A 57,671-nucleotide genomic window follows, 5' to 3' on the forward strand; every position below is an offset into this window, starting at 1 on the left:
GTTTACTGCATCTTCTTGCGTACATCTGGTCACCCAAACTTGTTGATCCAATTCAAAAGTAAAATTTGGATGACTATCGTGAGGACGAGTGGAGTGAATTTTACGATAGTCAAAACTTCTATCAAAGCGATGCCAAGGATCTTTACCTTGTGTATTTAAAATTCGATTAATTTCGCCCGTATTCGGATCACAAAAAACAATATTATCCAGACCAGTTGAGGTAATGACCAACTCGTTATTAATATAAGCTACAGAATGTAAATTGTGAAAACATGGGTGAGAAATAATTTTAACCAGACTAAAATCTTCTAATCGATACAAATGGACTTCAGTGTCAGTAGGCAACCAAAGATGTTTATCTACAATACAGCCGCAAGTAAATTGCAAATTTGGATGCTCTGCTGGATAGTTATCTCCTGCTACATCTTTTTGAACCACTATTCGAAATGATTTAGTTAATATATCCAGCTCAATCAATCTAGCACTTTTATAATACTTACCTTCCCCTAATTCAAATCCATTGGGCCGCAAACAACCACCAGAGAGCAACAATTTGTTAGTCATTTTTAGCAGCACTCTTCACTATTTTGACACCCATTCTTTGCTCACCCCGATTGGATACCGAGTTGCGAAGCCGAACTTCTCTTCTTGCTACCGGCAGTAAAAGGCAGTACCGTTTTTTTAGCTATGTGTATATTAATGGCGCATACTAATCCTGCCATCGCGTACAACAAATCAAAATATGCCAAACTTACATTATTTCCAGTAATTCCATATCCAATCATAGCCAGTGTCAGGTTATTAGTTAGCGAAATTAACCACTTTTCATTATTTGCAATTGCCCATTTTCGATTTTTAAAATTAACCATTAAGGTTTGCCAAAGGATCATCATAAAAATAAATAGGCCTACAAATCCATGATCTCCTAATACCTGCATGTAAATATTGTGGGCAGCTTTGGGGCGCAACTCTGATGGTATGGACGGTGTATCAATGGGTCCAAAGCTATTTGTCATCGGCGCATAATATCCCCAAAGACTTCTATCTTTAACTGCATGAAACCCCCCGCCAGTGAGTGGATAATCTAGTGCTATCATCGTTGAAATTTTCCACGCCCACAAACGACCAATAAAAGAGCCATCTTCACTGGCTGCAGAGCTAACGGTATTCTGTCTTTCTTTCCATTCCCCTGGTGCAAAAGCAAAAAAAAGTGGAATTATAATGGCCGCTAAAATGCCGTAAACAACCTTGCGTTTTGAGGTCCACCAAAAAGCTGCACCTAAAATTAATAGCCCGATAAATCCACCGCGCGAATAAGTGCCGATGATTGCGAGAACATTTAGAACAAGCAACACATTTAACCCGCGTTTGATTGAAAAGTTTTTAGTTACACTAATCAGATAAAGGATCAAGGGGATACACATATTAATTGCAACTGCCAAATCATTGCGGTCTCTGATGATTCCGGCCTTTCCCGTAATACGGTGGCTTCCACCTGACAAAATGAATTTAACGGCTTCCATTGCTGCAAAAGATGAAATAGATAAGACAATCGCCCATACGATTGTATTGACATGTAACCTTTTAGTTATTGTGAGTGTAACAAAGAAAAATAAAAGCAATACTTTTGTAAATTGATTCCAATATTCCCATACAAATGCTGAATAAGATGTCTGATTCGCGATACTGGTGACAAGTGTCCAAAAACCGAAGAATAGTACCCAAAAACTTAATCCGCTAAACTTCCACTGTTTATATTTTTGTACAAAAAGATAAGAAAGAGCAGTAATTATTACAATTGCCAAGTTCAACCTAAAGCTCTGAGAAAACCCAAAAGCCCACTTTGCTGGTGCGGTTAGTGCGATCCAAACCCAAGCAGCTGTACCCAGGTAAGGCCGTTTAAAGCTGTAATAAATAGCAACGAATAAAAAACCGACGAGTAGCAGATCACGCATTAATCTTCATCCTGCATGCTTGACCACCAAAACATATAGCAGATCGCGCCAATATCAGCTAACAAATACAAACTATCTATCATGTTGTGCTTACCTTACTTATCACGTAGCGATACTTCCCTGATTTTTCGGGGGCGATTTCGGCTACAGATTCTACCGTAACAGATACTTCGGCTCCAAGTCTTGCTTGGAAACCAGTCATAATGGTGTCGCGCATTTGTTGATTAACTTCACCACTTTTAGACACGACTTGCACGTGAGTATGCTGTTTCGTTTCTTGGATAATTTTGAACGCTTCAACACTTTCCATGTCGCGTAAAATATATATCAGTGATAAACCATGTAATATAGTTCCATCCAATGCAACCACGAAATCGGTACTACGCCCTTCGATTGCCTCTAGCATTGGCAATCCACGACCACAGGCGCAGGTTTTATCAGACATCACTGCAATATCGCCAGTGCGATATCGAATAAATGGAAACTCCGAAGTGCCCATATGAGTTACGACGATCTCGCCAGACTGCCCCGGTGGCAATGGATTGCCTTGTGGATCGATAATTTCCACCACAATATCTTCATAGGATAAATGCATACCCCCTTGTGGACACTGATGTGCAATAAAGCCCGCGTCCCGACCACCGTAACCATTGGCGACAGGACAGCCAAAAGTCGCTTCAATATTGTCTCGTTGGTAGGGATAAAGACGTTCGGAGGTGACAAATGCCACTTTGATGCCCAAGTTATCCATTTGTATGCCGTGCTGTTTGGCAGTTTTGGCTAACAAATCAAACACAGAAGGATAACCAAATAGCATTTTTGGTTTCGTTTTTTGAATAGTGGACAAAAAAGACAACAGCTTTTGTTCGGTCATATCAAACGCAGGAATCAGTTCTGAGCGAAATAAACCGTCTCGAATCAAACGCACTTTATCTTGCGCCCCCAATTCTATTGGGGATCCCCAAGCAACTATCTCCTTATCGCCAATATCCACATCCCACCAACGTGTTGCCCGCCATTTTTCAGCGACATCGTGCGATACGCGCTCGTTACCCAACAAAAATATTAAAGGCTGCCCGCTAGAGCCGCCGGTATTAAACCTTGATAGAGACCCTGCGATATCGGATTTCAGTTTTTCAAAATTTGTAGAAATCGTGGTTTTATCTAAAAAAGGCAGCTTTGCTAAATCCTCAGAACAGGTAATATCCACAGGACTGAGATTGGCAGAGTCGAACATCTCACGGTAATAAGGAACGTGCTCATAAACCGTCTGAATAAATTTTTGTAGCCGTTTTGATTGATTTTGCTTTAGAACTGCTTTGCTAAACCACTGAGATTGTTCTAACGATTTTCGAATCTCTACTGTGTCATGTTTTTTGAGCTTTTCATGCAAGGGAAACAGCATACTTGAGACAATTTTCGTGTAAATACTAGACATTAACTACTGCTCCTTGAGGCCAAGCAAATCACGATAAATATCCATTAACTTTGCCATTCTCGTGTCCCAGTGATTCTCAGCAGCATAGGCAACTATTGCTTGCCTATCCCAGCTTTTGTTTAAACCATTTTTAAGTGATGCAAGTAATGCTTTGTGATCGTCAAACGGAAATATCTCACCAATAATAGGGCTATTAATCACTTCACTATTTCCCCCTACATCACTGGCGATGACTGGCGTTCCACAAGCCATACTTTCGAGAATCACGTTAGCCCAGCCTTCGTTGGCTGTAGAGAGAACGAAAACATCTGCGCTCGATAGCGGCGCACTAAGTTTTTTAGGAGGCAATGAACCTAAAAATCTAACATGCTCAGTCACACCAAGGGATTCTGCTTGTTCACGCAGTTGCGATTCAATATTCCCTTCTGCACTCGCCCCACCTACAATCAAATAGACTAGCTTAGGAAAGCTTTGCAACAATTCTGGAATACATGCTATGACCCTATGAAAACCTTTTCGTTTGACTAAGCCGCCCACGGTAATTAACACTTTGGCGTCCTCATCAATTCCCAATGTTTGCCTTGCATTTATAGGCGGGATAACTGAAAACTTTTGTGTATCGACACCATTTCCTACGACCGTAAATTTATGGCTATCTGCCCCAAGCGATACTGCTAATTTTTTTAACGACTCTGCTACGCAAATCATGTGATCAGCATCTCGCCAAGCCTGCAACATTTGTTTACGCTTAGCTGGATATTGACTATGAGATAACTCAGTTCCCCTTAGTGTAATAGTGACTTTTTTATCCATTTTACGCGCTACTTTAGTAGCGGCAAATCCATCTGGATAGGTAAAATGGCTATCGATTATATCGATATTTTCTCGCTGATTAATTTTGCGCAGCACCTTGTGGGCAGCACGAGCCATCATGATACCGTCTAATTTTCTAAAAAATTTGGGGAAAGATAAAAACCTAGGAAAGTGAACCGTGATCCCTTGTTGAATCTCTTCTTTTCCAGGCATTGGCCGATAGTTTGGTTTAAAAAACCTAATGAATCCTTGCCCAGGAAACCATGGTACAGGACTTACAACTTCAATATCCGCGAACTCTGCGACTCGAAACATACGTTCTCGTACAAATAAGCCCGACTGCTTACGCACAGAATTGGGAAACAATGAGCTGAGGACTGCAATTTTGAGGCGTTTCACAACTATATGCTCAGCAACGATTCGTAAATTGGCTGGTAATTTGCCACTGAGTTTTTCCAATTTCGAATTTGCGTTACAAAGTCTCGGCCATTTTCAATCATAGCCGGCCAAGACTCTCTGTTCGACAGCACACGCACAGCGGTATTGGCTAGTTCATCAATGTTACCACTTTCGAACAACCACCCCGTCTTACCATCTTCGATCAATTCTTTATGACCGCCGACGTCTGATGCCAACACTAACTTTCCTTGCGCCATAGCCTCCAACGGCTTTAATGGTGTCACCAGTTCAGTCAAACGCATTGGTTTTCTAGGATAAATAAGTAAATCTACCAAACTATAATACATGTCAACTTCAGCATGAGGCACCCTGCCCGGCATAATAACGTACTCTTCTAAGCCAAGTTGCTGAACCTGATCTTTTAAGTTTTTCTCCTGTGGACCGCCACCCACCAATAAAAAAACTACGTTGGGAATAGATTTTAATATTTGCGGTAATGCAGCCACGATAAGCTCTAACCCTTCGTAACCATAAAAAGAGCCTAAAAATCCGAGAACAATTTTTCCGTTCAAATTATATTGACTTTCGAGTGCTGAATTACGTTCGGTAATGATATTGAACTGTTCGATATTTACCGCATTTGGTATCACAGTTATTTTGTTGTCTGCAATTCCACGATTAAGTAGATCTTGTCTAAGGCCCTGACAAATCGTGGTCACTGCATCAGCCTGATTCACTACGTGGGTTTCCATCTTGCGAGTTAATCGATAACGCAAGTCGTCCTCTTTGCATGTCCCATGATCGACGGCAGCATCTTCCCAAAACGCTCTTATTTCATAAACCAGTGGCAAGCCAGTTTTTTTAGCTGCTTTGATGGCCGCCAAGCCATTTAGCGCCGGCGAATGAGCATGTAAAATATCGGGCTTTTCGATTTCTATCGCCGCTAAAATGCGATCTCTTAATGGGTTTACCAATGATAACTGATTAAGCACAGGAATTTTGCTAGCCAAGCCAGTTGGCGGCTCGGTACGATAAAACCGTAAGCCATCTACGTCTTCTATTTTAGCTTCGCACACACCTTGTTTAGCACTTGTGACATGGCATGTCTCCCAACCTCTTGCACGCTGCTGATTTAAAATAGAGCGGGTACGAAAAGTATAACCACTATGCAAGGGAATAGAGTGATCCAAAATATGCATTATTTTCACGAATTACGATGCCTTTTGTTGACGTAAAAATGACTCAAACATCATTAGTGTCCACAATGATGCGCTATTGTCGCGTCTGCCTGAAACGTGGTCATTTATGAGTCGCTGCAAATGTGATTTATTAAAATACCCCGATTCAGTCATTTGTTTGGATAAAACCCCTTCATATAAGCGTTCTTTAAGGGGTCCTCTAAACCAGTTAGCTAAGGGAACGGCAAACCCCATTTTCTTACGATATAACACATCGTGGGGTAAGTGAGGTTCCAAAGCTTTCTTAAAGGACAGTTTGCCAACGCCGTTGGCTAGGTTTTTATCGGAAGGAACTTTGAATGCCCACTCAACGAACTTGTGATCAATGATAGGGACACGTACTTCTAGAGAATGAGCCATTGATGCTCTATCTACTTTTGTTAAAATATCACCCACTAAGTAGGTTTTCATATCAATGTACTGAGCTATTTTAGTTTCATCTAGGTGTTTAACTTTGTCGCCGTACTTTTTAAATATCTCCAGAGAGCTATAACCATTTAAGCTCCGTTTATATTCATCGGAAAACAATTTAGCCCTATCGTCACTGCGAAAGATGCTCATGGTGTTGTGATAACCTTCAACCGTGTCCATTGCCATTGATTGAAAGGTAGTCTTAGCGCGAAAAATTCGCGGTGCCCAATCAATCTTAGGATACAGTTTCCCTAAAGGGCCAAAAACAGGTTTACGTAGGCCTAACGGTAACTTACTGCGAATACTCTCTTCCAATTTGTGCAATCTATATCGGCTATAACCGGCAAATAGCTCATCCCCGCCATCACCGGACAAAGCTACCGTGACGTGTTTTCTAGCAAGTTCACAAACTCGAAAAGTTGGGATAGCAGAGCTATCAGCATAGGGTTCATCGTATAAATTTGCCAGTTGATCAACTAGGTCGAAATCATCTTGGCTAACAACTTCTACACGGTGATTCGTTTGATATCGGTCAGCAACTGTTTGTGCATATTCGGTTTCATTGAACGCTTTGACATCAAAACCAATGGCACAGGTATTCACAGGGTCCGATTGCAGTTGAGACATCATCGCCACGACCGCACTAGAATCAACACCGCCAGATAAAAATGAACCAAGCGGCACATCCGCAACCATACGAATATCAACCGCTTCTTTTAAGCGTTCAATCAATTGTTCTTCAATTTCTTTTTGATCAAGCGGTTGTGCAAAATTAACTGGTACGTCCCAATACTCTTTAGCTTCAGGTAAGCCTTTATCAGCTTTATGCAACATTAGAGTGTGGCCAGGCGGCAGCTTAAACGCATTGTGATAAATAGTATGCGGCTCAGGTACGTAACCTAAACTAAAATAATCTTCAATTGTGGTGTTTCTAAGCTCTCGGTTAAATGCTGGGTGGGCTGTAATGACCTTAAGTTCCGAACCAAATATGAACTCACCACTGGGTAATAAGCTGTAAAAAAACGGTTTTATACCCAGGCGATCACGAGCAATAAACAAGCACTCTTTTTGTCTATCCCAAATCGCAAATGCAAACATGCCTCTTAACTTGTGGACGCATTCTTCCCCCCACTCTAACCAAGCATTCAGTATGGTTTCTGTATCACCATGGGTATTAAATGTATAACCTTTGGCAGAAAGCTCTTTATGCAGTTCTTTAAAGTTATATATTTCTCCGTTAAACACAACGCAAGCACGTTTATCCGCACTTAACATCGGTTGAGGACTACCTTCTAAATCAATAATAGATAAGCGTCTGTGCGCTAGCGCAACACCTGGGTCAAAAAAGTAATCTCCGGCATCAGGCCCGCGATGAATTTGTCTATCATTCATCTTTGCAATTAAATCTGCATCAATTTTAGTCTGGTCAGACAGATGAAAAATACCAGCTATTCCGCACATTTGTTAATCCTTAACCACTAAGGGCTTGATAAAGCTCATTATATTTTTTAACCATTGTATCTATACTAAAGTTTTTCACGCAATGGTTTCTTACGATTTGACTATTCTTTTGCTTAAGATCAGGCGAATTAACATATTGCCCCAACGAAGCAGTTAGTGCATCTATATTATTTACTTCTACCAAATGGGTTGGTTTTAATTCCGGTGCAATTAACTCAGGGTTGCCACCCACTTCTGTTGCAATTACCGGCAAGCCAGTTGCCATCGCTTCTAGAATGGTATTTGAAATACCTTCTGCCAGTGATGGTAAGACGAACACATCCATTAAATTCATTAGCTGCGCAACGTCTGATCTATTTCCAGCGAACCAAATTTGCGACGCTAATCCAGCTTGATGTGCGCGTTTATTCATTTTCTCCATTAACACGCCATCTCCCACCACAATGAGTCTCAATTTCGTTTTTTGTGCTGGATATCTCTCCGTTAACGCGATAAATGCTTCGAGCAGAAAAGGTTGATTTTTAACTTCTGCTAATCTTCCGACTGTACCGAATACCAACATATCTGCAACCGCAAAATGTTCTGGTAGCAACTGGTATGGCGGGTTTTGCGGCATAAATTTATTGACGTCAACACCATTGCAGATATGTTTTATATCGGTGCTTCTCACACCAATGGTATTTTTTAAATAATCAAATGCCTCGGTGGATAAAGCAACATACTTACGAATAAACATTTTCATAAATCGTCTTAGCATTTGATATTTTTTGTTTTGCCCGTGCATATCGTTGACATCCCAGCCATGTTCGCCGTGGATTCGATAAGGCACTCTGCACCACCAGCCAACTAGCTGTGTCTCTATGGTTGCGGTATTTCGAGTATGTAAAATATCGGGTTTGCTTTTTTTGATTAACTTACGCAGCTTAAAAAAGATACTGACGTCATTACCATCTTTCTTGGCCAAGTCGAAAAATTGCACATTGTCAGTGTGAATACGTTGACAGAATATCTCGGAATAGCCTTTTAAAGTTACAATTGTATGCTGATACTTTTGCGGATCTAATCGATTAATCAGGTTCACGACCCCATTTTCCAATCCACCCGTATCGAATCGGTAAATGATATGCATGATATGAATCTTTTTGAAATCCATGTCGATTTAGATCCTTAGTTTTGTTGGTTTTCGCTCAATAATATTGGTAAATCACGGTTGAAAATGTCCTGTGACATTTTTTCTAATTTCATTTGCGATTCTTCTGTTTTGTCCAATGGAACAGACAACATGAGCAAATAACCACTTTGCGGTTGTCCTAACAGAGCTTGTATCGCTTGAGCCAACTTAATCTCTAAAGATTTGTGTGTCACGCGCCAAGGAGTGACATAGGTATAACTTAGTAGACGTTTATTTCCATAATTATCAATAATTTGCAACGTCCGATATGTTTGATTCTTGTCTTCAGAAACAATCGACCACCTTTCAATGTTATATAATTTATTACGTCCATTAATAAGCTCTTGGCTTTGGATATTGGCATTGTAATAGGCGATGTAAAACTCTACTCCTTGATGAACGCCTCGGGAAATAGAGGTTGGATTATGAAATACCGGTAACCAAGTTGCGTTATCAGACACTTCTTCAAATCCAAAGGACTGTGCAAAATCAGGATTTACCGAACTGACAGGGTTTTCAAAAACAGATTTATAACTCAGGCCTAGCGCAATAATTATCACTAAAGCACTTAGAGGTTTAACAAGAGCTGAGAGATTAGCAGGTGGTCCCGTAGGGTTATCTAATGCTTCTTTTTTCGGCAATGGATCTGCCCATCGTCCACCCACGGTGAACATAATTAAAATGACCACGCCAAAAAATAACCATCCATAGATTAGGTGATCGACGCCCGTTGCATATTTCATATCGGATAAATGCGCAATCATGACTATGCCATAGGCTCTAATACCGTTGGCTAACAGCGGCAATACAATAGAAAACAAAATAAAAATGACACGCTTTTGGAGGCTGTTATAGTTCAAATAAGCAAACAAGGTCCCCAGCGTAAATGAGGCGATAAGATACCTAATCCCAGAACACGCGACCGCCACTTCGAACAAACCACCAGGGATGGCAATGTACAAGCCTTCTCGAAATACGGGAATACCTGTTAATTGAATAGCGAATACAGTGATATCTGCTGTTAACTCCTGCAACTGCGGAATTAAAAACTCCCCTGCCGGTACACTGAATAGCCAGAAAAAAGAAGTGAAAAGTAATATGCGCGCTATTTGGTTCCCCATAACGCACCAAATCATCATAGGTAACATTACAAAACAGGCTAACTGTTCAATAACAAGCACCTGTGCCATGCTGCCAAATAACCAAACAAATAAAGTGCCAACTACAAAAACCAAAGATAGGTAAGAAGGTTGTAAAGTTGCATTATTTAACTTTGTCCATTTTAACTTAATCAAATAAATACATATGGGCAGTATGATAAAGCAATGGGTGAAAGTTTCAGAGCGCAACCAAATAGCAACCGTGGACTCAATAGTCGAATAAAAAACACCGGCCCAAACAAGAAATATCGCCACCAAGTATTTAAAGATACTGCTTTTCCAAAATGTCATAATTCAACCTTAAATAGTTCAGGTAACTTGCCCATAGTGGCAGTCCACTGTAAATTTTCCATAATCCAATGACGGTTCTCAGGTGCATTGTCAGGTGCTTTCAGATATTGGCAAACATAGTCACAAAAATTTTCTGCATCGTCTGTCACTTGAATATGGCTCGTTTTTGCAGCAATACCTTCAATAGCCATACTAGTTGCCACAACCGGCTTTTCCATAGCCAACGCTTCAAGCACTTTATTTTGAATGCCCCGAGCAATCTGCAAAGGTGCAACTGACACCTTTGCATCGCGTATATAGGGCCTAACATCTTTTACTCTGCCAGTGACAACTATGCCATCGATGTTGTTTAACGCTCTCACTTCTGCACTGGGATTCCCCCCCACCACATAAAAATTGACGGTTGGAAATCGTTTTCTAATTTTCGGCCAAACATTTTTCACAAACCATATTACCGCATCTACATTCGCCCAATAATCCATCGCGCCAGTAAATACCACATCAATATTTTCTGCGACATTTTCTAACTTGTTTTGTGACGAAAAGAAATCCACATCCACACCGTTTAGCAAACCTCGGACTTTTGCATGTTGACTTACAGGTAGTTGCTGTTTAAACAACTCGGATTCGGGTTCAGAGACAAATAAAGCATGTTGAGAGCGCCGTGTCACTTGATTTTCATAAGCTTGCAGCTTTTTATGCTCTCGACTATACACCCATTTAGCGATACCTGATTTACTCTCTGCATATTGTCGCCACTTGTCAGAATCGACATCGACAAAATCCACCACTTGGTGGATTGCCCCTTGATGGGTTGCAGTAAACATGGCCATTACAGATGAATACACAAAAACCTGCTTAATATGCATGTTTTGCACGGTTTCGTTTACCCAACTTTGCATCTTACGGCTTGCGTAATATTGCTCCGAGATGGATTTACCCGTTAAAAATGCAGTTAATCCTTTAATTTTTGACCATTTTTTATTTTGATTAATTAAGAATACTTGTTTGCAATAAGCATCTAATTTGGATGCAAATTGCCAGTCGTATGGGTCGTCAACAAAGCTGCCAAGGTAGATATCAAAATGTTCACTCAATACTTTTAGCATATTAAATGAACGAATTTTGTCACCTTTGTTCGGGGGGAATGGAATCCGGTGACACAAAAACAGCAGTGGCGGCTTCTTCATAACGCGCTATCCCAAGTATTTGGATAGAAATGGTCCAATACGTCGACTCAACCAAACAGGCAGCTTTTGCCACATTTTGATAAAGAATTGATATTTTGGATTATTCGGGCTCAAATTCGGCAACGCCTCAGCTTTTACTAAATGAAATTGATAATGCAATGCGACTGGTTCCATACCCCATGTTCGCTTGTATTTGAATGCTCCTGATTCATCTTTGCTTCGACCAAAATCAAAAAAGTTACAATTCTTCGATTCCAGTGCGTGGCACATCAATTGATAATACATAAAGTCATTACTTTTTAATGCTCTGGCATCAAACAAACCACCACCATAGAATGGCAAGACTTGTTTCTTATAGTAAAAACTCAAAACTGAGGAAACGGCTTTTTGGTCTTTTTCTACCGTTAGCACATCACATTTTTCACCGAATTCTTGTTGCAGTGCAGCAAAGTATTTTTGCGGAAAGACTGGCGTCCCAAGGTTACGTACACTCTCTGAATATACGTCATAGGCAGTTTTAGTATCGTGATCAACGCGAAAGCTCAGGTCATTTTTTAGTGAATGACGAACCACAGCTCGTTGTTTTTTCTTTATCCCGGCCAAAATATTTTCGGGTGAATCAGCCAGCTCCCAGCCAAAAGACGAATGAGCACATTTTTCAGTTAAGTCCGGGTTTGTTCGTGCAAACGGGTAGCGCATTTCTAGATAATCAACGCCCAGTTTGTGAGCCAACTCAATAGCATGTTTTTCTAAAAACAACGTCGCGCTTTCAGAGTTCGCAGCAACACCACCATAAACGCAAAATGGCGTAGAGATAAGAGCATGACCAAATAACCTACTTTTTTGTTCAACTAGCGGTAACACGCCAACGATGTTGTTGTTTGATGTAGCGTAAATATAATGACAAGAGTGACCATAAACGGTTTCAATAACACGCTTCCAACCAGTTAAGTGGAAAAAAGTGCCAGTATCAATACTATCTACAAAATCATCCCATTGTTGCGATTCTTGTTTACTGTCACCTAACTTACGCAGTTGGTAGTTGTCCGTCACCTAAGCTACTCCATACACATCTTTCATCGTAGACCAATTGAAATCGGCCAATAAACGTACTAACTTTCCTTCGGTTTTATCCAAATTAATATAATGTCTAAATCGGGACTTTAACGGAGCGTTAGTTAATCTTGGTTGATCACCATCAATTTCCCAAGGGTGGAAATAAAAAGAATAAGGCTGCTTCTCTTGCTTTAGATAACGATTAACTAACATTTGCGTCATTTTGTATGGATAGAGCCGGAAATACCCGCCGCCGCCGATAGGGATCTGCTTTCCCATTATCTTTAAAGTCGGAATCGGTATTTCAATAATATTTTCCGGACGCTGATAAGCAAATCGCGGCCAATCGGGTGTGCCATATAAATCGTGTTTTACCGGGTAAGTACTTGAGCTATATTTAAAGCCCAACTCTGCAAGCACTTCAAATGCCCACTCATTGTCATAACCGATGGAAAAACTCGGCGCGCGATATCCAGTCAAAGGTTCACCAATTAAATCTTCTAAATGGTTTTTCGACCGCGTAATATCAGCTGTTAGCTCTTCTCGCGTTTGTTGATAAGCCCTTCTGTGAGCATAACCATGGCTAGCTATCTCGTGACCTTGAGCATGAATATCTTTGATTAACTGAGGGTAAAGTTCAGCCACCCAACCGAGAACAAAAAAAGTCGATTTGACGTCAGCTTTTGCAAATACATCAAGCAACCTACGGGTATTAGCATCAACTCTGGGTTTGTATTGATCCCAATCCTCTGGTTTGATGATGGAATCAAAAGCTGATACGTGAAAAAAATCTTCCACATCTACCGTCATTGCGTTAAGAGCCGTGTTTTTTACCACTTCATCGTCCCTTTCCAAACAGCACTACTTCCACTGTTCGAATAAAAATAAGCATATCTAACAATAAACTTTGATGTTTTACGTAATATAAATCAAATTTCAACTTTTCCATTGAATCTTCGACACTTGCACCGTAAGGATAATTGAGTTGAGCCCAACCCGCCAGCCCTGGTTTAACGTTATGGCGCTGATTGTAATATGGAATTTCTCTAATTAGTTGCTCAACAAACTCGGGGCGTTCAGGGCGAGGACCAATAAATGCCATTTCACCTCTGAGCACGTTCATCAATTGCGGAAGTTCGTCGATACGATATTTCCGGATAAAATGACCAATTCGCGTTACCCTGTTATCATTTTGTGATGCCCACTTCGCACCATCTTTTTCGGCATCTGGGCGCATACTTCGAAATTTTATTATCTTAAATAGTTTACCATTTAAGCCAACTCGTTCTTGTTTATAAAAAACTGAAGTTCCTGTTCGTCTACCATCATCTAAATAGATAATAACTGCCGTCAACAACATAAATGGCCATGTAAAAAACATAACGAAAAGAGCAACACATGCATTAATGCCGTATTCTAAAATGTCTCGTAAATAGTTTTGAGAATTGAAACCATTGGAATAAACAACCCAACTTGGGTACATTAAATTTACGACTATTTGGCCAGTTTCCCGTTCCATAAAATCAAGTAAATCGGTTATTTCCACGCCACGCAGTCGACAATCAAATAATACTTCAATCGGCAACGTGCCTCTGCGTTGGTCACAAGCAATAATAATTTCATCAATTTCGTTGTCGATGACGTAATTTCGGAAATTATCATCGATTTTCACATGCACCAATCGTTCATTACGAATGCCATCCTCACGATTATCCCCTGGAATGGGTATAAAACCGAGCAACTCAAAGCCTAAACGATCTACGTCTCGACGCATTCTTTTTTCGATTATTGATGCTCTTTCCCCAGCTCCAATAACGACGATACGTGTACGTCCAAGACCTAAAAGACCAAGACGATTCGTAAAATAACGGAAAGTAACCAATGACAGAATGACTACGCCTGCCGCTACGGGCAAGAAGTAGGCATGCATTCGCAGTTCTTCCATAAAAGTACTGGTGATAACTTCAACCACAAAATAGGTCAGCGCTAAACTAACGAAAATGCGTCTGATGATACCGCGAAAGGTTTCACGCAATTTGGCTTCGTATAATCCAACTGATAAAGAAGAGACTAAAACCAAAAACGTCATTAAAGAAATATTTGCTGCTAACTTTAAAAAGCTGGGTGAATCAACTTCTAAAAAACTTACAACTAAAAAGTTTGCTAAGTACGCAGAATAGGAAACAATCACTGCTTCTGCGAGAACTAGAGCATTGGACCTTTTATTTTGTTTATTGTTGGTCGCCGCCATTAGCGCTTACCTATGGATTTTTTTGACAAATTTATCATATGCTAAACGAATTATTTGAGATAGACTAACTTTTCTGGTCAGCCATTATAGAGATAATAACGCTCGGGTAAATGGCTGATTTGCTACATTTGTTTCTGTTTGGATAGGAAAGACATAATATGAAAGCAAGTAGAATAGCTCAGTTACTGATTGCAGTGGCTGCATTTACAGCACTAAATGCATGCACCAGTTCAGGTAATTCGTTGCCTCAAGCAACAACTAGAGCTTCATTAACCACCAATATCGATGATTATGTATATTTGATTGGCCCAGGAGATAACCTTTCAATATTTGTTTGGCGTAATCCAGACGTTTCAGGATCGTTTCTTGTTCGACCAGATGGGATGATCACAACGTCATTGGTTGAAGACATACCGGTTTCAGGCAAAACACCTACCGCACTGGCTCGTGATTTAGAGCAAGAGCTAGGAAAATATATTCGCGATCCTATTGTCACTGTGAGTGTTAGTGGCTTCAATGGCCCTTTCAGTGAGCAGGTTCGTGTAATAGGTGAAGCCTCTTCGCCAAGAGCCATCAGCTACGCTGAAGATATGACACTACTCGATCTAATGATCCAAGTTGGCGGGCTAACTGAATTTGCAGACGGTGATGGAGCAAAACTAATTCGAGTAGTAGATGGTGTACAAAAGGAATACTCAGTGAAATTGGATTCACTAGTGAAAGAAGGGAATATTGTAGACAATGTAGATATCCTTCCCGGCGACATTCTAATTATTCCAGAAGCTTGGTTCTAGGCTTTTTGTAATTGGCAATAATTGATAATTTAAAGGTTAAAAAGACTTATCTATGTTAGGAATTCAGGAAGCGATAGACCAAGTCCTTACTTATGTTAAGGGCGTTTGGATAAAGAAACGCTACATTATTATTTCAACTTGGTTGATTTGTCCTATTGGTTGGGCATATGTAGCTAGTTTACCAGATCAATATGCCTCCTCAGCGAGATTGTTTGTTGATACCAGTAGCCTTTTGCGCCCTCTTTTAAGAGGTTTAGCGGTTTACAATAATCCGAGTGAACAGGTTAATTTAGTTGCGAGAACATTACTCAGCCGACCCAATTTAGAAAAAATTGCACGAGAGGCTGATCTGGATATCACCGTCACAACTCAAGCTCAGATGGATGATTTGATCAATAATATGAGAAAAGATATCAAGCTCAACACCACATCTGAGCAAAATATCTATAATATTCGATACAATTCCCCATCACCTGAGTTAGCACAAAAAATAGTCCAGATTACCTTAAATGAATTCGTAGAAAACTCGTTAGGTAATAATCGTCAAAGCAGTGATTCAGCGGAAGAATTCATAAATCGACAAATCGAAGAATATGAACAACGATTAGAGGAAGCAGAGCAGAGGCTTGCTGAGTTCAAAGTAAATCGAATTGATCGCGCTCCAGGAACAACACGTGACTACAATTCCCAATTGCAACGACAAATTAGTGAATTGCAGTCCACAGAACTTAGAATATTAGAATTAACCTCACAACTCAATGCTGCTAAGGCACAGATGCAAGGCGAAGCGCCTGTTTTTGGCTTAGCCGCACCTGATTCAAGAGTTGCTCCTTCGATTAGTACGAAATACGATGCAAGAATAGAATCTCTTGAAAACCAATTAAATAATTTACTTATTCAGTATACAGATGCCCATCCCGAAGTTAAAAACACGCAAAACTTGCTTGAAAAACTTTATGATGATCGCGAGGATCACATAAAAGGATTAACAGATGTGGCAGAAGAAACCGGCTCTTACAGCCAATTCGGTAATATTAATCAAAACCCTGTATATCAAGAGTTAAAATTATCTGTTGCGCAGTATGAGGGGCAACTCGCTCAATTAAGTGTTCGCGCTGAGCAGACTAAAGCTAAAATATTTGAATTAGAAAAAATAGTTGACCTCGTACCGCAAATAGAAGCTGAAGCACAAGGTTTAAACCGCGATTATCAAATCACTAAAGAAAAGTATCTCGAGCTAATTAGTCGACGTGAACAAGCTGAGCTTTCGAGAAAAGCGGAGGCCACCTCTGATGATGTGCAATTTAGAGTAATCGATCCGCCTACGTTACCAACTAAGCCGTCAGGTCCAAATAGAATTTTGTTTTACACCATGATTTTATTTGCTGGTTTCGGTGCAGGGCTTGGAATAGCATTTTTACTGAGTCAAGTTAACCCAGTTGTACTGAGCCCTAGCCAATTGGTAAGTAATTTCGGTATTCCGGTGTTTGGAAAGGTTTCCCATATTGACGCTAAAGCAATTGCGAAAGTTGAGCGGCGTAGAATGTTACTATTTAGTGCTTCGAGTCTGGCAATATTATTGATTTTCATTGGACTAGTTTATGCCGATATCGCATACGGCAGATTGCCTATTTACCTTTTGGGGAACTTAATATGAGCACAATAGAAAAGGCACTTCAAAAGAATAAAGCGCTAAAAAAAGAAACATCAGATAAGTCTACGTTAGAAGCAGCGCAGGAAAAAGCTCAACAGATTGCGGCTGACAACGAGAATAATAGTACGAGTAACGCTAAACAGGTTGACCAAGCACCTTCTGCTAAAAACGAATATGTTCAAGATAATGTTATTGTCCAGCAAGATTCGACAACTGAAGAAAGTGAGACAAGCTTTTATTCAAATAATATGTCTAAAGAAAAGTTCATTCCATTGACTCATATTCAAAAAGAAGGGTTTGTTTCTAATATTGGACGTCACACCATTAATGAAGAATATCGTGCGATAAAGCGCAAAGTATTGAGCAATGCATTTGGTCCATTATCGAAAACATTGACCAATGCAAACATCGTTATGGTGACCAGCCCAAACCCTAATGAAGGTAAAACTTTTACCGCTATCAACTTAGCGTTGAGCATTGCACTAGAACAAGATAAAACGGTACTACTTGTAGATGCTGATGTACTTAGACCTAGCGTGATGAAAACCATTGATCAACCTTTTGAAAGTGGCTTAATGGAATATTTGTTAGGTGAAGTGGATGATTTAGGTGATGTTATTCACCACACAAGTCTAGATACTTTGAGGATAATACCTGCCGGTAAATCGCATCACCTTTCAACAGAGTTGTTAGCTAGTGAAAAAATGCTTGAGTCGGTAAGTGAGTTTGCCAACCGATACCCTGACCGAGTGGTTATTATTGATAGTCCTCCATTATTAGGCATAAATGAAACGGCAATTCTTGCAAATTTAGCAGGGCAAGCTGTTGTCGTTGTTCAGGAAGGGAAAACGTCGCTAAATCGTTTATCTCAAGCTGTTGATCATCTGAATCCAGATATGGCAAAAGGGTTTGTAATAAACAAGGCTAAGAAGAGCGCTTCAGATAGCGCAGGTTATTATGGCTATTACTACGGTCATGATGAATAAGCAGTGGGTTTAAGAAGCGTGAGTTTAAAAAATTTTACTTTAATTGTATTCGCAATGTTGCCTTTGTCTACGATGGTAAATGCTAAATTGCGTACAACTGCAGCTATCGATACTTCGTATAATAATAATAGTGTCCAAGGAGATGACTTTGGGGAACGAGATTCGTCTTCATTAGTCATACAACCTCGCGTCGGTTTGATTTTAGAAACTCAAAAGCTTCAAGCATTTTTAAATGTTAACCACAGATACATTGAAGATAGTTCGTCTATAGAAACTAATGAGGGAATTGGGCGTAATAATAAAAGTAGTCTAACGAATTATAGCTATAAAGTAGAAGTAGTAGCAGTACCAGATATACTTAATTTAAGTGCTAGAGGGAATCAATCTTATCGAGACGTCGACATAACTAATGCTCTGATCAGTAATGAAGACTTCAGTAACAGCCAACTCGCTAAAACCAAGACTGATGCTTTAGGTTTTGATCTAACGCTTGACCAAAGTAATTTTATGGGCTTACAAGTTAATGGCGATTCCACCAGTGTAACAAGTGACGAATCTTTCTTCTTGGAAAATGGTCTAGACAGCCAAAATGATAGTCTTAATGCGTATTTTTATTCGGGACCAAATCTCAAATCTATTAGTTGGAACGTTAACGGTAATTACAATAAAACCCAAGGACGTGCGTCAAATGACATCGAATCGAGAATGGTTAATGGGAATTTATACATAGGATTATTTAGTAATTTTCGCTTAGTTGGCACAGCCAATAGTGAGAGCAATATTATAACTTCGACATCAGAGTCAGAAGGACAAGAAGAACTTAAATATGATAGCTATGGAGCTGGTCTATCTTGGTTCCGCTCTGCCGAACAATTTATAGATGTAACCTATAATATTTCCTCTCGACAAGATCAAGAAAGAGATAAATTTTTAGGAACTCGATTTATTTGGCGCTTTTCTCCTCGAACAAGAATTTCAGGAGAATATGGTAGGCGGTTTTATGGTGAAAGCGGGCAATTTGCTATCAGTTATAATATGCGTAAATTACGACTTGATGCTTCTTATACTGAAGCGTTAACAACCTTTTCAAGGTTAGTCGCGGGGGAAACAATTAACGGAATATTCGTTTGTCCAATTGGTGCTACTTCGATTATTGAATGCTACCTACCTGATTCAATTAACTATGAACTTCAGCCCGGTGAGCAATTTACAAATTTAAGTTTAAATTTAGCGGAGCTTAGTGAAGAATCGACATTAAGGAAAAGTTTCCAAACGAGTGTTGGTTACGACTTTCGTAAATTCAGTGTCGCACTAACCGCACAAAGTAGTGATTTCGAATATGTCCAAACTTCACGTAAGCAGAATGACTTTAATACTTTCCTTTCTTTAAATCTCGAGGTTAGCAAAAAATCAAGTGTGAATTGGACAAATGCATATGGAAAATCAACCAGAAACATTAGCGACGAAACTCAAAGTATCGATGATAGAACTTTGTCTAGTACCTTGACGTATAAGCACACACTTAACAGGCATGCTAAAGTTTTTCTAAGCTATCAAATAACAGATAAAGATTCCCCAATTGAAAACAGAGATTTTACATCTAGAAGGTTAACACTAAGATATTCTTTTACATTCCTATAAACAATAAAATATTTAGTTCACTGACGCATTATAAAAAAACTAAGCATCGCAATGCTAAAGACTATTAGAAGCATCTCCTTGTTATACTTACCTGGGAAGTACGCTTTGCGCCTATTTCTAAGGTGTTCGCCAAACCTTTGATTGTCACCAGTAGTTTTCAATGGTCTCATATCTCACCCACTCAATTTACGGTAAATTATATACTCACAAATTATTAGAGAGACTAACGACCCATTAGTTCATTATTTAAACAATTTATTTATATAATCTGATTTTAGGACAATTTAATCGCCGAAAATTTTCTTTTTTAGCAAAGTAATTATCGGCGATTAGTCACTCAAACTTTAGACAATTCGTTTTTAATTTCAATCAATTAATTAAAAATAAAGGTCTAGTTTTTAATCATCAGATTTGAGGCGTACATAGGTTTTGTACTTTTTCTTGAGTAGGTTATCAATGTAGCGAGTGAGTTTTATCTTGTGGCTGATTGCATTATCTAAGGCGTCAGTTAATTCATTTAGCATGGTTTTATAATACTGAACATCTTTAACTCTACCATCAGGTGTCAGCTCAGACATGATTTCCGCACCACCACTTATTTGCGGAGCTTGGCTTTTTGATTCCGGTTGAGGTTGACCTGCTGCAGGCAACGGCGTTTCGCCAGTACCTTCTTCGGGACGAAACATTTCATCTGAAACTTCAGCAGTAACGGTGTCCACTGATGACTCATCTAGAACGGTGAGTTCTTCTAAAAATCCGTATAATAAAATTCTGTCCATTAAGGTGTTTATTCTGCGTGGTACACCATTGGTAAATTGGTATATTTTATCAAATGCACCGTCTACGAATAAGTTTTCGTTTTGCAAGCCAGCTTGTTTGAGACGATATTCTATATATTCCCTACACTCTGGGGCAGTTAAAGGCGCAAGGTGACATGAGGCAACAATACGCTGACGAAACTGCTCCATATTGGGTGCTCTTAAGATGGGTTGTAACTCTTCTTGTCCCAATAAGAAGCTTTGCAATAAGGGTTTACCTTGCTGTTGAAAGTTTGACAGCATCCTCAACTCTTCGATCGTTTCTAGCGGTAAGTTCTGCGCTTCATCAACAATCAATAGCGCCCGTTTACCTAAACCATGTAAATCAAAAAGATATTTTTCTAAGTCTTTAAGAATATCAGCTTTAGTTTTATTTAAGGTATCTACTTCAAACTTGCTTGCAACCATCTTCACCAGCTCGTCGGGAGAAAGCTTCGGGGTAACAATTTGCGCCGCGACGATATCATCTTCAATATTATTTAGAAGACTGTTAGCAATCGTTGTTTTTCCTGTTCCAATGTCGCCAGTTATAACAATAAACCCTTCAGCCTGAGACAATCCATATTGCAGATAAGACATTGCTCTTTTATGCCATTTACTGGCAAAAAAGAAACTTGGATCAGGTGTAAGTTGGAAAGGTTTTGACGTTAATCCATAATAGTTTTCATACATAGCGCAAAATCACCCGAGATACTGATTACTTGTGAGTTGCGTAGCTTAGCGGGGAGCGTAGGCCGGCGCAAATTTTTTATACAAAATAAACTAGCTTAGTGTTAAGCAAATAGACGAATCAATTATCCGTTGACTGAACGATAGTCTTGATAATACTGGTAGTTGAAACGCCGTCTTCAAAATTAAGCACCTTAACTTCTCCGCCATTCGCCAAAACTTGTTTACCACCGGCGATTTCAGATACTTTATAATCTCCACCTTTAACTAAAACGTCTGGTAGCAACTCGCTAATTAAGCGTTCAGGCGTATCTTCGTGAAATTCAACGACCCAATACACCGAAGCTAATCCAGCTAAAACGGACATACGTCGACTGACATTATTAACCGGCCTGCCTGGTCCTTTTAATTCTCGCACTGACTGATCTGAATTAACCGCTACAATCAATTTATCACCCAGTTTTGCCGCATTTTCCAAATAGGAAACGTGACCTGCATGAAGGATATCAAAACAGCCATTAGTCATCACAATTTTGTTACCGCTACGCTTAGCGCTTTGCACAGCAATAGATAGTTGTTGCTGGGTCATTACACCACGACCATAATGTTCGACTTTTTCCACTGCGTGACGAAGCTCAGAACTGCTTACCGTGGAGGTACCTAGTTTACCCACCACAATACTTGCCGCGGTATTGGCCAAAAAGCTTGCTTCAGAAAAACTGCACCCCGCGGCAATTGCAACGGATAACGTTGAAATGACAGTATCCCCTGCACCGGTAACATCGTACACCTCTTTGGCCTTAGCTGGGAAATGCACTTCATCCTGTGCGTTTTGCAATAGGGTCATACCTTGTTCGGAACGCGTCAATAAGAAGGCGTCTAATTCTAACGTAGTGATTAACTGCTGTGCTTTTTGCACTAATTCACTTTCATCTTTGCACTGCCCTACTATCGTTTCGAATTCACCTAAGTTTGGTGTGAGTAAGGTTGCGCCTCGATACTTATCAAAGTCATCACCTTTAGGATCGACAACCACAGGAATTTGATGCTGCTTGGCTAGTTGGATTAATTGCTGAACGCCACTTAACGCACCTTTTGCGTAATCAGATAAAATCACTAAATCGGCATGTTCAAGATGTTGTATAAAGCGCTCATGCAGCTGAGTTTTATCGACATCGGCAAAGCTTTTTTCGAAATCAAGACGAATAAGCTGTTGATTACGACTAAGAATACGCAGTTTGGTGATGGTATCGAAATTTGCTATTTCGCAAAAATCACACATCACACCTAAGGAATTTAATGACCGCTGTAGAATTCCTGCTGATTCGTCTTGACCTGTCATTCCTAGTAAAGTTACTTTAGCGCCTAATGCCGCCACATTCATAGCTACGTTTGCCGCCCCACCTGGCCGGTCTTCGATATCCCGTATAGCTACCACAGGCACCGGTGCCTCAGGAGAAATACGCCCAGTAGGACCGGTCCAGTAGCGATCGAGCATTACATCGCCAACAACAAGGATTCGACAATCAGAAAATTCAGGTAACAGCATAAAACCATTCCGTAACAAAGAAATAATGACCTGAATTATACTTAACTAAAAAGGAAAAGCTTTACTCTAAATAACAAAATAGTAAATAGCGAAATAATGACAAGCACACCCAGCGATAACAAAGAGGTGCCAAATGGCATGTGTGAACGCAAGATGCTTTTTAACGTAAAAAATAACACCTATGCTGAAAAACAAGCCACCAGCAAGCAATAATAACAGCCCCTGCCCCGCAACCGACTGATACAAAGGATATATTAAAATGACTGCAAGCCAGCCCATCACTAAATAGGTAATAACCGATACTTTAGGGAATCTATGTCTGACAAAACACTTGAAAACCACGCCAAAAATCGCGATCGACCAAATGACTGAAATAGAAGTCCACCCTATCCAGCCTCCTATGCTGACCGCCAGAAATGGCGTATACGTGCCGGCAATGAGCAAGTAGATTGCACTGTGATCTAATAGTTTAAACCATTGCTTGGCTTGATTTCCGGTCACCCAATGATAAATTGTCGAAGACAAAAACATAATCGTAAGGCTTGCACCATAAATTGCAGAAGAGGTAATCGAAACTGCAGTGTCACTTCTTATAATTAAATATACCAAGCCAACGATAGCGAAAATCAAGCCGATACCATGGCTAACAACGTTCATCACTTCCTCTTTAAATGAATATGCTTGATTTGAGGTATTGACCAACGGTGTGGTTTCCACAATTTTCTCCAAGTCGCTCACAATAGTTTGATTAGATTGTATCCACTCAGCGTACACTTGTACACTGAATTATTTTTTATCTAACGGGATAAGGATTTTCAAGAGGTAAAATTGGTATACTAATGTAACTTTATTCCTTTCATAAGCATCTTTTCTAAATTAAACAGCAAAGGCCGCAGTAGTGACAAAAAAAGCGTGGACTATTTACATAATTGAAAACAAGTTAGGCATGAACTATTGTGGGATTTGTACAAATTTATCGAGACGATTTTACGAACACGCCAGTAATTCTAAACTATGCGCCAAAGCACTCAGAGGTAAAGGACCTTTAACACTAAAATATGCAACTGAGGTTGACAGTCACTCAAATGCACTAAAAACTGAATTGTGGCTGAAAAAACAAACAAAAGCGTCAAAATTAAAGATTATAGCTGGCACTTTGCCGCTGCCACTAGAAAACAACACGTTTGAACAAGCTCAACTCGATTTGATTCAATTTGAAGTACACAACAAAATACAAAACAACAAAACTTAACTTTTTCATCTGCTATTCAAGCTAAGAAAACAACCCACTTACAATTAACGCTATCCCAACACTTAATACCATTTCGATACTGGCTAACCCGACATTATGCTGCTGTTCGACTTCTTGAGCCAAATTCAATCCAATTAATACCACTTTTTTAGCTAGAATAACCAATATAACCAATATAAGTGATAAAGCCATTCCAACGATTAACCAGCCAGTTAAATTACTGACATACCCCACTGGATTATAAGTTAACAACCCATTGGCCGCGGAAACCACAATTGCAGTGCCTAATAAGTTTCCAGAGTGTTGAATAGCGACCGCTAATTGACCTTTGCTAATCGTCTGCTGAAAAGTACTGCTTTGGTTATTGATGATAAAACGACGCTCATAAATACGAGTCCTTATCAACAGTATGGCTTGCGTGACTACAAACCCAGATAAAATCGCAAACAAAGCATTCCAGTCGGCTCCGTCAACCCAGAGCATAACACTACTTACAATTAGCGCCGTTGAGACAGAGCTTGCGGAATCTATAACACCGATACTGGTATTACGTTTTTTGATCATGTCTTCTTTGTCAATTCGATTGAGAATGATTTTGTCGTGCAATATACGTCCGATTTTTATAAGTAAAATCCCGACTAATCCAAACAGCAACATGCTCAGTGCAGCGCCTAAATAACCGTTGTTATCTGAACTGGCCGCAGCGGCAGATAACACGATACAAAGCGCTAGCATGCGACCAGCAACGCTGATCCCAAAAGCAAAATTATCGTTAGAACCAAGCTCTTGAGATGTGCTAACGGCAGCCATTTTTCCTGACATCAGCCGTAAGGTAAATAGCAAACAAATTGCAACAGCAATATCGATTCCAAGATAAATCCAAACCCCAGAGGATAAGGGCACCAAATTAACTAAATCTTGCATCATAAGATTTCCGCACGACAACATTACTAATTGTAATCCTAGCAGTTAAATACCAGAAAACACCAAAAACTAAAACATAACCTATTGATTGTAGCGGCACATGATATAGCATTGATAATCAATGATCATCCAAGACAATATCAATTCGGTTGCAATAATGAATACTTCTTATACGTTAGTGAATAAGGCAACAGAGAAAAACTGGCAACAGCTGTGCCAAATATCATCGATAGACCAGCAACCTGAACAGATAAAACAACAAATTCAACTGTTGCTTGGCCTGAGTGATTTCATTGCTGATTCGTTACTATCTGATGTAAATAATCTCTTACCTTTAATAAACGTTTTAGAAAATCCTACGCAGCCATTTGAATACACTAAATGGTTGAGTGCGAAGTTAGAAAGCGTCACGAGCGAGGCTGAATTATTGAATTGTTTGCGGGTTTTTCGCAAGCAGCAAATGCTCGCTATTGCCGCATTAGATTTATTAAATCTACAAACTATTGAATATTCATTATCGTTAACCTCTGAATTAGCTGACACTTTAATTAACGGTGCATATTCTTGGTTATATACTAACTTTTGTGAACGATATGGGACGCCAATGGGCGAGTTTGGCCCCCAACCGCTTCTAATTTTAGGCATGGGAAAACTAGGTGGTAAAGAACTTAATTACTCTTCTGATATTGACTTGATCTTTTGTTACCCAAGCAAAGGGGAAATTGAAAACGGCAAAAAAACCCTAGAACATCAACAATTCTTTAGTCGGCTTGCACAACGCCTAATCCACGCTCTGAATCACACAAATTATCAGGGACAAGTATTTAGAGTGGATATGCGATTGCGTCCCCTAGGTGAAAGCGGCCCGTTAGTGATGCATATGGCCGCTTTTGAAGACTATTACCAAGAGCAAGGTCGCGAATGGGAACGCTACGCTATGGTTAAAGCGCGCATACTGAACGATTCTTCCCCATATGCCGAAGAACTGTATGATGTACTCAAACCATTCGTTTACCGCCGTTATTTAGATTACAGTGCGATTGACTCATTGAGAGATATGAAGTCTCTTATAAATCAAGAAGTAAGACGGCGTGGACTCACCAATAACATTAAACTTGGTTCAGGCGGTATTCGTGAAGTAGAGTTTATCGCGCAAAGCTTTCAATTAATTAAAGGTGGTCGAGAGCGACAATTACAACACCCCAATTTAATCTATATTTTGAAGCAATTGACTGAGCTAGACTTGTTACCCGAAGAAGAATCTCAGCACTTAACCCAAAGCTATTTATTTTTACGCAAAGTAGAACATTGTTTACAGCAATTCGCAGATAAACAAACCCAGGTACTACCAGACAATCCATTAGACGAAGAACGTTTAAGTTTGGTTATGGAGTGTGATAATTATCAACAACTTAAGGAAATGCTAAACCAGCATTGCGAATGGATAAACCAACAATTTCAAATGCTCATTGGCGATAATCCCAATGAAACAGACGACGAAGAACTGACACATTTAAGCGGATTTTTAGATGCGTGGAAGCTGGATCTTTCTGTGGAGGAAATTACTGATTTATTTGATCATTTAGGTACGAATGAAACTGCTAGCTTGCTTGCAAAACACATCAAAGAGCTGAAAAGCCAAGTAGAAAAAAAACACCCTTCACAAAAAGCCCTTGTTGCACTCAACACACTCGTTCCTCAACTTTTAGCCAATATAGTGGCCTTAGATGAATCTAGTTTGGATGGCACAGAGTTATCTGTGCTACTTGAACGTATTACCTATATTTTACTAACCGTGTTAAGACGGACCACTTATTTGCAATTGCTGGTTGAAAACCAAGGTGCGCAGCAACAATTAGTAAGGCTATGCCATGCCAGTCCATGGATTGCGGAGCAAATTGCCAAATACCCTATTTTGTTAGATGAGTTACTCAATCCACAACTGTTGTATAACCCCACGAAATTGCAAGACTATCCAGACGAACTACGACAATCATTGTTGCGCGTCGAGCCTGATGATCTTGAGTTGCAAATGGAAACATTACGACAATTTAAACAAATCCAGCACTTAAAAGTCGCCGCTGCCGATGTAACTGGCGTTCTGCCGATTATGAAAGTCAGTGATCATCTTACCTATTTAGCTGAAGCAATTATTACAGAAGTCGTCAATATGGCTTGGGAACATATGAAACAAAAGTATGGTGTTCCACAGGGCTGTACAGAAGAAGATAAAAAATTTGCCGTTATCGGTTACGGAAAATTAGGTGGTATTGAACTAGGTTATGGTTCAGATTTGGATTTGGTATTCGTACACGAGTGCGATTCACAAAGTATAACCGATGGTACTAAGTCTATTGAAGCGAACCAGTTTTACACCAAGCTGGCTCAACGTATTATGCATTTGTTTATGACAAAAACGCCCTCTGGTCAACTTTACGAAATCGATATGCGCTTGCGTCCATCGGGAAATGCAGGACTCTTAGTATGTCACGTCAATGGATTTGAGCAGTACCAACAAGAGGAAGCCTGGACTTGGGAGCATCAAGCTTTAGTTAGGGCAAGAGTTGTATACGCTACGCCTATTTTTTCCAAGCACATAGAAACAATCAGGCGCAATATTTTATGCCGTCACCGTGAAGAAAATACGCTGCAACAAGACGTTTCTCAGATGCGGCATAAGATGCGCGAACACTTAAATAAAGGCGATAAAGACTGGTTAGACGTAAAACAAGATGCCGGCGCAATGGCAGATATCGAGTTTTTGGTCCAATTTTGGGTGTTAAATAATGCTAAATCATTACCTGAAATTGCAGATTGGTCTGATAATGTTCGTTTGCTAGAAAGCCTATGCAAAGCAAATTACATATCAGCAGCACACAAGCAACAATTGCTCGATGCTTATCTTGATTACCGAAATCGCTCACATAGATTAACTTTGTTGAAAAAAGATAATCTGGTAGATAAAAGCCAATACTCTGAGCACCAACATAATGTAAAGCAAATTTGGGATGCTACTTTTCAACAAGAGTAAAAAGTAGCATTAATTGTTAACTCTACTCGATTAGGGTGCAGTTTTCGCGAATATATTTACTGATTTCTTCAGTGACGATCATCGAACGTTGTTTTGGACAAATAAAAGCTTTTACTTCCCCTTCAAAACTACCATCAACAGCACTGGCAATTTGCGCCAGTGAACCTGTGATTGTATTGTCTAGTTGGAACTGATTTTTGATAATAAAGTCTTTGTCCAACTCCCATAAAACCTGCATCCCTTCTGATTGAGCATAATTTGTAATCGCTTCACGTAACGTGCTACCCGCTCTAAAACTACGATATTTATGCTCCCCTACCCAACGAGTAGAGATATTGCTTTGAATACTTTCCATGTTTTTTAGACGTTCGTCGAGCGGTTGTTTTGGAGGGTTGACCTGAATGACGAAGTCGCCAATATCGTCTTCAAAAGGTTTACTTGAAGACATACGATATGCCGCATAAAAATCTGTCATCCCTTGTGACACACTCTTCTGTTCAGGCTCACCTTCCGGTTTTGGGCCGGACACATTAAAGCTTTGTAAATTAAGTACAATCGCTGCAATAATAATCAGTGCTAAAGCCAAGCCAAGGTGCCTAGCCCAGAACAATACATTGGACGTTTTTTTGCTCATATTTCGAGACTCATTTTATATCTAATTGATTAATCATAAAGTGAAGGATATTCGTCATTTGGACGAGTTTTAAAGCGCTTGTGCATCCACAGATATTGTTCAGGCGCGACATTTATCATCTCTTCAATTTTTTGATTTACACGGGTTATATCTTTTTTATCGTCCCCAGACGGAAAATGATTAAGGCCCGGTAAAAACACCGCTTTATAACCACTCCTGGTGCGCACAGGAATTATGAATACAACTTCGCAGTTTGCATTTTTGGCAAACAACATTGTCCCTTTAGTAGATGCCACTTCATCTACAGCAAAAAAAGGAACAAATTCACTAAAACTGCGTCCATAATCTTGATCGGGCAAGTAAAAACACACTTCATTTTGATTCAATTCTTTGATCAACCCTTTCGCATTGCGTTTGTGGATCATGTACTTATTGGAGCGCGAACGTCCGCGATATTGCATATATTCCATCAGTGGGTTGTTATGCTTTCGATAAAATGCCACGGAAGGATATTTTAAACCGGCGATACGACATCCCAGTTCGAGGCTCATATTATGAATTGCTAGGCCTAATACGCCTTTGCCTTTGTCTAGAATGGCTTGGACATGCTCATAGCCTTCAATATCTGAATGGCGGCGCACTCGCCAATCAGGCCACCACCACCCCATGCCCGTTTCAAGAATAGCCATCCCAGCGTGTTCAATATTTTTATCTAATAACGATTGACGTTCAGCTTCACTTTTTTGAGGGAAGCACAGTTCCAAATTCCTTTTTGCAACGTTTATGCGCTTTTTTGCAAGAGTTCTCAATATAAAACTTAATCCCTTACCAATAAGCACCTGTACTTTATAAGGCAACCAAGAAATCGTATAGAGTAAGCCAATACTAAGCCATACCGGCCAATATTTAGGTAAAAAGAAAGACATTTGGAATGGTGGGGCGGAAACCCGAGCGTTTGACAAACGTGAACCTTTGCAATGAAAATTTGCCGTATTGTAAATAACAAACGCCTCAGTTTCCAATTATGTTGTAGATTTGCTAACAACGCTCCGGCTTAGTACTGCCTCACCAAGTTTTACGAAATTCCAAAAATGTTTGTCTATACTTGAAAGGAATATGGAAAAAACCAAAAGTCAGTTTGCAATCGTTAACTAAATGTAAAAAAATGGCGCTAGCTAAACGATTGATAGTATGGTGTTTCTCATCTACTTTAGGATAATAAAAACGTGACTAATAAAGTTAATTGGAACGAAGATGTTGCTGGAATGTTTTTTCAGCAAAGTTCCATCGCGATGATCTGGTGCACTACAGATGGTGAAGTATTAAACGTAAATGCAGCAGCTCGCCAATTATTTGATGTTGATTGCGCAACGATTGTTGGCGAATCAATATTACCCCTTTTCACATTTAAACAAAGCCAAGCGTTATTTAGCCGCTTTTTTAGCGGACGGGATTCAACAACATCAACTAATCAACATACTGCGCTTAACGATGGCAATCCTATTGCGATTGCTACACCGACATTTGCGATAAGTTATGTCACGGTTTTAATAGATGAGATACCTGTTAATAATACTCAAAGCCTATTAATTTCGTTTAGCCCAGCAAAAAAATTGTTCACTGCACAATCACTTAATAACAACTTATTGGCAAGATACGAAGTCGCTAAGCAATCAGGCATAGGTGTTTGGCAATATGAATTTACCTCGGAGAAGATTATTTGGGATGAGCAAATGTGTAGATTGTATGCTATTCCAGATGAGGAAATTCCAGTCAATCTAAAGGAGTGGTTTCAGTTTATCCATCCTGAAGATCGAGAAATGGCCATCAATGAGTTTCATCAAGCAAACAAATTAAACGATAAATATGAAGCCGAATATCGTATTTTAACAACTTCAAATAAAGAAAAGTATATTCGTTCATTCGGACAAGTTATCAGCACTGGGAAAAATCATTCACTTAAGTTTACCGGCATCAATATTGACTTAACAGATCAATACGAAGCGCAACAAAAGCTGAAAGAAAGCAAAGCTGAAAATGAATTTTTAGCTAACATTGTGCAAGAAAGTGACAACGCCATATTGATATTCAACCCAGATCTGACGATTAATTGGGTAAATCCTGCGTTTGAAAAAATCAGTGGTTATACATTGAAAGAATCAATTGGCAGATCCCCAGAAGAGTTTTTAGTTGGCCCTAAAACCGATACTTCAACGCTGGCCAAAATAAGAAGTGCCATCCGTAAATGTGAAACGTTCAGTTACGAATTGATTAATTACAATAAGCAAGGACTTCCTTTTTGGGTTCGGACCAATATAAAACCGGTTCTTCAGAACAATCAGGTTATTCATATCATTGGCGTGGCTATGGATATTACCAAGCGCAAACAACAGGAGCTTGAGCTTCGAAACTTTAGCAATTTGCAAGAAGCCATACTTAACAGTGCCAATCAAATAATTCTTTCTACCGATACTTCTGGACGAATTTTAACTTACAACAACTTCGCCGAAAAGCTGCTTAAATATGACCGAAATTCAGTGATTGGGAAGTTAAAACCGGACACATTCTTTGAGCCTGAAGCATTGCAGTTACATGCTCAAAAAATTAGTAAAAAAATGGGACGGACGATAACAATGGGTATGGAATCAATTACCTTTTCGGCTAGCCAAGGTGTCGCGGATGAATATGAAACTCAATTTAGAAATAAACATGGACAAACAATTCCCATTCAATTAACCGTCACAGCCATAATGAGCCCAGATAAAAATTTAGATGGTTTCCTATTTGTTGGGCGCGACATTTCAGAATTAAAGCGCATCGAAAATGAAAAAAATCGCAGTGCTTCATTATTAATGGCGACCGGAAAGGTCGCTAAACTTGGTGCTTGGGAATTCAATATAACATCTGGCACTTTATTTTGGTCAGATGAAGTCTATCGAATTCACGAATTACCTGTAGGCAGCAAAGTCGATGTTGAAAATGCAATCAATTTCTACTACCCCGAGCATCGACAGCAGGTGAAAGAAGCGCTCCAAAATGCCACAGAAAAAGGGATTCCGTTTGATTTTAAACTTCCGTTTAAAACCGCTAAAAATAATAAAATATGGGTTAAATCATTCGGGTTCGCAGAAAAAAACCATGATGGAGAAGTGTTACTGCGCGGCGCTTTTCAAGATATTACGGAATTAAAAGAGGCGGAAGAGCAAGCTAAGGTTGCCAGCCAGGCAAAAAGTGACTTTTTAGCCAATATGAGTCACGAAATACGCACTCCTATCAATGGCATAATCGGTATGAATGATTTGTTGTTAAATACACCTTTGTCTGAACAACAATTAAAATATGCAGAGTTAGCACAAAATAGTGGGCAAATATTGCTCGCCTTAATCAATGACATTCTCGACTTTTCAAAAATTGAAGCAGGTAAATTAGACATTGAGAATATCGAGTTTGACTTACATGAGATGTTACATTGTTTTGTCGAAAGTTTTTCCCTTCGTGCTGAAGAAAAACAGCTAGAACTCATTTTTTCAATGCAAGCAAAGGTACCCAAGTGGATCAAAGGCGATCCGGGTAGAATTAGGCAAATCCTAAGCAATTTAACCAGTAACGCAATCAAGTTTACCCAGCAAGGTGAAATCGTAATAAAAGTTAATCTTCTGGCGGACAACAAACTCATTTTTTGCGTTGTTGACTCTGGTATTGGTATTTCGGAAAACAAACAGAAACAATTATTTCAAAAATTCAGTCAATTAGATGCTTCAACAACTCGCAAGTTTGGTGGCACAGGTTTAGGATTATCAATCGCTAAAGAATTAGTCGAGCTAATGCACGGAGAAATAGGGGTAAATAGTGAGTGGAAGAAAGGGTCAGAATTTTGGTTTACTATTCAGTTTGATCCTGCCTCTGAACGAAAGAATAGCGGCAATCTAGACTACTCTTATGAAAATATCGCGAATCTACGCGTGTTAATTGTTGATGATAATAAAACCAATAGAGAAGTCTTGTGCTCGATTTTAGAATCTCAAAAAATTAATGTTGTGCAAGCTCAAAACTCCCCTGCCGCACTCAAATTATTGCGCCAGAATAGTGAAAACAAAAAACCAATCGACATCGCAATAATAGACGCTGATATGCCCGGAATAAATGGCACTGAGCTAGGTAAAGCGATCAAAAGTGATCAGCGATTTACAAAAATAAAAATGATACTCATGACGTCAACTGCCCAGCGAGGCGATGCTCAAAAGTTTCAAAGCATTGGGTTTGACGCGTATTTTAGCAAACCAATAAAAAATGATGATTTGTTGTCAGCGATTTCGGTAATTGCTAATCAAATTAATACAAGAACAGAAACTGCTTTCGAAATGATCACCAAACGTAACTCTATTCGTAAACCTCTTCAGATGCCGCGAGTATTATTAGTAGAAGATAACATCATTAATCAGGCTGTCGCCGATGAAATGTTAAAAAATCTAAACTGCCAAACCGAACTGGCAAATAATGGCTTAGAGGCACTCGAAAGATTAAATCAAACAGCAATTCCATTTGACATTGTTTTAATGGATTGTCAGATGCCGGTAATGGACGGCTATGAAGCTAGTCGGAAAATACGCGCCGCCCAAGATGTGAGGTTTGACCCTAACATTCCAATAGTTGCTTTAACCGCTAATGCCATGAAGGGTGATCAGGAGAAGTGTTTTGCCGCAGGAATGGATGGTTATTTAACGAAACCTATTGTTTTGGAAGAGTTGAAGGTGGGATTAAGCAAGTGGTTGCGAAACTAGCTGATTAGTAGCGTATAACTAATTTTTTAAGTATTTGAAATAAAAAAGGTGTGTCTAACAAATTAGACACACCTCGTAGAATTTTGAGAATCCCTCTCAGCTTTCCATCGCCATTAAACCATCCCGGTCAACATCCATATACGCCCCTTTCCATCTAATCTCGCTCATCCTTAAGTGAGTCACTTATCCTTAAGTGTGTTCCTTTCCATTTTTCCATTCATTAACTACACATCCTTGGTGTAGCAATTCTCATCCATAAGATTGTCCTAGTTCTTCCATACCAATCCGTGGGTTTGCATCCATTGCTAAAAGCTCATCATGAACTTTTACTTTCATCCAATGAAAGTGATCCTTTGGCTTTCCTTAAGTCTTCCTGACCCGTCGTATTTCCTTGTGACGAGACTAAAGATAAAGCAATTTACTTTTCGTTCCAGTACCCAAATGAAAGTATTTTTGTAAGCCATTAGACGAAAGTCGTATATCTGATTTTAAATCAATGTATTTCAATAGGTTATATATTTAGTAAGTATTACCCTAGGCGTTTATTCCGCTTAACACCTACGCCTCTGTAGGAAATATCTTACAAAATAAAAAGACAATGTCTCACGTTGACAGAACGGGTAAAAAACCGCTCTAAAAAAATTTAACCATCAATGGTGTTTAAAAGTGTCAGTAGAAGTAAACTAGGAGGGATTAATAGTTATGAAAAGCCATAAATATTAAAAGGTGATCATCAACTGATCACCGTTTCAAAAATCTAAATTTAGCAAAAAATGATATTTATGGCCGGGGTCTAAACATAATTTGACCATTTATGCGGGATACCTTCAACTCTTCAATATGCTCATATTTGCCATCAGAAAAGAAAGACAAACATTTAGGTAAAGTAACGTAAACCCCAACACCTTCGCTTGTTTCTTCTTCAACCACAATACTATCAATGGCACTCATTAAAACGTGTCCTAGTCCGCGATGTTGATGATCAGGGTGTACACCAATAAATGACAACATATGATATTTCTCATGTGGTATACGTTCTTTTACACGTTGCTCTTTTTCAACCATCTGTTTCATGCCCAAATACCCAGCGGTAAGCAACATTTTTAATCGCCAATGCCAAAAACGATTTGGCTGGAATTCACTATTTGGGCTAATCAAGCACGCTACCGCTAATAATCGCTCTTCTTCGAACAATCCAATCATAGGTTGTTTAGCAGCCCAGAACGCATTGAGTTCTTCCCTAATCGCGCTGCGCAGTCTCGATTCATATCCTTCTTTCTCAGATTCGAAAATATCTAAAAATAACGGATCATCATGGTATGCCTGATATAAAATCGAAGCGGCAATTTTTAAATCTTCAGCCGCAAGATAAACAGCTTTAATGTTAGCTAATGGATCGAGTGTTTGTGCAGTGCTTGACATAGATAGACTCACTTCGAATAAGAATTTTTACTTTACAGAAAAATTAACCACTTGTTAACAGTATATTAACCTGCTTGATAATTAAATTTATTAGAATTCATTCCACAGAGGTTGATTTATAGTATTTTTCACCCAAGCTTAACTATATAGACAACAATGTTTACGAATCTATCCTAGGAGAAGTTACATGCTAACTGAAAATTTAGAAATGAAAGATTTGTTTTTGCAATTGGGTTTAGCCAATGATGACGAGTCGATCGAAACCTTTATAAGTGAACACAAAGGTTTAGAGAAATCTGTAAAGTTGGAAGAAGCTCCTTTTTGGACTGAGTCTCAAGCAACCTTTATTCGCCAGTCTTTTTTCGAGGATGCTGAGTGGACAGAGCTAATCGATCAGCTCGATAACCGTCTCAGATAAGTTCAAGGGCTAGAAAACCTAGCCCTAAGTGATATCAGTGTATTGCAAAAACCATTAGATGTTTTTATATGCTGCGTCGCCCCAGCCAATCAAGATACCGTTTTTAAATACTAATGGCGTGCATTCGTCTTTGGTAGTTATTCCATCACCTTCACGACGTTGTGTACGATAAAATAAAACACTAATTTCATCGTTATTTTGTTGATGTAGTTCACTAAAATCAGGGGTTCCGAAACGACGTTTAATATCCTCAATTGCTGTATTTGATTCTAAAGTAGAAATCGCCTTTCTGTTTTTGCGTTCTTTTTGTTCCCAATCAGAATGGTGCGAATAGTCTCCTTCGCCGCCAACCGAGATAACACATCCAGACAACGTTAGGGGAAGAACAAGGGCAGCAGCAATTAGTGTTTTTTTCATTTTAAATTCCTTTATTTTCGATAACAGTAAGTTTACTGATACACCACAATACAAAAATAAGGCCAATTTTTAACTTATTGTTTTATATGAAAAATAAATAATGCACCTCGCTGCTAATACCGTTAATATGAGCACATTCGCTAATTATTAGTGTTTTTCATCATGTCTAATCAGTTTCAATACATAGCTTCACTTTGTGAAAAGATAAAGGCAAGCGGCAAATTGCCGAGCGTGGCACTTGTCAAAAAAGCCTCCAATCGCCCGTTACCCTTAAAAGATATTATCGAGGTACTCAAGCGCTGGCAGAGCGATCCCGAACAATTCTCCAAAGCAACATTGAGTGAACCAATTGCCGACAAACCTGACGACTTGCTTTCGCATATCAAGAACCTTGAACAACGAATCGTGGTTTTAGAAAGTCAGGTACAGAGTTTAAGCGACGCATTACGAAAAAAAGTGTAAACGTATAAAACCCTGTGTGGTGGCTTTAGCCCCGCGGGTTTGGCTGACAATTTTCATAGGCTGAAGCCCAGGCTACATTTTTAACCTGTAGGCGGTGGCTTTAGCCCTGCGGTTTTGACTAACAATTTTCATGGGCTTAAAGCCTATACTACATTTTTAACCTGTAGGCGGTGGCTTTAGTCCCGCGGTTTTGACGACCGAGCATTACGGCCAGGAACTCAGGCTATATGCGTGGTGATAATTGCTGAATAAACTCCTCTAACGATTCTGCTAAAGTTTCTTTTGGCTCTAACCCCACCTGCTCTAACATCACCTTTCCAGATTGGTTATGAACACTAACAATAAAATCATCTTCATCGGTAATGGCGAAAAATAAGGTTTCTTCTTGCCCTAGCCTTCTTTTCATCAAAACATGTGCTACGAGATTTTTTTGTAAACGTTCAAAATCCTCTTCGTTCCAAGGCATCAAAAGCTGTAGATTTCCACGCTCTGTATTCGCGTTTAGGTTATCACTCCAAAAACAGGTATAATATTGTTTGAGTTGCTCATCCATTTTAAGATCTAGGGCTTGTTCAAAATGTTCAAAGCTAGCTGGAGCAGTTTGTAGGATAGGTCGCCAATTAACCCATTCATCTTGTTCGCCATTTTGCTGATAACACGGTGACGGCCAATTTTTGTCATACTGAATAACTAACGGTTGCTGATTATTTTGATAATAATCGACATATTCTGAAACAAAACTTTGTAGTGCCGATACAATGCTCACAGACTACACTTCCTTTTATTAAAATTAACTGACGAGAAGCAACTAAGCCATGCGTCAATTGGGGTGATGAAAACATATTGCAATCTGTTTAAGGACAGATGCGAGAAATAAGCACTAATTGTATACTAATACCGCCCCGTAAAACGAGAAGGTTAAATGACAAATAAAACCGATGAGATAGTTAAATCATCACAACAACTTAAAAACCTCACATTAGGTAAAAGTGTTGAATACATACAAACGTATTCTCCTGGTCTGCTCCAAGCAGTACCGCGAAGCATAAGCAGGGATGCAATTGGATTAACTGGTAAACTACCTTTTCATGGTGACGATATCTGGAATGGCTATGAATTATCTTGGTTGAACTCCCGAGGTAAGCCGCAAATAGCACTGATGAAATGTGTTGTCCCCTTCGACTCTCCTAACCTGATTGAATCAAAAAGTTTCAAGCTGTATTTGAATAGTTTTAACCAGACTAAAGTCAAATCAGTTGAAACCTTATCTGCAATGTTGCAAAAAGATCTAACCGCTTGTGCTGGCAGGAAGGTGCAAGTTAAGGTGATATTACCCTCAGAATTTGCAGACCAAAAAATTGAAAATTTACCTGGCCTCAATATTGATGATTTAGATATTGAATTTACCGAATATAATCTAGAGCCATCTGTCTTACGTACCAGTAACAATCATGTTGACGAAACGCTCAATAGTAATTTATTAAAATCAAATTGCTTAATTACCAATCAACCTGATTGGGGAAGCGTTATGATCCGTTATGCTGGCCCACAAATTAATCACGAATCTTTGTTGCGGTATTTGGTTTCATTTCGAATGCACAATGAATTTCATGAACAGTGTGTGGAACGAATTTTCGAAGACATATCACAATATTGTCATTCAACGAAATTAACCGTATACGCTCGTTACACACGCCGAGGAGGATTGGATATTAATCCCTTCAGAAGCAATTTCGAAGCTACTTACGATTTAGCTCGTCAAGCACGGCAGTAACCTACAAATAACAGGACACCTATGCTTTCAATACAATTAAACCCTGTTGGCCCATTAAGCCAATTGTCTCAATTCGAAGTAGACAGACTAAAACAATCAGTAAACAGTGATTTGTATATGTTGTTTAGAAACTGTTGTTTAGCCGTTTTAAATTCAGGGGTTGAAGAAGACGACTGCGAACAGTTGTTCACGCCTTACAAAGATTTTGAAGTCAATCTAATCAGGCGCGAACGAGGGGTTAAAATAGAGCTGGTGAACCCACCTGCTGTGGCTTTTGTAGACGGCCAACTCATCAAAGGTGTACACGAACATCTTTTTGCGGTGCTCAGAGACATTCTTCACATGGGGGGAAAATATAGCTTCGACCAAGAGCAAGAATCAGAATCGCGCTACTTGACCGACATCGTATTTGACATTCTGCGTCATGCAGAAGTTATAAAAGTAGGCAGTGATCCCAACATGGTAGTGTGCTGGGGCGGACACTCTATCGGCGAGGTCGAGTATAAATATACAAAAGAAGTTGGCTATCAACTTGGATTGCGTGAAATGAATATCTGTACAGGTTGTGGGCCGGGTGCGATGAAAGGTCCGATGAAAGGTGCAGCTATCGGACACGCCAAGCAACGCTATAAACAAGGTCGTTACATGGGCATGACAGAGCCATCGATAATCGCTGCTGAGCCGCCCAATGCGATTGTGAATGAGTTGGTCATCATGCCTGATATCGAAAAGCGTTTGGAAGCTTTTGTGCGCGTCGCTCATGCCATAGTGATTTTCCCGGGGGGAGTGGGCACTGCAGAAGAGCTACTTTATTTATTGGGCGTATTACTAAATGAAAACAATAAAGAGCAAATAGTCCCTATCATTCTGACTGGTCCGGCTCACTGCAAAGATTATTTCGAATCCATAGATAAATTTGTAGGTGCTACATTGGGTCCTGAAGCTCAATCTTTGTATGAAATAATAGTTGATGATGCCGTCAAAGTGGCACAGAAAGTTAAAAGCAAGCAAATAGATGTACGCACTCATAGACGCTCTACGGGTGACTCTTACCTATTCAATTGGCTATTAAAAATTGACCCTGAGTTTCAAAAACCGTTTGCACCGACGCACGAAAGCATGCAAGCGTTAAATCTGCATTTTTCACAGCCCAAAGCTGAGCTTGCCGCCGCCTTACGCAAAGCGTTTTCAGGTATCGTTGCTGGTAATGTTAAAGCAGAAGGCATTAAACAAATCAGAGAGCATGGCCCATTTAAAATCAATGGCGACCCTAAACTAATGCAAATGTTAGACACCCTTTTACAATCATTTGTAAAACAACAACGAATGAAATTGCCAGGCAGTGAATACAGCCCATGTTATCAAGTAATGAAATAATTAAGGTAAGCTTCGTGTTTTCACGTTTAGTAGCCTTTAATCAACATCAGGTTTTGATTAATATAGACAATAGTTAAATTGGAATAGTAACTTTGATATGAATACCAAAATAATAAAGCGGATAGGCATAGGCGTATTTGTATACGTGTCGTTGGTTGTTCTGCTGATAATGTATAACCCAGATGACACTTCTGATATGGACTGGGAAGATCGTCAGGAATACAACAAAGTCCAATTAACCAAAATTAAACTTGGGGATCTCAAAAAAACTATCGTTGAATTAATGGGGCCGCCAGATATCAGTGAAGCAAAGCAAGTAAACGGTACACAATTACAAGTAATGTTTTACCGCACAACTTGGAATCAATCTGATGGAATAACGACGCAGGACGAATGCACACCTTTGTTATTTGAAAATGATAAACTGATTGCTTGGGGCGAAGGCACCTATCAGAACTATCTCAAGCTCTAATTACTATTATTTAACTACAAACAAAACATGTGAACAGTAAATTATGCCAACTCAAGCGGTTATTAAGTCTTTTTCGCAAGTAACCGCCATACTACAAGACATTCATACAAACGCCATTGGTACTGAACAAGTTAAGCGCATCATCAAAGTGTCCGAAACGTTTTTGTCCGCATTCAAACTCACTCCAGATGTATTTGTTGCGCAACCTTTGCTGTACAAATCAAAAAGCACCTATATATGTAATCTGACGTTTAACGCAATGGTCTATTGCGCGCTAATCTGCAATCGTGCTCGTATCAACGACTTGTGCTGCCAGCAATTATTAAGTTGTATTTTAACCTTGTACAGTGAGCGCCAGAGCGATTTGGCTTGCTGTTTAGAAGACAACAAACGTCCATCTTACCATCGAAAAAATGTGCGTTTAATGCAAATGCTAACGAAGGCCAATTTAGAAACTTGGTTGAATGGCTATCAGATGTACAAATTTCTATTTTCGAAAATGGACAATGCACAGTCTTGGCCAATAAACGCTAACAAACACCAACAAATTATTATGTTAGCGCATCAACTTGCAACTCAGATCACTCCGAATAAATCTGCTAAGCCAGTACATTTTTCAATTGTTTTAAAAAAACTGATACAAAGCTGTCCTGAAAGTTGGCTGGAATGTGTAGAAGGATTATTAGAATATCCCACATTGATATGCCCAGGCACTGTGATAAAACTCGACGATAAACGACCCGCTATTGTGTTAAGCGTTGCTAGCGAAAAAGTTTTAGTCACAACGATCCAAACATCTGCAGACAGTAAACCTCAATTAAAACGCGTATATACAAACAATATTGAACATGTCAGTGCCGCGCAAACCGTATCAGCATTTGTACAAATTCAAAAATGGTGGGATAAAAACTGGCAGTTGGAAAAAGCGGATTGCATCGAGCCGATTGTTGATAACTTTCCACTAGATAAACCCCCAAAAGTATTGCTAGAAGTTCAGAAACACTTAAATAGTGGTGTAGTCGATATCGACAAATTGGCGCAGCAGATTAGTTCAGAGCCCGCGTTTGCAGACTATTTAAAACAAACCGCCACTTTTTCAAATAGAAATAAATTGCCAGTGCAACAAGTGAAACATGGCTTAATGATGCACGGTTATGTGAAGACCAATTCTATGCTAATTCAACAAGCGCTTTTGCTCAGACTTAATCAAAGTCTATTCCCATTACAGCAAAACTTTACACAATTCAGCCGCCTAGCAAGTCAAATAGCGGCAAATCTAGCTCCTTTAAACCAGCATGTTTCGGCAGAAGAAGCATCGACTCTACTGTGCTTTGCTTGCAGTGGATTATTTACGCAACCATCATTAAAAGCACGAACGAAATGGACCAAAAATACGGACAGACAACACGATATTACGCATTTATTTGATTTTCGAAATTCACAGAGCCTACCAGCACACAGTTTAAAATTGTGTCAAGCTTGGCAACAACCAACGCAATACAGTGAAGCAATCTCTACGCTTAGTGAAAACAAACTTCAGTTGCCCAAAAATGAACTTCTTAGGACATTAATCATTATTTTGGGACTCAGTATTTTACTGGCGAGACGAGCGTATTTTAGTGAACAAAAATTGAGTGAAGCGTCCCAGAGTTTTTATATCACTTGCTTAGCATATTTAAAAATAGATGAGCAAAATGTTAATCAGATGTTGGCAACCTCTTTACATCAAAGTCACAGTTATTGCGCGCTGCTATAAAATCAATCAAAAAACTTCTCAAAAGCCGTCAATTAGGCTTAACTCATAGAAGTTAAGCCGAGAAAATGGTATAAATCAGCCCCTAAATTTAAGACTAAATCCTTTAAAAATAAGCCAACAAAAGCACAAATAGGAACTCCTAATGACTCAACAACGAATTACCGTCATCAAAGGTGATGGTATTGGTCCCGATATCGTCGATGCAGCACTTTTAATTTTAGAAAAAGTAGGTTGTGACTTTGCTTATGATTTTGCCGACGCTGGCTTAGTGGCGCTAGAAAATCACGGAGAATTACTACCGCAACAAACGCTCGATCTCATTGAAAAGAATAAGGTCACGTTAAAAGGCCCACTAACAACGCCTGTTGGAGAAGGTTTTACATCAATCAACGTAAGCTTGCGTAAAAAGTTCCAAATGTACGCCAATGTGCGCCCTGTACTATCGTTTAAAGGCACTAAAGCTCGCTACGAAGACATCGATATTGTAACTGTAAGAGAAAATACAGAAGGTATGTACTCTGGTTTAGGTCAGGTTGTTTCTGATGATGGCACTGAAGCCGAAGCCAAAAGCATCATCACTCGCCAAGGTGCAGAACGCATCATCACTTTTGCTTACGAACTTGCACGCCGCGAAGGTCGTAAAAAAGTGACCGCAGTGCATAAAGCTAACATATTAAAATCGACCTCTGGTTTATTTTTGAAAGTGGCCAGAGAAATTGCAGACAAATATCCAGATATCGAATCCACTGAAATGATCGTTGACAACGCGTGTATGCAGTTGGTCATGAACCCACATCAATTTGATGTCATTGTCACCACCAATTTATTTGGCGACATACTATCTGATCTTTGTGCAGGATTAGTGGGTGGGCTGGGCATGGCACCCGGTGCAAACATCGGTAAAGATTGCGCAATATTTGAGGCCGTACATGGATCAGCGCCTGACATTGCTGGGAAAAACCTTGCTAACCCAACGTCAGTAATCCTCGCATCAGTACAAATGTTGGAATATCTGAAAATGGCCGATAAAGCAGACAAAATCCGAAATGCTTTAAAAGAAGTTATCGAATCAGGCGATCGCACAACACGTGACCTTGGAGGCCAACATGGTACTACCGATTTCACCCAAGCAGTACTAGACAGGCTTTAAGATTATTTGTCTTTAAACTTTGTGTATTTTTGGTAATTCGCGCCTTATCACAAAACCACTACTCACAATGATGTAGTGGTTTTTTTATAACCAAATCTCTGTCGAAATTTTTAACAAAATCGAATAAATAACGACTAAAAAATAAAAAAATAAATTAGTATCAAGCAGTTACAAATCTGGCATGGAAAAAGCATATTACCGCGTATATCAACAACTAATTTGTTGAATATATCATTTAACATTTTTCATATCATAGGAAGCAGTCATGATACAGCTTTTCAAATCAGCCATTTTGGCAAGCCTTATGGTTTGCGCCACTGCAAGCGCTACTGTAATTACTCTTGAAACCCGCGACATGGATAGCAACTTTAACAGTAGCGATCTTCAAGGTGCTTTTAATCTTTTACCAGCTGGATCAGTTAGCGAATTAGCTTCTACTAGCAATTTCAACACTGGTCAGGATACGGTTAATTTACTTTCATTTAATTTTGACATGAGCTATGTAGGCGAATGGACGTTAGATGCAGGTTTAGACGCGGGCTTCGGCGCAGAGCTATTTCTTGACGGCGTTTTAGTTGCTGAGCGCACAGATAACCTTTGGTGGTCTAATAGCTGGAACAATTCTGATGTTTTTTCAGTAACCTTAAACAACATTTCAATTGGTGAACACACAGTTGAACTTTACTGGGCAGAAGATTGCTGTAGCGGTAATAGTTCTATTAGATTAACAGATGCTAGAACGGGTAACGTTTCAGCTCTTTCATCTGAAGCAATTGCCGCAGCAAGCATACCAGAGCCTGCAGGTATCTTGCTAATGAGCCTAGGTTTATTGGCTCTTGCTCGCAGACGTTAATAACTGATTAAAATTAAACTAAAAAAGGTTCCTTCAAGGAGCCTTTTTTTATCTTCGCGCTAGACCATGCTTTTTACTAATTCGCTTGCCACCAGCTCCCCAACCCACCCACTTAACTGAAAACTAGACTTTACATGAACCCAAGCTCGAACTATTTTTAAATCGTGCTAGACATGCACTAATGGATTAAAAATGAACATGGAGAATCATTATGAAGAAGTTCTTACCCACAATCGTGGTGGCTTGTGCAGTTTTTATTGCAAGCGCCCCATTCACGACTCAAGCAAAAAACTTAGAGCAAAAAATTGAAACGGCTAAATCTCAATTGAAAGCGCAGTCACAACCTGTCAATTTGAATACAGCGTCAGAAAGCGAATTGCAAGCCCTGCCCGGTATCGGCGCTAAAAAAGCGCAAGACATTGTGGCTTATAGAAAGGCAAATGGTAATTTCAAACGTATAGAAGACCTGACCAATGTCAAAGGTATTGGTGCGCGTATGCTAGAAAAGTTGAAAACATCTATTTCAGTGAAATAAAAAAGGCGCCTCAAAGGCGCCCTACTCTAATTTCAGCAGACTGATTAAATCAACGGGTTAAACAACTGACTTCAAAAATTCCAAAAACTCATCTTTGATTTCAGGATGACGAAGTCCGTATTCAATATTGGCTTTCATATAACCAAGCTTACTACCGCAATCATGGCTCTTACCGGTCATATAGTATGCATCAACCTGCTCTTGTTCCATCATTGAATCGATGGCATCTGTCAGTTGAATCTCATCACCAGCGCCTGGTTGAGTTTTCTCTAACTCATCCCAAATATGTTCTGACAAAACATAACGCCCTACAACTGCCAAATTCGACGGAGCATCTTCACGAGCTGGCTTTTCAACCATTTTGTGTATTTTAGCTGATTCACCTTCACCTAACTCTTTTCCACCTAAATCAACCACGCCGTATTTATGTACCAATTCGTCAGGCACGGCTTCAACCATTATCTGGCTCACACGGCTAGTATTGAAGGTAGCAACCATATCCGCCAAATTGTCTTTTTTAGGATTACAAGCAGCATCATCGATGATGACATCAGGTAACACAACTGCGAATGGGCTATCACCTACCATCGGACGAGCACACAAAATAGCATGCCCTAACCCTTTTGCTACGCCTTGGCGGACGTGCATGATTGTTACGTCTTTGGGGCAAATAGCCTGGACCGCTTCAAGAAGCTGGCGTTTTACCCTTTTTTCCAACGTAGCTTCTAACTCAAAACTGGTATCAAAATGATTTTCGATACTGTTTTTACTAGCATGCGTTACCAGAATGATTTCCTTTAAGCCTGCTGCTACACATTCAGCAACCACATATTGAATCAGTGGTTTATCCACTACAGGTAACATTTCCTTTGGAATTGCTTTTGTAGCGGGTAACATTCTTGTTCCTAGTCCAGCGACTGGAATTACAGCTTTTTTAACCTGACTCATATTAACGTTCCTTTATTGATAATCCACGACCTATTGCGTAGTAATGCAATCCGTATTCCTGCATTAAAGAAGGTTCAAATAAATTACGTCCATCAAATAATAATGGCTCAGATAACGACTGTTTTATTAACTCAAAATCAGGCGCTCTAAACACTTGCCATTCAGTACAAATAACTAGGAAATCAGCACCTTTTAATGCAGCCTCTTTTGTACCAGCTAGTGTTAAGTCATCACGCGCACCATAAATGCGCTGTGTCTCTTCCATTGCCTCAGGGTCGTAGGCTTGTACCTTTACCCCAGCTTCCCATAAGTGCTCCATCAATACTCGACTTGAAGCTTCACGCATATCATCGGTATTGGGCTTAAATGATAAACCCCAAATCGCGGCTGTTTTACCTTTTAAGTTATTACCAAAATGCCCTGAGATATATTCGAATAACTTTTCTTTCTGTTTATAGTTTACTGCTTCAACTGATTCTAATATTTTAGCAGTATACCCAGCCTCGGTTGCACTACGAGCGAGCGCCTGCACATCTTTGGGGAAACAAGATCCACCATATCCGCACCCAGGATAAATAAATTGATATCCTATACGTGGATCAGATCCTATACCTAGACGAACGTTTTCGATATCTGCACCAAACACTTCAGCTAAATTAGCCATTTCATTCATAAAACTGATTTTAGTTGCTAACATACAGTTTGCAGCATATTTAGTCAGCTCAGCACTGCGAATATCCATCACAATAATTTTGTCATGATTGCGATTAAATGGTGCATATAACTCTCTCAACTTCTTTTCTGCACCATCACTGTTAGTTCCTATAATGATACGATCAGGGCGCATACAATCATTTACTGCAGCCCCTTCTTTCAAAAACTCTGGATTAGAGACCACATCATAACTGATAGACTTTCCAAGCGACTCTTGAACTTCGGCAATTTTGGCTTTCACTTTATCTGCCGTGCCAACAGGTACAGTCGATTTATTGATCACAATTTTATGCTTAGTCATCGCTTCTGCAATGGTTTTCGCTACGGCTAAAACATACTTTAGATCGGCTGAGCCATCTTCATCGGGAGGAGTGCCCACTGCAATAAATACAACATCGCCATGCTCGACCCCTTTAATTGCATCAGTTGTAAACTTGACTCTTCCAGCTTCAAAATTAGACTTCACTAACGGTGTTAGGCCAGGTTCATAAATTGGAATAATTCCTTTTTCAAGATTATCCACTTTATTTTGGTCCACATCGACACAGACGACTTGATGACCCACTTCAGCTAACACAGCGGCTTGCACTAAGCCCACATAACCAATACCAAAAACGGTTACTTTCATTATCTTTAGTTCCTTTAATCAATATGCTGTATTTTTCCAGCAATTATCATGCTAAAAATTCAGTTGGGTTTAGGATAGAAATACGAGATTCGTTTAGTTGGGGAATAGTGTATCTGTTCAGAAATGAAAAATATAGTTTGAAAATGCACTCATTGGAAACAAATGCAAAAGGTCTTACCAATTATCGGAAAATGCGCCGTTACGTTTACAAAGTCCATCCCATAAGCCACACAACATAAATTTAATGCGCTCAAGTTTACGATCTTGCAATAAGCCATTGGCAAAAAAGCGGATAGGTAAAACGCATAAGTTGCGAGTTTTCCAATACCAAGGCACATAACCACGGCGTGACAGTAGAAGTACATTGCGAAACTGGTAATAAAGCCTTACTGGGCTCCCTACCTTATAGGTGATCCCAGCAAACTTACTGCGTGAATCACCTAATCGGTGAATCATTTCGACTTTATCTGCAATAGCGACCATTAAATGTTGTTTTTTGGCGCGCCAACACCACTCATGATCAACGCCATCAATAAACAACGTTTCGTCCTTATAACCAATGACATCAAGTTTAGACAAATCAATCATCATACCGGATGAAATAATTTGGGTAACACATACGATGTCGTCGTATACCAACACTTCGCGTTGAACTCTAGGTTTCACCGTTTTCTCAGAAAACGAGCAAATAATACGCGGTCCAATTGCTACCAGTGGTCGCTTTTCCACTTTAGATGCGACCAACAATGATGAAAGTCGAAACGCAAAGTCATCATCAATGGTACTGTCTTGATCAAGTAACATGCCGTAGTCGCAGCCAGAAGAGCGTAAATCCTGCAAACCTATGTTATGGGCAGCCGCTATTCCGATATTGTTGGGGAAGTGGTGGTAGTGCAAGTTAGCTTTATCAAGCGATAACTCTGTAGGACTAGGTGAATTATCCACAATAGACAACACATCGACTTGTTGGAACACGGCCTCAAGTAAATTTTGGGTAGTACCCATATCTGGTTTATATAAAATGACTGTCGCGCCGATCACTCGTGCCGAACCCGCTTATTTAATAAATAACGGTCTATCTTATACGCTAATTTGACAATTTTGGAAGGCATCAGGCGTAAAAAAAGCACCGCAAAAGCGTAAACAATATTGCCAATGCTGTATCGGTTCAACACTTTCATGGCATAAAAACGGGCTTTAAATTCGTTGATTGACTTACTTAATCCTCGGCGTTTATAGAAATTATTTACGCGTCGGAACTCGAGCAAAGGCTCAGGAAGATTAGCAAATTTATAACCGGCTGCACAAAGCTCTATCCAAAGAAAATAGTCTTGCGTGTTTTGTAAATCTTCTTGGTATCTGTGCCCCGCTTTAAATACGTCTGTTCTGACCACTACCGTTGGATGATTAATGGCACAACGTTTGGGTAAAATACGAAATATATCTTCATGCTTTTTAGGCAGCTTGCGTTTTCCTACTTTTTTACTAAATTCATTAATCTCAATAAGAGAAGTACCTAAAACCTGAGTCTTTTTATGCTTTTTTAGAAATTTAATTTGTTTTTTAAATCTATCAGGAAGTGAAATGTCATCGGCGTCCATTCTGAAAAAGTATTTTGCAGATGGTAAATGCGTTAATGTCCAATCGATAACATAATTCATGCAAGCACTTAAACCAACATTGTGAGAGGATCTAACAAGCAAAATATTATTTTGCGTTTTGCACAAATCTGAAATGAACTCAAATACATCAGCTCTCACTTCGCCGTCTAACACTAGAACAAGCAAATAGTTTTGATAGGATTGAGATAAAATGCTTTCAACAGACTGTTTTACCCATTTAAGCTGATCTTCAATGTAAACACCCATACCGACTACGGATTCAAAAATGTTCACATTTTCGTTCGCCCGCACGATTGTATATGTATGAGGTTGATTATTTGTTGAATTCAGAAAATTACTCCGCTAAATCTTTTAATATAACTATCGCCGCTAAGAGCGATTAGGCGGCGAAGTATACCAGACTATTTGGTTTATTCACTTTTTTCAAAATTCAAAAGTAAACAGCCTAAATTTGGGTACTATTCAACCAAACGTATTGAACAGGTTTAAAGTTTACCTACAAATAATTTTCAACAATATTGTATTCATCTTCCAATAGCTGTTTGTACAAGGTTCTGTCAGATGGTAGCCCTTGTCCAGATGCTCTGACGTTTTTTTCTAACAAGGGAATGTCTACCCCCATTAAATTAGATAGTCGTTTAAGATCTGTAGCGTATTGATGTGTTTTCCCAACAAAATGAAAATCAGATATAGGTACTTTAGAAAAGTGGTTTTGATAAGGTCGATTCAACACTCGCAATCGAGGATGAGTAAGAAAAAACTCAAATACATCCAGTTTATTTTCTTCAACCTTATCCCCAAATTCTTCAAGAATAATTTGATATTCTTGTTTTTCTTGTTGAACAGCTAGAAGGTGTCCTAACAACGACCAAGCGCGCTCAACAGGATCCCGTACCCAAACAATTCTTTTTGCTTTTGGATATAACCTAGTGTGTTCTGGATGAGCATGAAAATGACCATGTAAGATTTGAGTTCCGTAAGGAACCCGAATTCCGTCCCCACTCCCGACGACTTTTACTTCGTCTGGCGAATAAAGGTGTTTCACTGCTCGTGCTCCGAAAACTTGTGTATAACCCAGCTTTAATGAGGTTCCGGCAGTTTTAGGAATATGATGGGATAACCATAACACTGAGTCTTTGCCGTTCGATTGAACGTTTAACACATTCAAAAAAGTCGATAATAAATTCATTTAATCCGTTTACCAATTTAATAAGATCATCAATCTTTTGCTCTATTTATAGCAATCAGGTTTTACGACTTAACCACTTTTATTCTAAATTATATTTATTCTTAAAAGTCGTTAAAGCGCTGACAATATCTTCTAAAGTCACACCAGTAAAAACAGTTTTAATTAGCGGATAGGCCTCTTTAGGTGACGCCAAAATTGTTTTCGCCACTTGATTTCTTTTAGCCAAAACGAATGCTTTTCCTAATTCAATTTCTTCGTCCAAACCAAAGTTTGCGTAAAAGTTTCGCATGAAAATAGTGTATTTCGAGATGTACTTGTCTTCAAAAACCACTTCAACTTTTTTTGAAGCAGGGATATAACCACGTCTATTATTCTTAAATACCCCGTTTGAAGGTCGGTTATTGATAGGGCGACCTCTCAGTAACAGTGCAACGTACTCTTCTTGGCTGCGATACATTCGATGCAGAATAAATACTGATTTTAACGGTTTATTGACTTCGTTTCTGTCAATTTTAGCAAAATTTGTTTTATCAACATTAAACGGGGTACCATCAGCTAGCTGATGAGTCGCATTATATGCTAAAACACTGTGAGGATTGATTTCGTTGATCAGTAGATGTGTAGACACTAAAGACTTTACATGATTCCCTTTAATTCCTTCGATTTTTTGCTGGATTGAAGATAAAAAAGGTTTAGCCTCATCAGTTCTATTGAGCCACTCAAAACAAAGCACATCTGCCTCTGTATTCTCCACAAAATTATGCACTTTGGTATTGAGGTCTTTTGGCGTCCAAAATTCATCAATGTCTAAAAACATGACATGGGAAAAACCTTGCTTTCGACTTCTCCGTAACTCATGTCGGTAAATTTCCACTTGAGGTGAATTAATTTCTGACGTAAAAAATCTATCACCATCGCAAAACTCAATTGACGAAAATGCGGCTAATTTTTTTTCGATATTGGCAGTATTGTCAGTCGTATTATTGACGTAAATGGCTATATCTTTAAAACCAAAATATAAATGATGGGCAATCCATTCGGGCAAATAACATGCTTCATTTTTAGCAATTGCCACTAATTTAATTTTAGGTTTATGCCGAAACAACAAACGACTTTTATTTAAGCGTAATGTCCACGTTAACCACACATACAATTGTTTAAAATATCGATAAACTTTAAATCGATACTGGATTATTTTACGTAGAGACAATTTATCCAAACTCCTTTATCGAAAAATTTTCTCTACGAAGGGTAAGGTAAGGATTATAAGCAGGATCGTTTTGAATAAACTCTGGCCACTTATTCTGCAAATAAGCTAATTCCGAATTAAACCTCAGCATTTTTTCTTGAGTATCATCAAATCCTCGACTTATCGATTCATGATGAAATAACTCAGCTTCGGAACAATAGACATTTCGCCTGTTTAAACCTAGTATTTTCAAACAAAAATCAACATCATTAAATGCCACTTCCAAATTCTCTTCATCTAAACCACCGACCGCTTCATAGTCTGCTTTTTTGACCAACAGACACGCTGCGGTTACAGCGCTAAAGGAATTTGTTGCAGCCAATCTATTTAAATAACCAGAGTGGTCTCTTGGAAAATATTTATGAGCATGCCCAGCGCCGCCGCCATACCCCATGACAACGCCAGCATGTTGAATTCGACCGTCGGAATACAAGAGTTTAGCGCCTACGCAGCCGACTTCTAATCTAGTAACTTGACCGACCATATAACTTAGCCAATTTGGCTCAATGACTTCCACATCATTATTAATTAAGCCAATGATTTCACCGCTTGCATGACCAACGGCAAAATTATTTATTGCAGAATAATTAAACTTTTTATCATATTTAAGTACTTTTATTTTCGGATGCTTCGCCAATTCATTAAAATACTCAAGACTTTCTTTGTCGTCCGATTGATTATCAACCAATAATATTTCGTAGTGGTTGTAAACTGTCTTATTCAATATGGATTCAATGCAAGCTTTAACCAGTTCTTTGGCGTTCTTTGTTGGTATTATAAGGCTCACTAATGGCTGCTTTTCTGTGCGCCACAAAAGCTTAAGCACTGGAAATTTGGGATGTTCGGTCACATCTGCATAGACAGATATTTTGTCAATTACTTCACGGCTTAATGGCAATTTACTATTTTCGCTTTTGTTCAATGAATGTACGACTACCAACGGGATATGACCAATATCAATTCGATTATCACTTAGGTAAGCATCCACTAAAAAATCAGCTATTGAAGTGTTCTTAGTTGAAAGACACGACTTATCGGATAACACTCGGTTCGTACGAAGCCACATCCCAGTATTAATATAACCGCTGCTTAACAGTAAATCTGGATCCCAATCTCGATGAAGTTTAGGAGACTTCCTTTGCCCAGATAAGTCTATTAAGTCACTATCAAAATACCCAATCATATGATTAGATTTTATAAACTTAGTTAAAGCACCTTGAACATAAGGATGTAAAGAATCCCCTGCATTGATAATTAATAAATTATTGATTTCACAGTCTTGATTAGTACTAAAATCGACCGCACTTTTTACGATCAACTCATAGCCTTGATCGTTATTTGCAGTATAGGTTCCATATTCATCAATCTCGTCGACAATTAAAAACACCGTCTCAATCGCCTCAATTTTGGACAACTGTCGAAGTGTAAAGTCCAATAGATCTGCTTTTTGATTTACGATCACAGCGACATTAAAAGGGTCAACAGATTGAGTACCTCGCAATTCTTCTTCCTGAACCAAGATTAAACGTGAATAGAGTTTGGCCATTTTCTTTTTGGATGGAATACCATAAGACAGTCCACTTTTTTGCAGATTACGACTATAAAATGAAGTCAACCAAGGCCAACGTTTCATTTTTACTCTAATAGATTCTGGAATGATTCCAATAACGGACTTCACACCCATCATGATATATTTTTTAATCACATAACCTCTTATGCTGCACTAAGATTACTTTTTGTTTTCTAATCAAAAACACAGGCTTACTGCACTCTTTCTGTTTTTAAAATTTGTTGCCAAGCACTTAATAAATTAGGTTTAACAGCTTCTAAACTATAACCTTTTATCACTTTATTTCTTCCTTCGACGCCAAACTGTCTTACTAAACTAGGTTTTGCTAACAGGTTTTCTAACGCGTCAACTACGCCATTTATATCTTTAAAAGTCACTAAAACACCACAAGAACTATCAATTAACTCCGGAATTGCACCCCACTGATAGGCGACTATTGCACAACCATTGGCCATGCCTTCTAGCACCGTACGCCCAAATGACTCCTGAAAATGGGAGAGATTTAATAGTATATCCGTATTTTGCAATGCCACTTCTGAAGAGTGGCAATACCCTTTCCATTTTACATTTGATAAGTGGACACGCTTTTGCCATATCTCAGTATGTTCGTTTTCGGGTCCGTAAATATGAAATTCAATTGGTAATTTTTTGTGGGCACAAGATTCCGCGACCTTGAGTAAATCCTCAATACCTTTTTTCGGTAAATTACTACTTAGTATGGAAGCCACTGCCGGTAAATTAAGCTCAGTAGATTTAGATTCAGCAACGTTAGCCTCAATAACATTTGGCACTCTAAAGCTTCGTTCTTTCACGTCAATATAATTCATTACGACGTTTGAATTGGCAATAAAATAATCACTTATAGCTAAACAATGTTCCCTTATTTTTTCAGCATCAGCGCCTAACGCCTCACATAAATCAGGATCATGCGACGGCAGTTCTCTAATATGCATTACCCTAACTACATCTTCGCATTTTGCGGCAATCAGTGGTTCAGATAAAACCAATGTATTTACGTAAACCGCTGCGATCTGGTGTTTTAAGATTACTTGTCGAAATGCATCAACAACATACTCATCCGTTTCGCGTTTGGCATTCCACCATGCAAGCGGCTGAAATATAACCTTACAACACAAAGCCGCAACTTGTTGCACGTATTTGCCATTATCTGCATTCGGCAAAACAACGACAACATTCAATTCACTTTCAGATAGAATCTTCAAAGTATCGATAAAACTACGTTCAGCGCCAAATGTATGGGCAGACACCATATGGCCCACACATAAAATAGTTGGGCTATCGAGATTAACGCTAGCATGGCCATTATAAACTGTAGTTTCTGGTAATTGTGGTACTTGTAACAAGCCTTCAAGAGCGTGTAATTTGTCGGTGTTGTGAATAAACGCTTGTCCACTGAGGCTGATCAGCGGATTGCAGTCTCTGCCTTCGTTAATACCATTATTTACAAAATGTTCAACAGGATTGACTCCAGCCTCGGCAATATCGGGATAACGCCTTAAATACCATGGGGAATCGAATAATTTGCTGTTTTGCAGAAGTAAAATTAAGTTGTGCTTTCTTTGCGCGTCGGTTCCTCGAAGCATGACTGGTGGCACAGGAAATGGTCGCTTGTCAGGTAAACGAGGTAAAAACAGTTTTTTATGCGTCTTATGCCAGTAAGCGGCAGCATCATGATAGTCTTTTCGCAGACCTTTAAATTGGGTTCTCAAGTGGCTTGCTTTGGTTTGTGACAATGATTCATTGGTTGCGCGCCCAAAGGAAAGTGGCACCCCTTGACGCACTTCGGCTATGCTACCTTGGCCATATAGCGCGATAATTCGATGATAGTATTCAGTATCAGCATTTACCGATACGTTATCCCAATAACCCAAACGGCGAAATACCGAACGTTTAATCATCAGCGACGATACATTCCGATAAATCCAACCGTCTTCCATACGCCAACGTTGAAATCTTAGCTCTTCATCCGCCCTCACCCAATGCGATACAGATGCTACCGTTTTGCGCTTTCGTTTAAGTTCTTTAACTTGCAGTTCAATTTTTTGTGGATGCGACCAATCATCAATATCATGCACAGTGAGATATTTTCCGCGCGCTAAACTAAGCCCATAATTTCGCGCACGATATGCACCTAAATTAACATCGTGACGAAAAAGCTTAATTCTTTGATCTCGTTTCAATAACGCCTTTAGCACCTGCCATGAATTATCAGTGGATGCATCATCCACAATAATTATTTCGAGATTTGTCCAGGTTTGGTTTAATAAACTCGTTACGGCGGTTTCAATAGTAGATTGTGCATTAAAACAAGGAATGATAATGCTGACCAATGGTTGAAAAAAATCTTTCAGTGATTTAGTGCGGGGCCCGTGCAAACCAACGATATTGTCTAATCCAAGCGGCTCTTGTTGATCTTGCGGGCTGATACCTGAAAGCTGATTTTTAACAAAAAACGTATTTAAGTCAGCTACTCTACTATCGCTATCAAGTAACATATTTTGAGCCAATAATTTATTATTAGAGGCATGCCATGTTTTGTTGTTAAGTAACGATTGTGCCGCGCTTAATTGACCTTGGCAAAAATACGCATCGAACAACAACAAATATGGTCCTTGATGGGCAATTAAATAAAGCGCTAATGGATCTTGCAAGGTTTTGGGCAAATACTGAACCACCAACTCCCACTTCCCATAACTACCATACCAGCGCCCGAGTACCCATCCTGCCAATGAACTAATTAGTTCTTCAGATTGCTCGAATAATGCGATTAACTTTTGTTCTATATCGTTACTATCGTCACCACTCCATAATTGTTGATCAAGCAGAATAGGTTCAAGTGAGCAGGGTAAGCGATTTTCGTCGCGGCCAAACTCAATATAATGATTGAATGGATCAATGTTAGCTTTCGCTACATCTGGATAGGTGGACAAATACCAGGTAGGATCAAATATGTTCGAAATGGTATGTTTGTCGACTTTTTCTACATTCAAAAAATTTAATCCTCAAAAATCCCTGCTTTCCTCATCGATTATTCGACTTCGGTCTAACACGCAATAAGTTAACCCGAAACAACCTAGTTAAATTTCATTGAAGGTCTGTACAAATCTACGCACAAACTCATCTGTTGAATATTTATCATGCATAAGTTCTTCGCCTGCATTGCTCGCCAAACTATATTGTGTGGGCTGTTCAGGTAAGGAAAGAATGCTTTGCGTTATTTGCTCTACAGAATCCTTAATAAAATCATCTGAATAAATATATTCACAACCATTCCAATTGAGAATTAAACTAACAGCACCGGCAGCAAATCCGTCAGCAATTGCTAAATGGAAACTTTCAGGCCCAGGAAAACCTTTCGTATTCTCACTGACTGACAGCACAAAACCCACTTCATTTTCAGCTAGCGCTTTTTTGATGTTGCAAAACCCTAAATATTCAACTGAATCGGTCAAGTTATGCTCCGCAATCATAGCGTCACATTTTGCGTAATACTCCATTTCATCTGCATGCTTTTGCAACCATGGAATATCTTGTGGACTTTTACCAAATATTTTTAACCGATATCGACTGTCATGTTGTTTAAGCTGCTGGAGAATTTGAATACCATGGTGAAGCCCTTTTCTGTAGGGAACAATACCAATCAATCCAATGTTGAAACGTCTATCATCGGCTGTGGATTTATCATACCCGCTAATATCAACATAATTGTGAATTAACCGAGATTTAGCACGCGGAATATTCGGAAAGCGTTCAAGCAACCGTTCGAAGAACAGCAATGAAACTGATACTACTGCATCAATATTATGTACATTGATTTGGTCACCAAATTCTCGCCCTAACTCAAAACGATGCATTCTCACAACTAACTTTTGATGAGGTTTTTTACGCTGTGAATACCAAACGGCATTTCCAAGTAGCCATTCACACCAAATGTAATCTGCCCATGCAAGTAACTTTTCACTTTCCGCTTCATTATGATGATTGTGACCCGGCCACTCATCAATTTTCACATCATAAAACTGAGACAAGTGGTCAACTACCGGCAGAATAAATTTAAGATCATATCCTGCAATGAGCAACCTTGGTTTGCATGCATGACAAAACGCTGAGTAATCTCCAGCCATTATGATGCTCTTAAGCGCCTCAATACGTTGATTAAAATTAAACGAATGTATTGTCTTCTGATTTTCTATAAAAAACTGCGATAATTTTTCAAAAAGTGGTTCTGTGACATCATATTTATTATGATAGATCAGACTTTTCAGTGCAGTCTGCAGGCCTATTTTTAATCTTAAAGTGAAATAATCTATTCCGACTTTTGCCAAAACGCCATATAGGTAATTCCACACGAATAAATGGTTTTCGAGCTCTAAAGCACCGTACGTTTGTGTGCTTGATGCCGTGAAAGATGATTTTTTATTATAGATATAGGTAGGATGGGAAAAATATTCAATTTTGTCCGCGGCGATCAACACATCAGCTAGAAAACAGCTATCCTCCCCCATTCGGATATCTTCAGACCAACGAATATTATTATCTACAATAACTGAGCGTTTAATTAAACTACAAGGAATTGTGCTTTGCTTGCCTATAATGAGTTCGATGCGTTCCTTTTTCGTTAAACCTGCGCTCCAGTTGGAAATTTTATTCATTTCCACTTGATGATTGCCATCATCTGCGATCAGGTAACCTCTTACGATACAAGCATCCTTTTCTAATGCGAATGCTAAGAAATCTGAGAGTGTATCAGGTAAAATTTCATCATCACAATCTAGGAAAAATATATAATCACCCAGAGCTGCATTGGTTCCGTGATTTCGAGGTTTAGAAGGTGAACCGCTATTTTTGTCCAACTGCAATACACGCCAATTAGATTGGCTTTGAGCCTCTAACGTCAAATAATCATACGTACCATCGGTAGAACAATCATCCACAAAAACGATTTCAAAACGCTCGTTCGGGATATCCATTTTTCGAAGAGATGTTAAGCACCGCTCAATTTTACCTAATGCGTTGTAGCATGGAATAATTACTGAGATTTCCATTTGATTTCCTAAACTGTATAGGCGGAAAGGCTTTCACCGTCCGTTTGTGTTTTTAACGATGCTAAAAATAAGTCTTTATGACCCGCGATAATATCGTCAACACCCACCGAGGTAAGCTGATAAGGTTCAACATGTGCTGTCGTAATCAAATCGGTATCAAGATAGCTTGCATGTAATAACATTTTGTTTAACCAATCAGCACTTGGTACGTTTTGTGAGGAAAATAATGCAAAATAGCGGCTCTTAATGGGGTCAAATAAACCCTCTTGAGCATGTTTTTGTATGAAACTTTCTGAGGTAACACTAATACCAAAACGATTGAACTCCTGATAGTAACCAGGAACGTCTAAATCAGGAACTTGGCTAGAAACCAGAATCAGCAATGAATAGTTGTTATCCCTTGCAAATCGTTGCTCGTAATATCGCACGGCATCTTTAGCTTCATCGATAGTAGATACTTTTGCAATCAAGGTTACGCTGTT

Annotated in this window: 47 protein-coding genes (1 of these 47 running past the window's edge); 16 read left to right on the top strand and 31 right to left on the bottom strand. The window is 39.2% G+C overall.

The window, feature by feature from the left end; genetic code table 11:
- From GLIP_RS03210 to GLIP_RS03265, 12 genes are all read right to left on the bottom strand, one after another.
- On the bottom strand, positions 1-564 hold a 564-nt coding region (locus GLIP_RS03210), incomplete at its 3' end, for a hypothetical protein (protein WP_040521754.1).
- A gap of 41 nt (positions 565-605) precedes the next feature.
- The gene (locus tag GLIP_RS03215) at positions 606-1,955 is read right to left on the bottom strand and encodes a putative O-glycosylation ligase, exosortase A system-associated (protein WP_008843130.1); all 1,350 of its coding nucleotides are present in this window, start codon (positions 1,953-1,955) and stop codon (positions 606-608) included.
- 79 nt (positions 1,956-2,034) lie between these two features.
- Entirely contained in the window at positions 2,035-3,393 is a 1,359-nt protein-coding gene (locus tag GLIP_RS22115) for a phenylacetate--CoA ligase family protein (RefSeq protein ID WP_008843131.1), read from the bottom strand.
- Between the two features lie 3 nt (positions 3,394-3,396).
- Positions 3,397-4,605: a glycosyltransferase gene (locus GLIP_RS22120; RefSeq protein WP_226992171.1), complete on the bottom strand. Its 1,209-nt coding sequence runs from the start codon at positions 4,603-4,605 to the stop codon at positions 3,397-3,399.
- 2 nt (positions 4,606-4,607) lie between these two features.
- Positions 4,608-5,804: a TIGR04063 family PEP-CTERM/XrtA system glycosyltransferase gene (locus tag GLIP_RS03230; protein WP_226992174.1), complete on the bottom strand. Its 1,197-nt coding sequence runs from the start codon at positions 5,802-5,804 to the stop codon at positions 4,608-4,610.
- A 12-nt stretch (positions 5,805-5,816) separates the two neighbouring features.
- Positions 5,817-7,715 (bottom strand): XrtA/PEP-CTERM system amidotransferase, encoded by a 1,899-nt coding sequence (locus tag GLIP_RS03235; protein WP_008843134.1) that lies wholly within the window; start codon positions 7,713-7,715, stop codon positions 5,817-5,819.
- Between the two features lie 10 nt (positions 7,716-7,725).
- Positions 7,726-8,868, bottom strand: coding sequence for a TIGR03088 family PEP-CTERM/XrtA system glycosyltransferase (locus GLIP_RS03240; RefSeq protein ID WP_008843135.1), 1,143 nt, complete (start codon positions 8,866-8,868; stop codon positions 7,726-7,728).
- A 14-nt stretch (positions 8,869-8,882) separates the two neighbouring features.
- A complete protein-coding gene (gene xrtA / locus GLIP_RS03245; protein ID WP_008843136.1) occupies positions 8,883-10,337 on the bottom strand; it encodes an exosortase A in 1,455 nt (484 codons plus the stop codon).
- Positions 10,334-11,527 carry a TIGR03087 family PEP-CTERM/XrtA system glycosyltransferase gene (locus GLIP_RS03250; RefSeq protein ID WP_008843137.1) on the bottom strand — a complete coding sequence of 398 codons (1,194 nt, stop codon included), beginning with the start codon at positions 11,525-11,527 and terminating at the stop codon, positions 10,334-10,336. Before GLIP_RS03250 ends, xrtA begins: the two co-directional genes overlap by 4 nt.
- Positions 11,528-11,533: 6 nt before the next feature.
- The gene (locus GLIP_RS03255) at positions 11,534-12,580 is read right to left on the bottom strand and encodes a FemAB family XrtA/PEP-CTERM system-associated protein (protein WP_008843138.1); all 1,047 of its coding nucleotides are present in this window, start codon (positions 12,578-12,580) and stop codon (positions 11,534-11,536) included.
- Positions 12,581-13,393: an XrtA system polysaccharide deacetylase gene (locus tag GLIP_RS03260; RefSeq protein WP_040521773.1), complete on the bottom strand. Its 813-nt coding sequence runs from the start codon at positions 13,391-13,393 to the stop codon at positions 12,581-12,583.
- A 28-nt stretch (positions 13,394-13,421) separates the two neighbouring features.
- Complete coding sequence (locus GLIP_RS03265) at positions 13,422-14,834, bottom strand: TIGR03013 family XrtA/PEP-CTERM system glycosyltransferase (RefSeq protein ID WP_008843140.1); 1,413 nt, start codon at positions 14,832-14,834, stop codon at positions 13,422-13,424.
- Positions 14,835-14,992: 158 nt separating this feature from the next.
- Here GLIP_RS03265 and GLIP_RS03270 point away from each other — a divergent pair, with 158 nt between their 5' ends.
- From GLIP_RS03270 to GLIP_RS03285, 4 genes are read left to right on the top strand one after another with little or no spacing between them, the layout of a single operon-like run.
- Positions 14,993-15,628 carry an XrtA/PEP-CTERM system exopolysaccharide export protein gene (locus GLIP_RS03270; RefSeq protein WP_008843141.1) on the top strand — a complete coding sequence of 212 codons (636 nt, stop codon included), beginning with the start codon at positions 14,993-14,995 and terminating at the stop codon, positions 15,626-15,628.
- A 52-nt stretch (positions 15,629-15,680) separates the two neighbouring features.
- Positions 15,681-17,285: an XrtA system polysaccharide chain length determinant gene (locus GLIP_RS03275; protein WP_008843142.1), complete on the top strand. Its 1,605-nt coding sequence runs from the start codon at positions 15,681-15,683 to the stop codon at positions 17,283-17,285.
- Positions 17,282-18,268, top strand: coding sequence for an XrtA-associated tyrosine autokinase (locus GLIP_RS03280; RefSeq protein WP_008843143.1), 987 nt, complete (start codon positions 17,282-17,284; stop codon positions 18,266-18,268). The genes GLIP_RS03275 and GLIP_RS03280 overlap by 4 nt, the downstream gene beginning before the upstream one ends.
- An 18-nt stretch (positions 18,269-18,286) precedes the next feature.
- Positions 18,287-19,909, top strand: a complete 1,623-nt coding sequence (locus GLIP_RS03285) for a porin family protein (protein ID WP_153886257.1) — start codon at positions 18,287-18,289, stop codon at positions 19,907-19,909.
- 398 nt (positions 19,910-20,307) lie between these two features.
- Here the strand turns inward: GLIP_RS03285 and GLIP_RS03290 are convergent, their stop codons facing one another.
- From GLIP_RS03290 to trhA, 3 genes are all read right to left on the bottom strand, one after another.
- Positions 20,308-21,399, bottom strand: coding sequence for an XrtA/PEP-CTERM system-associated ATPase (locus tag GLIP_RS03290; protein WP_008843145.1), 1,092 nt, complete (start codon positions 21,397-21,399; stop codon positions 20,308-20,310).
- Positions 21,400-21,517: 118 nt separating this feature from the next.
- On the bottom strand, positions 21,518-22,945 hold the full coding sequence (gene hldE, locus GLIP_RS03295) for a bifunctional D-glycero-beta-D-manno-heptose-7-phosphate kinase/D-glycero-beta-D-manno-heptose 1-phosphate adenylyltransferase HldE (RefSeq protein WP_008843146.1): 1,428 nt from the start codon (positions 22,943-22,945) through the stop codon (positions 21,518-21,520).
- A gap of 66 nt (positions 22,946-23,011) precedes the next feature.
- Complete coding sequence (trhA, locus tag GLIP_RS03300; protein WP_008843147.1) at positions 23,012-23,662, bottom strand: PAQR family membrane homeostasis protein TrhA; 651 nt, start codon at positions 23,660-23,662, stop codon at positions 23,012-23,014.
- A gap of 181 nt (positions 23,663-23,843) precedes the next feature.
- Between trhA and GLIP_RS03305 the strand changes: the two genes are divergently transcribed.
- Entirely contained in the window at positions 23,844-24,197 is a 354-nt protein-coding gene (locus GLIP_RS03305) for a GIY-YIG nuclease family protein (RefSeq protein ID WP_226992172.1), read from the top strand.
- A 21-nt stretch (positions 24,198-24,218) separates the two neighbouring features.
- On the opposite strand, the gene GLIP_RS03310 is transcribed toward GLIP_RS03305, so the two are convergent.
- Entirely contained in the window at positions 24,219-25,121 is a 903-nt protein-coding gene (locus GLIP_RS03310) for a DUF350 domain-containing protein (protein ID WP_040521775.1), read from the bottom strand.
- A 157-nt stretch (positions 25,122-25,278) separates the two neighbouring features.
- On the opposite strand from GLIP_RS03310, the gene glnE reads away from it, so the two are divergent.
- Positions 25,279-28,152: a bifunctional [glutamate--ammonia ligase]-adenylyl-L-tyrosine phosphorylase/[glutamate--ammonia-ligase] adenylyltransferase gene (glnE, locus tag GLIP_RS03315; RefSeq protein ID WP_052154920.1), complete on the top strand. Its 2,874-nt coding sequence runs from the start codon at positions 25,279-25,281 to the stop codon at positions 28,150-28,152.
- A gap of 22 nt (positions 28,153-28,174) precedes the next feature.
- Here glnE and GLIP_RS03320 read toward each other — a convergent pair whose 3' ends face one another.
- Positions 28,175-28,786, bottom strand: a complete 612-nt coding sequence (locus tag GLIP_RS03320) for a TcpQ domain-containing protein (RefSeq protein WP_008843151.1) — start codon at positions 28,784-28,786, stop codon at positions 28,175-28,177.
- 29 nt (positions 28,787-28,815) lie between these two features.
- Positions 28,816-29,748: an LpxL/LpxP family Kdo(2)-lipid IV(A) lauroyl/palmitoleoyl acyltransferase gene (gene lpxL, locus GLIP_RS03325; RefSeq protein WP_040521776.1), complete on the bottom strand. Its 933-nt coding sequence runs from the start codon at positions 29,746-29,748 to the stop codon at positions 28,816-28,818.
- A gap of 264 nt (positions 29,749-30,012) precedes the next feature.
- Between lpxL and GLIP_RS03330 the strand changes: the two genes are divergently transcribed.
- Positions 30,013-33,567 carry a PAS domain-containing hybrid sensor histidine kinase/response regulator gene (locus GLIP_RS03330; RefSeq protein ID WP_008843153.1) on the top strand — a complete coding sequence of 1,185 codons (3,555 nt, stop codon included), beginning with the start codon at positions 30,013-30,015 and terminating at the stop codon, positions 33,565-33,567.
- A gap of 780 nt (positions 33,568-34,347) precedes the next feature.
- Here the strand turns inward: GLIP_RS03330 and GLIP_RS03335 are convergent.
- On the bottom strand, positions 34,348-34,989 hold the full coding sequence (locus GLIP_RS03335; RefSeq protein WP_008843154.1) for a GNAT family N-acetyltransferase: 642 nt from the start codon (positions 34,987-34,989) through the stop codon (positions 34,348-34,350).
- Positions 34,990-35,176: 187 nt separating this feature from the next.
- Here GLIP_RS03335 and GLIP_RS03340 point away from each other — a divergent pair, with 187 nt between their 5' ends.
- Positions 35,177-35,407 (top strand): DUF2789 family protein, encoded by a 231-nt coding sequence (locus GLIP_RS03340; RefSeq protein WP_008843155.1) that lies wholly within the window; start codon positions 35,177-35,179, stop codon positions 35,405-35,407.
- 54 nt (positions 35,408-35,461) lie between these two features.
- Here the strand turns inward: GLIP_RS03340 and GLIP_RS03345 are convergent, their stop codons facing one another.
- Positions 35,462-35,824: a DUF3192 domain-containing protein gene (locus GLIP_RS03345; protein ID WP_008843156.1), complete on the bottom strand. Its 363-nt coding sequence runs from the start codon at positions 35,822-35,824 to the stop codon at positions 35,462-35,464.
- A gap of 162 nt (positions 35,825-35,986) precedes the next feature.
- Here GLIP_RS03345 and GLIP_RS03350 point away from each other — a divergent pair, with 162 nt between their 5' ends.
- Positions 35,987-36,286, top strand: a complete 300-nt coding sequence (locus tag GLIP_RS03350) for a hypothetical protein (RefSeq protein ID WP_040521759.1) — start codon at positions 35,987-35,989, stop codon at positions 36,284-36,286.
- 223 nt (positions 36,287-36,509) lie between these two features.
- Here GLIP_RS03350 and syd read toward each other — a convergent pair whose 3' ends face one another.
- Positions 36,510-37,052 carry a SecY-interacting protein gene (syd, locus tag GLIP_RS03355; protein ID WP_008843158.1) on the bottom strand — a complete coding sequence of 181 codons (543 nt, stop codon included), beginning with the start codon at positions 37,050-37,052 and terminating at the stop codon, positions 36,510-36,512.
- Positions 37,053-37,208: 156 nt separating this feature from the next.
- Between syd and queF the strand changes: the two genes are divergently transcribed.
- From queF to GLIP_RS03390, 7 genes are all read left to right on the top strand, one after another.
- Positions 37,209-38,060, top strand: a complete 852-nt coding sequence (queF, locus tag GLIP_RS03360; protein ID WP_008843159.1) for an NADPH-dependent 7-cyano-7-deazaguanine reductase QueF — start codon at positions 37,209-37,211, stop codon at positions 38,058-38,060.
- Between the two features lie 21 nt (positions 38,061-38,081).
- Complete coding sequence (gene ppnN, locus GLIP_RS03365; RefSeq protein ID WP_008843160.1) at positions 38,082-39,437, top strand: nucleotide 5'-monophosphate nucleosidase PpnN; 1,356 nt, start codon at positions 38,082-38,084, stop codon at positions 39,435-39,437.
- Positions 39,438-39,534: 97 nt separating this feature from the next.
- Positions 39,535-39,909 carry a DUF3192 domain-containing protein gene (locus tag GLIP_RS03370; protein WP_040521761.1) on the top strand — a complete coding sequence of 125 codons (375 nt, stop codon included), beginning with the start codon at positions 39,535-39,537 and terminating at the stop codon, positions 39,907-39,909.
- 43 nt (positions 39,910-39,952) lie between these two features.
- Positions 39,953-41,665, top strand: coding sequence for a hypothetical protein (locus tag GLIP_RS03375; protein WP_008843162.1), 1,713 nt, complete (start codon positions 39,953-39,955; stop codon positions 41,663-41,665).
- Positions 41,666-41,807: 142 nt separating this feature from the next.
- Entirely contained in the window at positions 41,808-42,815 is a 1,008-nt protein-coding gene (locus GLIP_RS03380; protein WP_008843163.1) for an isocitrate dehydrogenase, read from the top strand.
- A gap of 265 nt (positions 42,816-43,080) precedes the next feature.
- Complete coding sequence (locus tag GLIP_RS03385; RefSeq protein ID WP_040521763.1) at positions 43,081-43,668, top strand: CCXG family PEP-CTERM protein; 588 nt, start codon at positions 43,081-43,083, stop codon at positions 43,666-43,668.
- Positions 43,669-43,879: 211 nt separating this feature from the next.
- Positions 43,880-44,203, top strand: coding sequence for a ComEA family DNA-binding protein (locus tag GLIP_RS03390; protein ID WP_008843166.1), 324 nt, complete (start codon positions 43,880-43,882; stop codon positions 44,201-44,203).
- A gap of 57 nt (positions 44,204-44,260) precedes the next feature.
- Here GLIP_RS03390 and galU read toward each other — a convergent pair whose 3' ends face one another.
- The 10 genes from galU to GLIP_RS21270 form a co-directional block, all read right to left on the bottom strand.
- Positions 44,261-45,151 (bottom strand): UTP--glucose-1-phosphate uridylyltransferase GalU, encoded by an 891-nt coding sequence (gene galU / locus GLIP_RS03395; RefSeq protein ID WP_008843167.1) that lies wholly within the window; start codon positions 45,149-45,151, stop codon positions 44,261-44,263.
- 1 nt (position 45,152) lies between these two features.
- A complete protein-coding gene (locus GLIP_RS03400) occupies positions 45,153-46,493 on the bottom strand; it encodes a UDP-glucose dehydrogenase family protein (protein ID WP_008843168.1) in 1,341 nt (446 codons plus the stop codon).
- A 174-nt stretch (positions 46,494-46,667) separates the two neighbouring features.
- The gene (locus GLIP_RS03405; RefSeq protein WP_008843169.1) at positions 46,668-47,534 is read right to left on the bottom strand and encodes a glycosyltransferase family 2 protein; all 867 of its coding nucleotides are present in this window, start codon (positions 47,532-47,534) and stop codon (positions 46,668-46,670) included.
- Positions 47,531-48,388 carry a glycosyltransferase gene (locus GLIP_RS03410; RefSeq protein ID WP_008843170.1) on the bottom strand — a complete coding sequence of 286 codons (858 nt, stop codon included), beginning with the start codon at positions 48,386-48,388 and terminating at the stop codon, positions 47,531-47,533. The genes GLIP_RS03405 and GLIP_RS03410 overlap by 4 nt, the downstream gene beginning before the upstream one ends.
- 223 nt (positions 48,389-48,611) lie before the next feature.
- Positions 48,612-49,304, bottom strand: a complete 693-nt coding sequence (locus GLIP_RS03415) for a sulfotransferase family protein (RefSeq protein ID WP_008843171.1) — start codon at positions 49,302-49,304, stop codon at positions 48,612-48,614.
- A 79-nt stretch (positions 49,305-49,383) separates the two neighbouring features.
- The gene (locus GLIP_RS03420; protein ID WP_008843172.1) at positions 49,384-50,514 is read right to left on the bottom strand and encodes a glycosyltransferase family 2 protein; all 1,131 of its coding nucleotides are present in this window, start codon (positions 50,512-50,514) and stop codon (positions 49,384-49,386) included.
- 1 nt (position 50,515) lies between these two features.
- The gene (locus GLIP_RS03425; protein ID WP_226992173.1) at positions 50,516-52,258 is read right to left on the bottom strand and encodes a glycosyltransferase family 2 protein; all 1,743 of its coding nucleotides are present in this window, start codon (positions 52,256-52,258) and stop codon (positions 50,516-50,518) included.
- A gap of 56 nt (positions 52,259-52,314) precedes the next feature.
- Positions 52,315-55,134: a glycosyltransferase gene (locus GLIP_RS21265; RefSeq protein ID WP_008843174.1), complete on the bottom strand. Its 2,820-nt coding sequence runs from the start codon at positions 55,132-55,134 to the stop codon at positions 52,315-52,317.
- Between the two features lie 87 nt (positions 55,135-55,221).
- Positions 55,222-57,189 (bottom strand): glycosyltransferase, encoded by a 1,968-nt coding sequence (locus tag GLIP_RS03435; protein ID WP_008843175.1) that lies wholly within the window; start codon positions 57,187-57,189, stop codon positions 55,222-55,224.
- 8 nt (positions 57,190-57,197) lie between these two features.
- A protein-coding gene (locus GLIP_RS21270; protein WP_008843176.1) for a CgeB family protein crosses the window boundary here: on the bottom strand, positions 57,198-57,671 show its 3' end. Its footprint extends 1,815 nt past the window's final position; 474 of the gene's 2,289 nt are visible here — the last part of the coding sequence; its start codon lies off the right edge, out of view; its stop codon occupies positions 57,198-57,200.

This window comes from Aliiglaciecola lipolytica E3, from assembly GCF_000314975.1.
Taxonomy (GTDB): domain Bacteria; phylum Pseudomonadota; class Gammaproteobacteria; order Enterobacterales; family Alteromonadaceae; genus Aliiglaciecola; species Aliiglaciecola lipolytica.

Excerpts from the sequence above, each read along its gene's own strand:
- GLIP_RS22115 (WP_008843131.1), bottom strand. The coding sequence starts at position 3,393 with ATGTCTAGTATTTACACGAAAATTGTCTCAAGTATGCTGTTTCCCTTG.
- GLIP_RS03385 (WP_040521763.1), top strand. The coding sequence starts at position 43,081 with ATGATACAGCTTTTCAAATCAGCCATTTTGGCAAGCCTTATGGTTTGC.
- GLIP_RS03235 (WP_008843134.1), bottom strand. The coding sequence starts at position 7,715 with ATGTGCGGAATAGCTGGTATTTTTCATCTGTCTGACCAGACTAAAATT.
- xrtA (WP_008843136.1), bottom strand. The coding sequence starts at position 10,337 with ATGACATTTTGGAAAAGCAGTATCTTTAAATACTTGGTGGCGATATTT.
- GLIP_RS03280 (WP_008843143.1), top strand. The coding sequence starts at position 17,282 with ATGAGCACAATAGAAAAGGCACTTCAAAAGAATAAAGCGCTAAAAAAA.
- GLIP_RS03345 (WP_008843156.1), bottom strand. The coding sequence starts at position 35,824 with ATGAAAAAAACACTAATTGCTGCTGCCCTTGTTCTTCCCCTAACGTTG.
- GLIP_RS03240 (WP_008843135.1), bottom strand. The coding sequence starts at position 8,868 with ATGGATTTCAAAAAGATTCATATCATGCATATCATTTACCGATTCGAT.
- GLIP_RS03260 (WP_040521773.1), bottom strand. The coding sequence starts at position 13,393 with ATGACGGTAGATGTGGAAGATTTTTTTCACGTATCAGCTTTTGATTCC.
- GLIP_RS03310 (WP_040521775.1), bottom strand. The coding sequence starts at position 25,121 with ATGCAAGATTTAGTTAATTTGGTGCCCTTATCCTCTGGGGTTTGGATT.
- GLIP_RS03250 (WP_008843137.1), bottom strand. The coding sequence starts at position 11,527 with ATGAAGAAGCCGCCACTGCTGTTTTTGTGTCACCGGATTCCATTCCCC.
- ppnN (WP_008843160.1), top strand. The coding sequence starts at position 38,082 with ATGCTTTCAATACAATTAAACCCTGTTGGCCCATTAAGCCAATTGTCT.
- galU (WP_008843167.1), bottom strand. The coding sequence starts at position 45,151 with ATGAGTCAGGTTAAAAAAGCTGTAATTCCAGTCGCTGGACTAGGAACA.
- hldE (WP_008843146.1), bottom strand. The coding sequence starts at position 22,945 with ATGCTGTTACCTGAATTTTCTGATTGTCGAATCCTTGTTGTTGGCGAT.
- GLIP_RS03275 (WP_008843142.1), top strand. The coding sequence starts at position 15,681 with ATGTTAGGAATTCAGGAAGCGATAGACCAAGTCCTTACTTATGTTAAG.
- GLIP_RS03375 (WP_008843162.1), top strand. The coding sequence starts at position 39,953 with ATGCCAACTCAAGCGGTTATTAAGTCTTTTTCGCAAGTAACCGCCATA.
- GLIP_RS03370 (WP_040521761.1), top strand. The coding sequence starts at position 39,535 with ATGAATACCAAAATAATAAAGCGGATAGGCATAGGCGTATTTGTATAC.
- GLIP_RS03290 (WP_008843145.1), bottom strand. The coding sequence starts at position 21,399 with ATGTATGAAAACTATTATGGATTAACGTCAAAACCTTTCCAACTTACA.
- GLIP_RS03270 (WP_008843141.1), top strand. The coding sequence starts at position 14,993 with ATGAAAGCAAGTAGAATAGCTCAGTTACTGATTGCAGTGGCTGCATTT.
- GLIP_RS03215 (WP_008843130.1), bottom strand. The coding sequence starts at position 1,955 with ATGCGTGATCTGCTACTCGTCGGTTTTTTATTCGTTGCTATTTATTAC.
- queF (WP_008843159.1), top strand. The coding sequence starts at position 37,209 with ATGACAAATAAAACCGATGAGATAGTTAAATCATCACAACAACTTAAA.
- glnE (WP_052154920.1), top strand. The coding sequence starts at position 25,279 with ATGAATACTTCTTATACGTTAGTGAATAAGGCAACAGAGAAAAACTGG.
- GLIP_RS03390 (WP_008843166.1), top strand. The coding sequence starts at position 43,880 with ATGAAGAAGTTCTTACCCACAATCGTGGTGGCTTGTGCAGTTTTTATT.
- GLIP_RS03335 (WP_008843154.1), bottom strand. The coding sequence starts at position 34,989 with ATGTCAAGCACTGCACAAACACTCGATCCATTAGCTAACATTAAAGCT.
- GLIP_RS03230 (WP_226992174.1), bottom strand. The coding sequence starts at position 5,804 with ATGCATATTTTGGATCACTCTATTCCCTTGCATAGTGGTTATACTTTT.
- GLIP_RS03340 (WP_008843155.1), top strand. The coding sequence starts at position 35,177 with ATGCTAACTGAAAATTTAGAAATGAAAGATTTGTTTTTGCAATTGGGT.
- GLIP_RS03320 (WP_008843151.1), bottom strand. The coding sequence starts at position 28,786 with ATGAGCAAAAAAACGTCCAATGTATTGTTCTGGGCTAGGCACCTTGGC.
- GLIP_RS03435 (WP_008843175.1), bottom strand. The coding sequence starts at position 57,189 with ATGGAAATCTCAGTAATTATTCCATGCTACAACGCATTAGGTAAAATT.
- GLIP_RS03400 (WP_008843168.1), bottom strand. The coding sequence starts at position 46,493 with ATGAAAGTAACCGTTTTTGGTATTGGTTATGTGGGCTTAGTGCAAGCC.
- GLIP_RS03265 (WP_008843140.1), bottom strand. The coding sequence starts at position 14,834 with ATGGCGGCGACCAACAATAAACAAAATAAAAGGTCCAATGCTCTAGTT.
- GLIP_RS03415 (WP_008843171.1), bottom strand. The coding sequence starts at position 49,304 with ATGAATTTATTATCGACTTTTTTGAATGTGTTAAACGTTCAATCGAAC.
- GLIP_RS03380 (WP_008843163.1), top strand. The coding sequence starts at position 41,808 with ATGACTCAACAACGAATTACCGTCATCAAAGGTGATGGTATTGGTCCC.
- GLIP_RS03350 (WP_040521759.1), top strand. The coding sequence starts at position 35,987 with ATGTCTAATCAGTTTCAATACATAGCTTCACTTTGTGAAAAGATAAAG.